Here is a 53,800-nt window from a genome sequence, read left to right as displayed (position 1 = left end):
GCTGACCTGGGACGCGTCATGGAGGCCACGGGCAGCAGCATGGTTTTCGGCCACAGCTATGGGGGAGCGGTCGCCCTTGAAGCCGGGCTTCAGCCCTCTGTCCGGCGGATCGCGGTTTATGACGCCGTTCCCAATATTGGCGGCGCAGTGCCAACCCGCTTTCTGCCCGAGTTCGAATCGGCCGTGCAGCGGGGAGACGTGCACCGTGCAGTGTCGATCCTGGGTAAGGGCATCTCCGCCAAACTCAGCAACAGCCCGCTTCCGGACCCTGTTTTCCACGCGATGGTCCGTATCCTGGCGATTTCCACGCGCAAGGGCCGAGCGTGGAAAAGCACAGTGCACAGCGCGGTGAATGAACTGGCCCTGCTTGACGCCCACCGGCCTCCCGCAGAGCGCTACGCCGGAATTTCCGTTCCCGTGCTTGTGCTCTACGGCTCCGACAGCGACGTATTTTATGCGGTGATAGCCCAGGCCCTCTCAGCCCAGCTGCTTCACGGCCGGTGCACGGCTGTTGCTGGAGCAGATCATGGCGCCCTGGATCGGGCCCCTGGTGGGCTGATATCCCAGCTTTCGGACTTCCTCGCCGATGGGAGCTAGTTCTGGCTCTTTTGTCAGCCGCCGAGTAAAGCGCGCATCGCGTCCGCGATCTGTTCCGATTCCGCCGCGCGGATTCCGGGCCGTCCGGCGACGTGCCCAAGGTTGGATTGCAGCGGGCGGAATTCGGCGCCGGCGATCAAATCGGCTTCGAGCCTGCTATCCGCGGCAGGGAAGTAGAGGTCGGAGGTGCCCGGCATAACGATGCAGCGCGCCCGGATCCTCCCCAGTGCCGTCTCGAACCCGCCGCGTGCCGGCGACCCGACGTCGGCCCGCTGCCACGTGCCCAGTACCGTCAGCAAGTTGTTGGCATCCATGTGTTTGTGGTCGTCTGCCCAGTCGTCCAGCACATGGTCAACGTCGCGGTAGCCGAGTTCCCGGTAAATTCCGTCCCGGAAGAACTCCTGGGAGTACGCCCAGCCGGCATAAACCGTCCCAAATGCCCGCAGGCCGCGGACAGGCGGGGAACTGTACCGGCCGCCGTCGTACGCCTGGTCAGCGGCCAGCGCCGATTTCACACCCTCCAGGAACACGAAGTTGTGCGGTGAGCACCGGGCTGCCCCGGCAATAGGAAGGATGCCGTAAACCATTTCTGGGTACCGGACAGCCCATTCGTACGCCTGCAGGGCACCCATGGACCAGCCCGCGACCATGCGGATGTGGCGGACCCCAAGAGCAGTGAGCAGGCGATGATGTGCGATGACGTTGTCCGCGATGTCGACATCCGGAAAATCCGTACCCCTGATCCCGGGGGAGGCGTTGGAAGGGGAAGTGGAGAGTCCGTTGCCGAACATGTTGACGGCGACAACGAACCAACGCTCCGGGTCCAGCATCCTGCCCGGGCCGATCCAGGGTTCGTAGCTTGCGTGCGTGCCGGTGTAGTAGGACGGCAGGAGCACGCAGTTGTCCCCTGCCTCGTTGAGTTTGCCGTAGGTCCGGTAGGCGAGCGTGGCGTCCGGCAGGTCCAGGCCGGAAACCAGCCCGAACCTGCCGAGTGCGAATTCCTGGTGCACGGGACTGCCTAGAAGAACTTCAGGTACCGCTTGGTCTCCCATTCGGAGACGTGGGCCTGGTATTCGTCCCATTCCTGCCCCTTGTAATCGATGTAGGCGTTGTACATCGCCTCGCCGAACACATCGCGGGACAGGCTGTCCGCGGCGAACTCCTCGACGGCCTCGCCCAGGCTGCGTGGGAGCAGGCCCAGGCCGTTCTTCAGGATCTCGGCTTCCGTGTAGTTGTACATGTTCTCGGTGTGCGGCGCTCCGGGATCGAGGTTCTCGCGGATGCCTTCCAGCCCTGCCGCCAGGATGATGGCCGCCCCCAGGTAGGGGTTGCAGCTGATGTCCGCTGCGCGGCACTCCACCCGCCCGCCCGCCAGCGGCACGCGGATCATGTTGGTGCGGTTGTTGTTGCCGTAGCTGACGAACACGGGCGCCCACGTGGAGCCGGACATGCTGCCCTTGCGGACCAGTCGCTTGTAGCTGTTGACGGTGGGGGCGATGACGGCGCAGATGGCGGGTGCGTGCTTCAGGACGCCTGCGATGAACTTGTAGCCAAGTTCCGAGATGCCGCAGCCGCGGGGGTCGTCGTCAGTCTCGAAAAGGTTGACGCCGGTTTCGGCGTCGGCGAGGGACATGTTGAAGTGGGCGCCCGAGCCGCTCCGGTCGGCGAAGGGCTTCGGCATGAACGTGGCGAAGTAGCCGTGCTTGCGGACCATCTCGTTGGCCATGAGCCGGAAGAACACCGCCCGGTCCGCCATGGTGAGGGCGTCCGAGTACTTGAAGTCGATCTCGAACTGGCCCTGGGCGTCCTCATGGTCGAAGGAGTAGACGCCCCAGCCCATGTCGTTCATGGCCTCGACCATTTCCGTGAGCCAGTCGAAGTTGTCCAGGGCTGCCGGTGCGGTGTAGCAGGGCTTGCTGAGATTGTCCCGGTCGCTGACCTCCGCAGGGCCGTCAGGGGTGTCCTTGAGGACGAAGAATTCCGTCTCGATGCCTAGGTTGAAGGTGAACCCCAGCTCCTTGGCGGCTTCAAGCTGCCGCTTCAGGATGTTCCGGGAGGCCGCCTCGAAGGGTTTGCCGGCGGTGTAGAGGTCGCTGGCGAAGTAGGCCACCTCCTTGCGCCAGGGCAGCTGCACGGCGCTGTCCAGGTCGGGGCGGGCGGAGAGCTCCTCGTCGCTGATGTCCTGGGGGAGGCCATCCAGGGCGGCGCCGGTGAACAGTTCGGAGCCGGCGGCCATCTGCGGCAGGTGGGACAGCGGAACGAACTTCGTCTTGATGTTGCCGTGCAGGTCGACGAAGCTCGACATTGCGTATTTGACCCCAGCATCGCGAAGCTTCTGCTGCACTGTCTCAACGGCGGCCTGTGCTGTTTCCACACTCATGGTGTCTCCTTGTTCGGGTTCGTTCCGGCATCGGGACGACGCCTTTTCGATAAGTTATTGAAAGTCTGTCCGGCGGCAATTTCGATAGGGTGTCGAAATTGTTTCAGGCCCGTAAATCATTCACGGATAGGCTCTTGGGTAGGTTCAGGAAAAAGTGGGAGCAGGGGTACGAAATGACGAAGGATGCTGCACCATCGGCCGCGGGTCGGCCGCGGCTGAGCGGTGCCCCCACGGGTTCCCCGCGGCAGGACATTATCCGCGAGGCCACCGCGCTGTTCGTTGCAAAGGGGTACGCGGAAACCACCATGAGTGAGATCGCCCGCAGTGCCGGGCTGCGGCAGTCCTCGCTCTACTACTGGTTTGCCCGCAAGGAGCACATCCTCCAGGCCCTGCTCGAGGAAAACCGCAGCTCCCTGGCCCTGGCCGCGGCGCTGGAGGGGCAGTCCGGTCCGGCCGCACCCCGGCTGTACGCCGTCCTGCACGCCGATGCCATGCAGTTATGCTCGGCGCCCCTGGACTTTTACGAGTTCGAGCGGGTGGCGCGGTCCCAGCCCCAGAATTTCGGCGCCTTCTTTGACGACTACGCCGCGCTGCACAGGCTGACGGCATCAATTGTCCGGCAGGGTGCCGAGTCGGGCGAGTTCCAGGCCGTTGACTCCGAAGATGCCGCCACGGCTGCGCTGGGTCTGAACGAAGGCCTCCAGCGGCATTATCGCCAGCCGTTGCCTGGGCTGCGGTCGTATTCGGCAGAACAGGTCTCCCAGCTCAGCGCAGACACCACCCTCGCCCGGCTGTTGGCGGCCTCTGGCAATCTGGCCGCTGTCCGGGCGGAGGCTGCGGATATTGCTGCCGGGTGGAGCGCGGCTGCCGAAAGTTAACTGAACCGAAACGAATTCGATATGGCATCGAAAACGTCGTCTCCAAGAATTTAGATAGCGTATCGAAACGCTGGCTCCCCGCTCCTCGGGCGGCGTGCCCTCACCTAGCCCTTGGAGATTTGTATGGACACTGCCACTATCGCGGGCAACACGGCGTGGGTGCTCACCGCCGTCATTGCGGTCGCGTTGATGTTGCCCGGCCTGGCGCTCTTCTACGGCGGAATGGTCAGCCGCAAGACTGCCATGAACATGATGCTCATGGTGTTCGGCTCCTTCTGCGTCGTGGGCGTTCTCTGGATCGCCTTCGGCTACTCCGCCGTCTTCGGCAATTCCATCGGCGGGCTGGGCCTACTGGGCAACCCGCTGGAGTTCGCCGGGCTGGGCCAGCTTCTGACCGCCCCTGACGACGCCGCCCTGCCGCCTCTCGCGCTGGCCGCTCTGCACCTGATGTTCGCGGGGCTGACAGCCGGCATCGTGGCAGGTGCTGCGGCAGACCGGATGAAGTTTGGCGCCTGGCTGGCTTTCGCCGGGATCTGGGCGAGCCTGGTCTATTTCCCGGTTGCGCACTGGGTGTTCGCGTTCGACTCGGCGGACGGCTCGGTCCGAGGCGGCTGGATCGCCAACACTTTGGGCGCCATTGACTACGCCGGCAGCACGGCCATCCACGTGAACTCAGGTGTGGCCGCGCTGGCCCTGGCTCTTGTGCTCGGCAAGCGCCGCACGTGGCCCGTGCAGCCCAAGGCCCACAGCCTGCCGCTGACCCTCCTGGGCGTCGGGCTCCTCTTCACGGGATGGATCGGATTTGACGGCAGCGGGCTGGGCGCTGCGGACAACAACGCGGCCGTCGCAGTTTTCAACACCGTCGCCGCCACTTGCGCGGGCGTCGTCGTCTGGCTTCTCGTCGAGAAGATCCGGGACGGTCACACCACAACCCTTGGTGCCTCCTCGGGTGCCATCGCCGCCCTCGTGGCCATCACGCCGTCGTGCGGTGCCGTCACTCCGCTGGCTGCCCTGGCCATCGGCGGAGCCGCCGGCGCGGTTTGCTACTTCGCCGTCGCACTCAAGTACAAGCTCGGCTTCGACGATGCTCTCGACGTCACAGCGCTTCACTTCATTGGCGGTGTGGTGGGCGGCCTCTTGATCGGCATCCTCGCCACTCCGGAGGCGCCCAGCGGCGCAACAGGGCTGCTCTACGGAGGTGGCTTCGAGCTCCTCGGCCGCCAGGCCCTGGCCATACTGGCAGTCTTCGCCTACACCTTCACGGTCACGTGGGTGATTGCAAAGGTCCTTGACCTGACCATGGGTATCCGGGTTGCGGGGCCGGTGGAGGCGAAGGGACTCGACATCAGTCTCCACGCCGAGAACGCCTATGAAAATGGTGAAGACAAGGCGCATGCCCCGCGCGGCCACGCCGAACAGCTGCACCATCTGGTGGGCCAAGCAGCGGTTAGCGAGAAGCCGGAACCAACCACCCGCTAAGGGTTGTTGGGGAACCGGCGCATCAGCCCGCTGTCAGATCCGCGGGACGCACTCGCCGGTCCCCAACACTGCCAGGCCCGCACGGTCGCCGGCCGCGAAGTCCAGCTGCCCGCTGTTCTCCTCGTACATCAGCTGGGTGCGGTCGTTGACGTGGTCGAGCCCGACAACATGCGCCAGCTCGTGCATGATGACGGCCCGAACCAACGCCGGCCCCTCGGGATAGGCCAGCGTCTCAGTGAGGCCTGGTGCGTCGAGGAGGACCTGGCCGCTGACATAGACATAGGGCTCGCCTGGCACCTGGATCGACGAACTGCCGCCGGTCCCTGCAACCCTCCCTTCCAGTTCCGGCGCTTCCCCCGGCGTGGACCACGCAATCAGGATCGGCGCCCACTTCTTGCCGTACCGGTCGGGCTGGTAGGCCTCGCGGTCTACTGACGGCGCCTCGGAGGTAAGCCCGTCATAGACGAACTGGAGTCCGGTAGCAGTGGAAACCGCGGCAATGGACTCCCGGATGAGCTGCTCCGTGCCCGGTGGCGCCAAATCCGGGCGAACCACGTAATGGACCGGGCGGCACGGGTCGTAGGCCACAAATGGCTGGCCAGGGTCGGGAGACTCCTGCAGAACGAACGCGGTGGACCCGGTAGTGGCAGGCGGGACGCCGAGCGGAGACGAAGCGGCTTCAAAACCAGGGGGAGGCACCTCGGATCCGGGCAGGTGCGGCAGCGCAGCGGACAGGACAAACCTCTCGAAGAGTGTGGGAGTGAAGTAAAGTCCGACGACGAGCGCGAGGCCAAGGATAGTGGCTGACCGGGACCTCCACTTCCGGGTCCCTGCTGGTTTGATCCTGCGGTAGCCTCGTCCCCTCCGCGCCTTTGGTGTAGGGACCGTTCGCCAGGGCTCGGGATCCTGCAGCTTGCCGAGGGCCTCATCAATCGCCCACTGCGGGATGCGCCCGCTCGGCGAACGCCGGACGGCCGGGATGTCGCGGCCGCCGGCGGGCGTGCCTGAGAAGTCCTTCTTGCCGAAATCCGGTGCCACCGGCTGCCCCCTTGTGCCCCCAAACCCATCCCCTCAGATAGGTTCGCTTAGCATAACGGCTGGTTCCAACGCCCGTCATGGAATGAGCCAGGACTCTCTTTTGCGGGGCTCGTTCGGAGATTCGGAAGCATTCAAGAGCAGAAAGTTGATGCTTTTTTGTTTTCCCTGGGCTGCTATGGCAAGAAATTCCTGCAAAAGTGGTTTGGTTCGAAAAGGTGGAAAGTGCAGTCGCTGTTTGCGTCAAGGTCTTGCGGCGAGCCGACGGGCCTGCTGCCCCCGGAACTACGGGATTCTCGCCGACTGGATTAAAAAATATAAGTAGGTATGGTACTGGGTATCGCAAAGCACAGAAAGGCGTGATTCCGATGTCCGGAAAATCCCCCAAAAGCGGCGCAGTAAAAAAGGCCGGCAAGACAATTCTCGAAAAGCGTGCCGATAAAAGGGCCAAAAACGAGAACAGCGAACTGAATTTCGCAAAGCCGCGCAAGAACCAGCGCTAACAAGCCCGCGGGCAGCCGGGACCGGAACTCCTAGCCCGCCCGGCTGCCCGCGCTCCACCCGTCTGCAAACCCCCCGTGCTCAGTTCCAAGGACACGCCATGAACTTCTCCTGCAACGCCCTGGTGGTTCCGGCCCGCCTGGCCCACCCGGTGCACCTCAAACCCCTGGACCTGGACGCCACAGCACTTCAGCGAGTGGCTGCCGGAGACATCGGGTACATCGCCGGCCGCGGTTGGCGCGCCTACCTGAACAATGACGGAAGCCGGTCCTTTCCCAACCTGCGGGCGGAAGTCCTCATCCGCGAAGCCGGCGTCGAGCCGGATGACACCATTCACGGAACGGCGCTCTTCCTGGGCTACGTGGACCCGGGCGAAGAGACGGACGCACCCCACCACCTCATCAGCCTCGCCGAGCAACTGTTCGACATGCCGCTGGCCGCGTAAGCGTTGCAGGAGGCAAGGCGCGACGGCGGGAGGTCCCGCCGTCGTCCTTTCCCACCTTTTGCTATACGCGCTCGCTGGTGAAGGCCGTCAGCGCCGTCAGTTTCGCCTCGCCAATGGGCTCTTCCGGCAGCAGGGGAATGAGGGCAACCCTGTCCGCGATTGCCCGCACTTTCGTGATCTGGTCCGCCTCATGGGCGGCGCGGGCCCGGAGGAACGGCGAGCGCGGGTGGGCGGCGGCGATGGAGTTGTTGATGACCCAGGCCCACGGATGGATTCCGGCCCGTTCCAGATCGGCCTTCAGTTCCTCCGCCTCCAGCACGGGCGTGGTCTCGGCCAGCGTCACGAGGATGACCTTCGTTCCCACCGGATCCTGCAGGCGCATCAGCGGCGTCACGAACCCCAGGGAGTTCCCCACCTGCCGGGAAATCTCCCGGTGGTACGAACCCGTGGCATCCAGGAGCAGCAGCGTGTGCCCGGTGGGAGCGGTGTCCATCACCACGAAATGCCGCCGGGACTCCTGGACCACCCGGGAGAACTGCCGGAACACGGCGACCTCGTCCGTGCAGGGCGACATCAGGTCCTCCGCCAGGGCCGCGCGGCCCTCATCGTCCAGGCTCCGGCCCTTGGTGTCCATCACGTGGGCCCGGTATTCCTGGATGGCCGCCGCGGGGTCGATGCGGGACACGGTCAGCCCCGCGACGGAACCGTGCAGCGTTTCGGCCAGGTGCGCCGCCGGATCGGTGGTGGTGAGGTGGACCGCGTGCCCCCTTTTTGCCAGGGCAACCGCGATGGCCGCAGCCACCGTCGTCTTTCCCACCCCGCCCTTGCCCATGCACATCACGAGTCCATGCCGATCGGACTCGATGCCGTCCACCAGCGCGGCGAGGGGTGAGTCTTCGATATCAATGGCCGACGACGGGCCCTCCCCAGCATCCGCGCCGGACGCGGGATCCACCAGCGATTCGAGCGCCGGAATGCCCACCATGTTGCCGGGCTTGAGCTCGAGGACGTCGCGGGGGAGCTCCGCGACCACTCCTGGAATGGCCGCCATGGCCGCGGCCTCCCGGGCACGCAGGGCCTTCGCCAGCTCCTCATCGCCCGCGGCGTCGGGCAGGACTCCGTTCACCACGAGGTACCCGCCGCGGATGCCGATCTGGTTGAGCTCGAGGTAGGTCCGCTCCACCTCCTTCAGCGACGACGGCTGCGCCCGCGTGACCAGGACAAGGCGGGTGCGCAGGGGATCAGCGAGTGCCCGGACCGCCCTGGCATACACCTCCTTGTGCTTGTCCAGCCCGGACAGCGGGCCCAGGCAGGACGGTTCCCCTGCACCCGTGGCAAGGAAATCCGTCCACGAGCCGGGCAGCTGCAGCAGGCGGATGGTGTGGCCTGTCGGAGCCGTATCGAAAATGATGTGGCCGTACTCCGCGTAGGCGGCATCGTCCCCGAGGAGGCTGGTGAACTCGTCGAAGGAGGCCACCTCCGTGGTGCAGGAACCCGAGAGGCTCTCGGCCACGCCTGCCAGTTCGGACTCCGGCAGGACTCCCCGGACGGGGGCGAGGATCCGCTCCCGGTACGCCTCCGCTGCCTGCTCCGGGTCGATTTCCAGGGCAGAGAGTCCGGGCACGTCCGGAATTGCGGTGACGGTGTTTCCAACAGCCAGGCCGAAGACCTGCCCGATGTTGGACGCAGGGTCAGTGCTGACCAGCAGCACCTTCCGGCCGGCCCGGGCAAGGGAGAGCGCGGACGCGCACGCCACGGAGGTCTTGCCCACCCCGCCCTTGCCGGTGAAGAACAGGAAGCGCGGCGGGTTGTGAAGGAACTTCATGCACGCCAGTCTTCCAACACGAGGGGAACGGCCCCAGAGCCGAACGTCCCCGTATGCAACACGCGCGGTACCCAACGCACGCGGTACCCAGCCCACCAGAAGCCGAAACCGCCGTCGTCCGCTTAAGCCTGTCCGTTCTCCAGCAGTCCGCCGCTCGCCCAGCGCCGGACCGCAGCCTTCTCGGCGGCGTCGAACTCCAGCAGCGCCACCCGGCAGAGTTCCTCCACGTTGGCCGTCCACGCCGCTGCCAGTTCCGCCGCCGTCGCCTTGTCACTGAGCTGGAAATTGGCGTAGGCGAGGCCCTGCAGGACAAAACTGACCGCATTGCGGGAGACCGGCTGGCCGGCGCTGACGCAATCGTCCCGCACCTGCCGGGAGAGCTCGGTGCGGTTGAGCACCGGCTGGTCCCGGAGCCGGGCAGCCATGGCCTTGAAAATCTGCCGGAACTGGGCGGCAGAGAGCGCCGGGACGTCCGTCACGCGGGTGACCTGCTCCTCGACACCCGGCTGGAGGTCCGCCGGCACTGGCAGGTCCTCGCTGGAGAACCTCTTCGCGTCCCACACCCAGCCGCCCTGCGCTGCCGAATATTCCACGTCCTTGCCGATCTGCGAGACCCACGTCCCGAACTTCCCGAAGCCGCCCCAGTCCGTCTTCAGCGAGGGATCGGCCGTCAGCGCCCGGTGGGCCACCATCGCGCCAACCACCGGTCCAGGCGCGGACCGGACAAAGTCCAGTACCTCGCGGATGGCGGGAGAGCTGGCTTTGGCCTTCGCCTTGGAAGCGGCTGGGGCCTGCGGCTGCTTCGGGGACGCCACCGCGTGGATGGGATCAACGGTGGTGCCGTTGAGGATGGCCACGAAGTCGTGCGATTCCACCACATGGTCCGCCATCTCCCGGTAGGCGAAGGCCACGGCGCCGGCAGCGATCACGGTGGTCATCCGGTCTGCGGCCCTGAACCGCTGGATCAGTGACGTGAAGTCGGCATCGGCCGAGGCGATGAAGAACTCCTCGATCCCGCCGCTGCCGGACAGGGCATCCATCGCGTCCAGCACCAGGTTGATGTCCGTGCTGCTCTTGCCCCGCTGGGTCAGCGACGGGCAGTCGATCACGCGGAAACCGGCCCGGGTCCAGTAGGTCCGGTACTTCGAGTACACCATCGGGTTCAGGTAGCAGTTGCGGATCAGGAACCGGCGGGTGCCCTCCCCGGACCCTCCGGCTGACAAGGCATCCGCCCAATGTTTGGGGTCCTCGGCAAACCGCTTGGCCGCCAGCGGATCCAGGGCCTGCAGGCCGGTGAACACATTGTCGAAATCAACAAACATCGCAGCCCGGATGCCGGGACGGCGGGAGGGGGAGAGTGCCTCGTTCATTGGCTTAGTGTGCCAGCATCGCGGGGCGCGGGCACCCCCTCCGGGTGCGACACGCAAGCGGACGACGGCGGGAGGTTCCGCCGTCGTCCGCTTCCCCTTCGCTGCGCCCAGGTGTTCAGGTGTTTAGGTGCTGAGGTTCCAGTGGACCCGGATGGCCTCAGCAATGGGTGCCGCCTTGACGTCGACCCGGAAAGCGACGGGCGCGGTTCCTGTTTCCTCGATGACGGCGTCACGGTAGACGCGCCCGCAGGAGGGGCACAGGGTGTAGAGGTCCTCGTCTACGGGCCACTCCGCCAGCTCCGGCGGGGCAGGGGCATCTCCCGAGTGGACGGGGATGCCCTGCGCGTTGGCCTGGATCAGCCCGTCCTTGCTGACGGTGTTCCCGCAGACGCAGGTGATGGTGGTGACGTCATGGTCGACCACATCGGCGGTTTCGGTGTCCACGGCGGCCTCCGCGGCGCTGGAAGGGGACGTTGTGGTCTCAGCATAAGCCCGCACATCCGCAGGAAGACAGGTATTTCGGCCGTAGTGGGTGCCGCTGTGCGGGCGCACCATGGTGCTATGAATGCGGAAACTCCCCAAGCGGTTGAACTGAGCCTTCCCCAGGCCTTCCTCCTCCTGGCCACCGATGACAAGGACGGCAAACCCGAAGTTCCGGTGTTCGCGCTGAGGACCACGGTGGCAGGGGCAATCCTGGCCGAACTGGACCTGGTTGGTGCCATTGAGCTGCAGGGCAAGCACGTCCGGGCCACCGGCGCCACACCTGGAACGGAGCTTCAGCACGAGCTGGAGCTCATCCGCGGCAAGTCACGGCCGCACAGCGCCAGGCGCTGGGTCTCCATGCTGGAAGGCCGCGCCCAGACGCAACGCATCTATGAACAGATGGCGGCGGCGGGCATCGTGGAACACGTCGGCGAGAAGCATCTGGGCCGGTTCCGGGCCGTGCGGTATCCGGAAAAGGACCATGCCCCGGAGGCTGCGCTGCTTGAAAAGATCCGGACAGCGCTCAGGGCTGACCCGTCCGACCTCCAGCCGCCGGAAACCGGCGCGGCCGAGGACACGGCAGTTGCGGGCGGTGGGCCGGACGCGGCAACGCAGGATGCCACACCAGGCTCGAAGCCCGGAACCCCGAAGCCTGGGACCAAAGCGCCCGAGGCCAGGACCATCGCGCTGATCGCCCTGATGCAGGCGGCCGGACTGCTCGGCAAGCTCTTCCCGGAGGCGGACCGGGTCCGGGCCAGCGAGCTGGCCAAGGACTACTGGCCGTCCCGGGCGGTGGAGGATGAACTCCGCATGATCAGGCTGGCGGAGGAGGAAGCCGCAACCCTGTAGGCCAGCCGCACCCCTTCAGCCGGGGCACAACGCAAGCGGACGACGGCGGGAGGTCCCGCCGTCGTCCGCTTGCCATCGCTGGGTCACGCCAGCGTGAAGCCGGCCTTCTTCGCGTCGCGGAAGCTGGCGTCGATGTGCACCACGTCGCGGCCGGCGCGCTGCAGCAGGCTCGCAGCCACGGCGGAGCGGTACCCGGAACCGCAGTGCACCCACAGCCGTCCGGCGGGGACCTCGTCCAGGCGCCGGAGCAGCTCATGGAGCGGGATGTTCACTGCGTCGCGGATATGGGATTTTGCGAACTCGTCGGTGCGGCGGACGTCGATGATGGGGTCGTCCTCCGGCTTCTGCAGCACTTCCTGCCAGCCGACGCTGTCGTAGGAGGAGGTTGCCGCCCCGGGCGCAAGCTCCGCAGGTCCGGAGCCGATGGCCGCATCCGGGTTGTCGATGCCGATGCGGGACAGGTCCCGGATGGCGTTCTCCACGTCCTGGCGCGCGCCCACGAGCGTCAGCTGTTCGTCCCAGGGGAGGACCCACCCCAGGAAGGCGGTGAACTGCGTGCCGTCGCCGTACTCGAAGCTGACGCTGCTGCTCAGGTGGGTGTTGGCGAAGGCCACCCGGTTCCTCAGGTCCACGACCCACTCGCCCCGCTCCAGCCGGGACACCAGCTCGTCCTGGTCCAGCGAGTCGGGCAGGTCCAGGTCAGGCGCGGTGGGGCCGGCCATGTTGATGGGGGCCATGTGGGCGTAATAGGACGGATAGGCCGTGAGGTTGTGGATCAGCTCGCGGACAAAGTGGTCCTCGTCCGGGTCCGTCAGGGCATGGTTCCCGCTCAGCTGCTCGCCGATCGTGGAGGATTCCGCCCCGCTGGCCGGGCCCGACGAGCAGAAGGAACCGAAGCCGTGGGTGGGGTAGAGCCCGGCGTCCTCACCCGCTTCATCCACCAGCCGCCGGACCGACCGGTACTGGTGGTGGGTGAGCGGCACGGTATCTTCCGGGCTGACCAGGTCGGTGCGGCCCACGGAGCCGTAGAGCAGGCTCCCACCGGAGAACACCTCCTGGCGGTCACCGTCCGTCACGATGTAGGACAGGTGGTGGTGGGTGTGCCCCGGCGTAGCCACGGCCTTGAGGACCATCCGTCCCACCTGCACCGTTTCCCCGTCCGAGATCGGCTGGCGGCTGTACGGGACGTCGTCCGCTGCGTTGACCAGGTAGGCGGCGTTGTGGTCCTGGGCCAGCTGCAGCCCGCCGGTGACGTAGTCGTTGTGGATGTGCGTCTCGGCCACGTGCGTGATCCTCACGCCGGCGTCCGAGACGGCCTTTTCCACCCGGTCCGTGTCCCGCTGGGGATCGATGACCACGCCCACCGCGCCGTCATGCACCAGGTAGGTGCGGTCGCCCAGCTGCGGCGTTTCAATCGTGATGATTTCCATGCCGGGTTCCTCCTTGAACGGGTGTCAGCCTGATCGCCACGTTACCCCCGGGCATCACCGGCCGGTAGGCCCGTCCGCGCCACCCCCACAACAGAAGCGGACGACGGCGGGAGGTCCCGCCGTCGTCCGTTTGGTTCAGGCAGCTCCCGCCTGAGGTGGGCGCCTGCTAGCCCTCGATGGTGACACCGCGCCAGAAGGCGATCCGGTCCTCGATCTGCTTGGCGCGGGGCTTTGGCTCGGGGTAGAACCAGGCCGCGTCCACGTTGACCTTCCCGTCCACTTCCAGCGTGTGGTAGCTGGCCCGGCCCTTCCACGGGCAGACGGAATACAGGTCGCTGTCCCTCAGGTAGCCGGCGTTGACGGCGTCGCGGGGAAAATAGTGGTTGCCCTCCACCACCACGGTGTCCGTGGATTCGGCAATGACTTTTCCGTTCCAGATAGCCCTGACCATGTGGTTCCGTTCTGTTGGGTGCCGCGCAGTGGGCGGCGGAAGTGTCGTAGGTATCCCAACGCTGTGCCCGGCGGGCTTGTTCCCGGAGGCTGGGCTCGTTCCCTGGCCTCGGGAGGGCGGCCCCGGAGGCGGACCGCGGCGCGGCTGCGGCCGGCAGCCCGGCTAGACTCGCCTGCATGGGGGACAACAACACACCTGATCACGAACGCGCGCCCGAACAACGCGAACCACGGAAGCCGGCCCGGGTACCTGGAGTGGTCCTGCCGATCGCAGGGCTCGTGGTCCTGCTGGCCGGGTGCCTGGTGGCTTGGCTCAACCGGAACACCTACATTGGCTGGTTCGCCTACGCGCCGCTGAGCAACCAGCCTTTCTCCGGCACCGGGATGGCGTTCCTCAGCCCGGGGACGCAGGCGGGCCTGGCAATCGCCGTCGTGGGCCTGCTGCTGCTTGCCTTTTGGGCGGGCTACAGAACCGGCAGGAAAGCTGCACCAACAACTCCTGGCCAGCCCTAAGCCCAAGCGGCCGACGACGTCGCGTCCCGCCGTCGCCATCCCGCCTCTGCGGGTCCGGAAGTTTGGATCCCGGCGCGCATCTTGGTATCCTGTGAGTCGTGTCACCCACCAGTGGCACATGCTTATGATCTGCGGCGGGAGAGTCCTGCCGGTACGTTCAGCAGGCGCCGTAGGAGCAAATCCTCCCCAGGAATCTCTCAGGCCCACGTACCGCCGCGGCAAGGCAACTCTGGAAAGCAGTCCGGGCAACCGGGCTCACCGACGGTGCAAGTGGCGCCCTGCTGAACAGCAGGGCAACGCAAAACTCTCAGGTCCAATACAGAGCGGGGAGGAACCCGAATCAACGTGGTGCTAAGGCGCCACCTGAATTATGGAGTTCCCCTCATGACGGTTCACTCGTCCCCAACCACCTTCGCAGACCGCCATATCGGCGCGCGCCGCCAGTCCGACGTCGACACCATGCTCAAGGCGGTCGGTTACGACAGCCTTGATGGCCTGGTGGACAGCGCCGTCCCGGACTCGATCCGCCAGGACAAGCCCCTCACACTCGAGAGCGCCCTCAGTGAAGTCCAGGTTCTTGCCGAGCTCCGCAAGCTGGCCGGCAAGAACAAGATGGCCGTGCAGATGATCGGCCAGGGCTACTACGACACCGTGACGCCGCCGGTGATCCGCCGCAACATCCTCGAAGCCCCCGCCTGGTACACCGCTTACACCCCGTACCAGCCCGAGATCTCGCAGGGCCGGCTCGAGGCGCTGCTCAACTTCCAGACCATGGTCCAGGACCTCACCGCGCTCCCGGTGGCCAACGCCTCCCTCCTCGACGAAGCCACGGCCGTGGCCGAGGCCGTGCTGCTGATGCGCCGCGCCAATAAGAACAAGACCGTGAAGGACGGCAAGACTGTCCTGGACGCCGACCTCCTCCCGCAGACCATCGCCATCGTGCTGGGCCGCGCCGAGGCCCTCGGCTTCGAGGTGGAGGTCGCCGACCTCACCAGCGGCCTGCCGGACGGCGACATCAACGGCGTGGTCCTTCAGCAGCCCGGCGTCTCCGGCCGGGTCTGGGACCAGTCCGCCGTCATCGCCGAGGCCAAGGAACGCGGTGCGCTGGTCACGGTCGCCGCCGACCTCCTGGCCCTCACCCTCATCACCCCTCCCGGCGAGCAGGGTGCGGACATCGCTGTCGGCTCCACCCAGCGCTTTGGCGTGCCGTTGTTCTTTGGGGGACCGCACGCCGCCTACATGGCCGTCCGCGACGGCATGGAACGCACCCTCCCCGGCCGCATCGTTGGCGTCTCCAAGGACAACGCCGGCGTCCCCGCCTACCGCCTGGCCCTGCAGACCCGCGAGCAGCACATCCGCCGCGAGAAGGCCACGTCCAACATCTGCACCGCGCAGGCACTGCTGGCCATCGTCTCCTCCTTCTACGCCGTATACCACGGCCCCGACGGGCTGAAGGCGATCGCCGAAACCGTCCACAACAACGCCCGCGCCCTGGCCGACACGCTGAAGCATGCGGGCCGCGAGCTGGCGTCCGAGACCTTCTTTGACACCATCACCGTCCGCGTCCCCGGCAAGGCCGCCAAGGTGATCACCGCCGCCGAAGCCCGCGGCATTAACCTGCGCCTCATCGACGCGGACACGGTTGGCGTGTCCGTCGATGAAACCACGACGCCGGAGGTCCTCTCCGCGGTGGCCGTCGCCTTCGGCGCCGGTCCGGTGGTGTCCGGCCAGGGCTTTGAACTGCCCGAATCGGTGCTGCGCACCTCCACGTACCTGCAGCACCCGGTGTTCAACACGCACCGCTCCGAGACCCAGCTGCTCCGTTACATCCGCCGCCTCTCCGACCGGGACCTGGCGCTGGACCGCACCATGATCCCGCTGGGTTCCTGCACCATGAAGCTGAACGCCACGGCCGAGATGGAAGCCATCTCCTGGCCGGAGTTCGCCTCCATCCACCCGTTCGCCCCGGACTCCCAGACTGAGGGCTGGCGCGAACTGATTTCCGGGCTGGAAGCCGACCTCGCCGAGATCACCGGGTACGACCAGGTGTCCATCCAGCCGAACGCCGGGTCCCAGGGCGAGCTCGCCGGGCTGCTGGCGATCCGCGGCTACCACCACTCCCGCGGGGACCAGCAGCGCAACGTCTGCCTCATCCCGGCCTCGGCGCACGGCACCAACGCCGCGTCCGCCGTCCTGGCCGGCATGAAGGTGGTGGTGGTTGCCACCGCTGCCGACGGAACGATCGACCACGCCGACCTCGAAGCCAAGATCGAGGCCCACAAGGACGTCCTCTCGGCCATCATGATCACCTACCCGTCCACGCATGGTGTGTACGACGCCGACGTCCGCGAGGTCTGCGACGCCGTCCACGCCGCCGGCGGCCAGGTGTACGTTGACGGCGCGAACCTGAACGCGCTCGTTGGGCTGGCGCAGCCGGGCAAGTTCGGCGGGGACGTGTCCCACCTGAACCTGCACAAGACCTTCTGCATCCCGCACGGCGGCGGCGGACCCGGCGTCGGACCCGTTGCTGCCAAGGCACACCTGGCACCCTTCATGCCCGGTGATGCAAACAAGGCCGCCCATGAAGCCGGGCATGGCGTTGCGATTTCCGCTTCGCGCTTCGGTTCTGCGGGTGTGCTCCCGATTTCCTGGGCCTACGTGAAGCTCATGGGCGGGACCGGCCTCACCGAGGCCACCAAGTCCGCACTGCTCGCGGCCAACTACGTCGCGGCACGGCTGAACGACTACTTCCCGGTCCTTTACACCGGCGAAAGCGGCCTGGTGGCGCACGAGTGCATCCTGGACCTGCGCGACCTGACCGCCCAGACCGGCGTCACCGCGGAGGACGTGGCCAAGCGGCTCATAGACTTCGGCTTCCACGCCCCCACGCTCTCCTTCCCGGTGGCGGGCACGCTCATGGTGGAGCCCACCGAGTCCGAGGACCTCGCGGAGATCGACCGCTTCATCGAAGCCATGATCACCATCCGCAAGGAAATCGACCAGGTGGCCAACGGCGACTTCACCGTGACCAGCAGCCCGCTGCGCAACGCACCCCACACGGCCGCCGCCGTCGTCTCTTCCGACTGGGACCGCGCGTACCCGCGCGAGCAGGCAGCCTTCCCCGTGTCCTCCCTCCGGCAGGACAAGTACTTCCCGCCGGTCGGCCGCATTGACGGCGCCGCGGGTGACCGCAACCTGGTGTGCTCCTGCCCTCCCCTCGACGCGTTCGAGGACAAAACTGCATTTGAGAACTAAGGATTTCCTGATGACTGAGAACTACACAGCGCTCTATGAGCAGCACAAGCTGGCCGGCGCCTCTTTCACCGACTTCGGCGGCTGGCAGATGCCCCTTAAGTACAGCTCCGAGCTGGCCGAGCACCACGCCGTCCGTAACGCCGCCGGCCTGTTCGACCTCTCCCACATGGGCGAGGTCTGGGTCACCGGCCCGGACGCCGCAGCCTTCCTGGACTACGCCCTGGCCGGCAAGCTGTCCGCCGTGGCCGTGGGCAAGGCCAAGTACTCGCTGATCTGCCAGGAAGACGGCGGCATCATTGACGACCTCATCTCCTACCGCCGGAGTGAAGAGAAGTACCTGGTGGTCCCCAACGCCGGCAACGCCAAGGTGGTGGCCGCTGCCCTGGCCGAGCGGGCCGCCGGCTTCGATGTCACCGTGGAGGACGTCTCCGCCGAGACCTCCCTCATCGCCGTGCAGGGCCCGAACGCCGAAGCCATCCTCCTGACGCTGGTCCCCGCCGAGCAGCACTCCCTGGTGACTGAGCTGAAGTACTACGCGGCCGTCGAAGTAGGGATCACCGTCAACGGCGCTGTCCAGGACCTGCTCCTGGCCCGCACCGGATACACCGGCGAGGACGGCTTCGAGATCTACGTCCCGAACGGGGACGCCGCCGGCCTGTGGGAAGCGCTGCTGGAAGCCGGCGACGGCCACGGGCTCATCCCCGCCGGCCTCGCCTGCCGCGACTCGCTCCGCCTGGAAGCCGGCATGCCCCTCTACGGCAACGAACTCTCCCGTGAAGGCAACCCCTTCGCCGCTGGCCTCGGCCCGGTTGTCTCGCTCAAGAAGGAGTCGGACTTCGTGGGCAAGGCGGCACTGGCGGAGCTCAAGGAGCTTGGTGCCGGTTCCACCTCCGGCCGCAAGCTCGTGGGCCTCAAGGGACTGGGCCGCCGCGCCGGCCGCAGCCACTACCCGGTGCTCAAGGACGGCAACGTCGTGGGTGAGGTGACCTCCGGCCAGCCAAGCCCCACCCTCGGTTACCCGATCGCCCTGGCCTATGTCGACGTCGAACACTCCGAACCCGGCACCGCCCTGGACATCGACCTCCGCGGCAAGCCAGAGCCCTTCGAAGTAGTGGCCCTCCCGTTCTACAAGCGCCAGAAGTAACGGACGCCGACGGCCCGTCGGGTCCGACCTCCTCTGCATGCTCGGTCGCGAAGACGCCCGCTGAGCGGACGTGACGCTCCCTTAGACGCATGCTGCCGAGGTCGACCCAAAGGGGCCCGACGCTCTCTCACTTGATGCGGCTTTTGGCCCGACGCTCTCTCACTTTTCACACACCAGATTGAAGGAAACACACCATGGCAAAAGTTGTTGCTGAACTGAAGTACTCCGCCGAGCACGAGTGGGTTGCTGCTGATGGATCGGGACCGGTGAACATCGGAATTTCCGCAGTCGCCGCCGATGCCCTGGGCGACATTGTGTACGTGGACCTGCCCGAGGTCGGTTCCACGGTGACCGCGGGGGAGACCTGCGGCGAGGTGGAGTCCACCAAGTCCGTCTCCGACCTCTACGCTCCCGTCACCGGCGAAGTAGTGGAAATCAATGACGAAGTGGTCTCCGATCCCGCCCTGATCAACAACGATCCCTACGGCGCGGGCTGGCTCTTCAAAGTGGCCGTGACCGAAGAAGGCCCGCTGATGTCCGCTGAAGAGTACGCCTCAGCCAACGGCGGCGAACTGTGACCGCCCCGGCAGACGTGACCGCCTTCGAACAGGTGGTGTCGCCGTCGCTGGACGCCAACCTCGCCGCGCTGGACCCGGAGATCGCCGCGAAGATCGACGACGAACTCACCCGCCAGCGTGACGGCCTGGAGATGATCGCCTCCGAGAACCACACCGCCGTCGCCGTGATGCAGGCGCAGGGATCGGTGCTGACCAACAAGTACGCCGAAGGCTACCCGGGCAAGCGCTACTACGGTGGCTGCGAGCACGTGGACGTGATCGAACAGCTCGCCATCGACAGGATCAAGGCGCTCTTCGGTGCCGGGTTCGCCAACGTCCAGCCGCACTCCGGCGCGCAGGCCAACGCCTCGGTCATGCACGCGCTGATCAAGCCCGGCGACACCATCATGGGCCTGAACCTGGCCCACGGCGGCCACCTCACGCACGGCATGAAGATCAACTTCTCCGGCAAGCTCTACAACGTGGTCCCCTACGGCGTCCGCGAGGACACCCACACGGTGGACATGGCAGAGGTGGAGCGCCTGGCGCAGGAGACCAAGCCCGCGCTGATCGTGGCCGGCTGGTCCGCCTACGCCCGGCAGCTGGACTTCGCCGAGTTCCGCCGCATCGCCGACTCCGTGGGCGCCTATCTGATGGTGGACATGGCGCACTTCGCCGGCTTGGTGGCCGCGGGGCTGCACCCGTCGCCGGTCCCGCACGCGCATGTCACCACGTCCACCACGCACAAGACCCTCGCCGGTCCCCGCGGTGGCATCATCCTGACCAACGACGCCGACATCGCCAAGAAGATCAACTCGGCTGTGTTCCCCGGCCAGCAGGGCGGCCCGCTGGAGCACGTCATCGCGGGCAAGGCCGTGGCGTTCAAGATCGCCGCGTCCGAGGAGTTCCGTGAGCGGCAGGAGCGCGTCCTGGCCGGCGCCCGGATCCTGGCCGAGCGCCTGGTCCAGCCGGACGTCACCGCCAAGGGCATCAGCGTGGTGTCCGGCGGCACCGATGTGCACCTGGTCCTCGTCGACCTGCGCAACTGCGAGCTCGACGGGCAGCAGGCCGAGGACCGGCTCGCGGCCATCGACATCACCGTCAACCGCAACGCCGTCCCCTTCGACCCGCGCCCGCCGATGGTCACCTCCGGCCTCCGGATCGGCACGCCGGCGCTCGCCACGCGCGGGTTTGGTGAGGCTGCCTTCCGCGAGGTTGCGGACATCATCGCCGAGGCATTGACGGCCGACGCCGATGGGGATCTTTCCGGGCTGCGTCACCGCGTCGAGGGACTCGCCAAAGCACACCCGCTCTACCCGGGCGTCGCACCACTGTCCTGATCGTCTGGTCACCCTTGGCCCGGTGGGGCCGCGCTATCTCACCTTCTCCGTCCAGTTAGGAACACACCATGGCAGTCGGCGTTTTTGATCTGTTTTCGATCGGGATCGGGCCTTCTTCTTCTCATACTGTGGGGCCGATGCGGGCTGCTGCTGTTTTTGCGGAGGAGCTTAAGGCTTCCGGCGCCCTGGCGGAGGTGGCCTCGTTGCGGGTGGATCTTTATGGGTCTCTGGCGGCGACCGGTCATGGGCATGGGACGATGACGGCGGTCCTGCTGGGCCTGGAGGGCTTCCATCCGGAGCTGATCCTGCCGGAGGAGGTGGAGGAGCGGCTGGCCGCGATCGCTGAGACCGGGACCCTCCAGCTGGCCGGTGCGGTGGCATTGCCCTACGGGGTGAAGGACATGGTGCTGAGGCCGTTGACGGTCCTGCCGCGGCACACCAACGGGATGACGTTCACGGTGTCCGACGCCGGCGGCCAGGTCCTGCACACCGCGACGTTCTTCTCGGTGGGTGGCGGGTTCATTGTCCGTGAGGGTGAGGAGGACGCGGCGCTGCAGGAGCTGGAGGAGTCCAAGAAGGAGCTGCCGCTGCCGTTCCGGACCGCCGCGGAGCTGCTGGAGCACTGCCGGGCGACCGGTCTGGGGATCAGCGACGTGATGCGGGTCAACGAGGAGGACAGCCGCACCCCTGAGGAGATCCGGGCGGGCCTGCTGCATATTTACTCCGTCATGGAGGGCTGCGTGGCCACGTCCTTGAAGCGTGAGGGTGTGCTGCCCGGGGGTTTGAAGGTCCGCCGCCGTGCCCCTGACTGGTACGACCGGTTGCGGAAGGAAAGCGCACGCCCCGGCGGCGCCGGAAGCGATGCCGGTGCCGGCTCGGGGGAGTTCCATGACCCGAAGTATTGGCAGGAGTGGGTTAATTTGATCGCCCTGGCGGTGAATGAGGAGAACGCCTCCGGCGGCCGGGTGGTCACGGCGCCGACGAACGGTGCGGCCGGGATCATCCCCGCGGTGCTGTACTACGCGCTGCATTTCGCCCCTGGGATGGAGAACGCCACCCAGCAGGACCGGGACGACGTGGTGGTGAAGTTCCTGCTCGCCGCCGGGGCCGTCGGGGTGCTGTACAAGGAGCAGGCGTCCATTTCCGGGGCGGAGGTGGGCTGCCAGGGCGAGGTGGGCTCAGCGTCGTCGATGGCTGCCGCGGGCCTGGCGGAGGTGATGGGCGGGACTCCGGCGCAGGTGGAGAACGCGGCGGAGATCGCGATGGAGCACAACCTGGGTTTGACGTGTGATCCGATCGGCGGGCTGGTCCAGGTGCCGTGCATCGAGCGGAACGCCATCGCCGCGGCGAAGGCGATTAACGCGGCGAAGATGGCGCTCTGGGGCGACGGGTCGCACCGGGTCTCCCTCGATGAGGTCATTGTGACCATGCGTGAAACCGGCAAGGACATGAGCTCCAAATACAAGGAAACGGCCATGGGCGGCCTCGCCGTCAACGTCGTCGAATGCTGAAAGAAGAAAACCACATGACATTGGCACCTGAAGGCCGGAAGCTGTTGCGCGTTGAACAGCGTAATGCTGCTGTTCCGGTGGAGCGGAAGCCGGAGTGGATCAAGGCCAAGGTCCAGATGGGCCCGGAGTTCGTGGGCTTGAAGAACCTGGTCAAGAAGGAAGGCCTGCACACGGTGTGTGAGGAGGCCGGTTGTCCCAACATTTTCGAGTGCTGGGAGGACAAGGAAGCCACGTTCCTGATCGGCGGCTCGGAGTGCACCCGGCGCTGTGATTTCTGCCAGATCGATACCGGCAAGCCCTCCCCGGTGGACATGTTCGAACCCACCAAGGTGGCTCGCTCCGTGCAGGCGATGCAGCTGCGCTACGCCACCGTCACCGGCGTGGCCCGGGACGACCTCGAAGACGAGGGCGTGTGGCTGTACGCCGAGACGGTCCGGAAGATCCACGAACTGAACCCCGGCACCGGCGTCGAGCTGCTGATCCCGGACTTCTCCGGCAAACCCGAGCACATCAAAGCGATCTGCGATTCCAAGCCCGAGGTGTTCGCGCACAACGTCGAGACGGTGCCGCGGATCTTCAAGCGGATCCGTCCGGCCTTCCGGTACGAGCGGTCCCTGGACGTGATCACGCAGGGCCGGAACCTGGGCATGGTCACCAAGTCCAACCTGATCCTGGGCATGGGCGAGACCCGCGAGGAGATCTCCGAGGCCCTGCGGGACCTGCACGAGGCCGGGTGCGACCTGATCACCATCACCCAGTACCTGCGCCCGAGTGAGCGGCACCTGCCGGTGGACCGGTGGGTCAAGCCGCAGGAATTCGTGGACCTCCAGGACGAGGCCACCGAGATCGGGTTCCTCGGCGTGATGTCCGGGCCGCTGGTCCGCTCCTCCTACCGCGCCGGGCGGCTCTGGGCCACCGCGATGCGGAAGAAGGGCTGGGAGATCCCCGCCGAACTCGCCCACATCGAGTCCTCCGGCAGCACCCGCCAGGAAGCCAGCTCCCTGCTGGCGGCCACTGCATGACGGGATAGCCACCGCTGAAGCCCCTGAAAACTGAAGCAAAGACAGGACCAATGATGTTCCCCGTCAGAATCGAAATCATTCCCTCCGAGGGAATCGTTGAGCAGGTCCGAGCCAAGGTGTCCGCGGCCACGCCGCTGAGCGTCACCTGCCTGCCGCACCACGGCATCGAGCGCACCATGCGCACCGCCGTGGAGCTGAGCGACGCCGGCTACCAGGTGATCCCGCACCTCGCCGCCCGGAGCATCCGCAGCCGTGCCGAGCTCACCGAGATCATCCGTGGCTGCGATGCTGCGGGAATCCGCGAAGTCTTCGTTATTGGGGGAGACCGGAAGCAGCCCGCCGGCACCTACGACTCGGCGCTTCCGGTCCTCGAGGACATCGCCCAGTACACCGGCGGAATGATGCGCGTGGGCGTGGCCGGATACCCGGAGGGCCACCCGCTGGTCAGCCCCCTGGACCTGCTGGACGGGCTGCTGGCCAAGCAGCCTCTTGCCTCGCATGTAGTCACGCAGATGTGCTTTTCCGCCGGCAAGATCCACGATTACGCCGCGCTCCTGCGCCGCGAAGGCGTCCACCTGCCCCTGTGGGCGGGCGTGGCGGGGTCCGTCCCGCGGACCAAGCTGGTGGCACTCGCCACGCAGATCGGCGTCGGAAGTTCCCTGAAGTTCCTCAGCCGCAAGGGCCCGCTGGCCCGCAAACTCCTCAGCGGCGACCGGTACTCCCCGGACACCCTGGTGGCCGGGCTCAAAACCACGCCCGGCACCGTCGCCGGCATCCACCTCTACAGCTTCAACAGCCTCGATGCGGTCCCCAACGATGCGGCCGCGTCTTCCCCTTCCGCACTCCAGACAGCTTTGATCCGAGGAGCAGCACGTGACAACTAACCCTGTGACAACCCGCCAGGAGCCGCATCTTGGGCGGCAGCTCACCAACGCGGGGCCTTATGAGGGCCCGTTCATCTCGCAGCAGGTCATCGAGGTGGACCACACGTACACCGCGGACGACCTGGTGGCGGTGGGCCGGGACGCGGAGTGCGTGGCGCTCCGGAATGCCGTCCGCTGGCACTGCGAGGGCCGGATCCTGCTGCTGGGCAACCGGACCGTCGTCCTGCGGTAGGCGCCATGAAACCGAGCGAAGCTCACAGCTGGCGGCGGGTGTCCTGGAACGCCCTGCCCGCAGGCCAGCCGGTACGCCTCTCTCAGGACGGGCAACATATCGGCTGCGGCGTGGTGGACGGGTCCACACCGGACGGCTCCATTATCTGGGTGGTCCTGGACGGGTGGTCCGAGCGCCGCATGTTCCACCGGGAGGACTTCGTCAAAGTGGAGATCAAAGGATAGGGCCGGCTGTTGACCGCCCACCCGCAATTGGCCACGATGGGGTATGACTGACACTGGAGCTGACCCCGCAGGCGCCCCTTCTGGCGACGATGCCGTGGAGGAGGTTGACGGCGTGGCGACGGCGGAGAGTATCGCGGACGAAATCCGGGACGAGATCCGCCTGGGCCACGTCGAGGACGACGTCAGCCACGTGCTTGAGGAACGCTTCGACGAGGCCGGCATAAGCTTGCGTCCGGAGGCCGTCGATGACCTTGCCGAGGAGATCGAGAAGGACGCCTCGACCTAGGGATCAGGGCTACGGCCAGTCCGCCAGCCTGAACTGCACGGGCTGCCGGATGCCGACCAGGAGGTCGCCCGTCCACTCGGCGACTGTCCGCTGACGGCCCTCCAGCGGGTCCGAAATTGCAGGCTGCTGGCCATCCTCGCGGGCAGTCTGCGTAGCGTCGTCCGAGCGTTCCATGTATCCCCCTTGGCGTGCTTGTGAAGCTAACCGTAGGCAGGCCGGGACGGCAGCGGAAGAGGGTTTATCTATCGACGGGATAAACTTGGCAAATCTTGAGCAAGAGGCGCATAAAGCAAGCGGACGACGGCGGGAGCTCCCGCCGTCGTCCGCTGTCCTTTGCCCCGTTGGGTGGGTTTAGTCGTCGTAGGTGTTGGCGATGTAGACGTCGCACGGCGCGTTGTGCGCCACGCTGTTTGCCACGCTGCCGAGGAGGCGGCCGATGCCGCGCATGCGCCGGTTCCCGACGACGATCAGCCGGGCGTCCAGGCGCATGGCTTCCTTGATGAGTGCGTCAGCGGGCTTGCCGCGGGCTGCGAAGTAGCTGATCTCCACTCCCGGCCGTGTTTCGCCAAGGGACTTTGCCACCGTTTCGGCGGCCTCGGAGTTCCAGACCTTCACTTCATCAGAGCCCACGCCGAAGGTCTCGGACCGGTCGACGTCGAATGCGGTGACGATGTGGAGGGAACCTCCCAGCGATTTTGCAAGGCCCAGCGCCACTTCCGCAGCCTTCCGTGCCGACGGGCTGCCGTCCACACCTACAACAACTACTCCGCTCATGCTGTGCTCCCTTGCTCTCTGTCCGTGGTTCAACGTCCATTGGCCAGTCTAGAGAAGTCCGGGCTGAAGACCCTACGTCATTTTGTGGATGTCCCCACTTTGTAGTCCGCTCAGCGCAGCGAGCCCAGCGGGATGACTTCCAGCCGCGACCCCGGGCCCAGGATCACCAGAACGTGCGGGGCCGTAACGTTCTCCACGGCTTTGGCCACCTGGACGGCGACGGCGTCACCGGCGGCCGGAGCAGCGTCAGCGGCTTGAGAGGCAGCTCCGCCGGCGCTGGTGTCCGATGCTGGCGAAACTGCGCTGGAAGCTGCCCCCACCGAATCTGCACCGGCCGCCGGAAGGACCGGGCCGCCGTCGTCCGCCCGTACCCAGACGGTGACCCTGGCAGCGCCCGTGGCGTCAGCAATGCCCCGTGCCAAGGCGTCCGGGTCCGGGTGCTGCCCCACGACCAGGGTGAGCTGCTCGATGGTCCGTTTCCTGGCCGGCTGGGCGGCCGGGAGGAGGGCGCGGTCGTGCCGCCACAGGGCGAAGTGGTACCCGGCCACAAGGGCGGCAGCCACCAGGAGCCCGAACGGTGCACGGATGCGGTCCAGGAGGCTGCCGCCTGTGACGTCCCCGAGCAGGAACTCGAAGACCCGGTAGCCGATCACCAGGAGCGTAATGAGTGCCACCACGGCGCTGACGCCAAAGAATGCGATGAGGTACACGCGGCGTCCGGGCGGGATGGCATCGGCAGACTGAGGCTGGCTCCTGGGCTTCCACGCCAGCCACCAGACCGGCCCGCCCACCAGGAGGGAACTGATACCGCCAAGGAGCAAGGTGCGCGTAGCCCCACCCGCCAGCGGGGAAACGGCGGCTGCCAGCAGTGCGTTCACCACAACGCCCACCCCGGACGCTGAAGCAGCCAGGGCAACCGCGGACGTCACCAGGAGGCTGGCACGCGTGGTGGCGGGGGACCGGCGGATGGACGCGGTGCGGTGGTAGCGCCACACCAGCGCCCCCACGAGTGTTGCGGCCACGGCCGGAGCCAGCGGCTCCAGCAGTTCGTTCAGGGGGTCATCCCGGTCGAACGCCAGCCGCAGGAACACAAACAGGACCACGCCCGCCCCGCCGAGGGCAGTGATGCCGGCCGCGAAAACCCCGACGATGATCATGATGCTGTCAACCAGGTTGGTCTGGAAGCGGCGCCCGCCTTCCCTGAACCAGTGCCACCACCAGACCACGGTTCCGCCCGCCGCCCACACGAGCGAGCGGAGCACGGAGTACCACCAGGGCTCAACGGTCACCGTCAGGGGGAAGCCGCGGACAGCGACGTCGAGCAGGCCGCTGAGCGCTGCGATGCCGGCTCCGGCGCCGAGCAGCAGGCCAAACACTGAGCCTACGACGGCCCTCACGTCGTCCAGGTGGACCGTGGGCTTCCGGGAGTGCTTCCACATCCAGCGGTGCCACCCCCAGATGGCCGCCCAGGCGATGGCGTTGGCAAGCGCCGGCGCCCAGTCACCGTCCCGCCGCCCTATCAGGGACGCCGCCATCCCCAACAGCGAGGTGGTGAAGATGATCAGGGAAACCCCATACATGGCGGTGAGGTAGAGGCCCCACCCGGCGGACCTGCGCTCTGCCTCGTCGTCGAGCCTGCGCCACACAAACCACCACAGGAGCAGGGCGAGCGGACCGCCGATCAGGGTAAAGGCCAAGGACCGGGCGAGTCCGGCCACATCCGTGGATGCCAGCACAGCCCCTGACGTGAACAGCCGGTCGAGCAGTCCGCTGAGGCCACTGGCGGCAATTACCACCAGGGCGAACAGCAGGGCGTACTGGATGAGCCGGCGCAGCGTCACCTGGGCGAGCCCCGCCGGCAGAACCGTCGTGCCTGCCGGGGCGCTCATGGTTTGACCTGTGTTCCGGTGCATGCCATCAGCTGGTACGGCGCCTGGCTGATCTTCCAGTCTCCATCCGCCTTCACCAGCGAGAAGATGTCTTCCGACTCGTACTCGGAGGGGCCGAAGGGCCCGTCCTGGGACGAGTTGACGATTGAGACGCGCACGGTGGCTGACTGGTCCCGCTCCGACGTGGACACCAGGACCACCCGGGCTGGCCGGGGCTCACCGAAGTACGAGCCGCGGCAGATGGTGCGGGCGGAATCCGTGAGGTACGTTTCGGCAGTTGCGAGGTCGCCGTCGATCACGGCCGTGCTGTACCGCTGGACGACTCCGGCCGGGCTGGCCTCATCGAGGGGTTCAGGATCTCCCCGGGAAAACACCACGGCCAGGGCCACCACCACCAGCAGTCCGATAACCCCCAGCAGCACGAGGAGGATCCGGTCCGGTTTTCGCGCTGCATCAGTCATGGCGCCAGTATGCACTGTCGGCACGACATTCGCTGGTGTCTTTCGGCCCAAAAAATACTTGACACTTCAACGAAAAGCACGTACGTTTAGTTGTAGCTTCAAGTAGTAATCCACAAACGGCAGAACAGAACCCCATGACAAACCTCCTGGCCCGCATCTTTGGAAAGAAGAACCCCATGACTGACATCACCATCATCGGCAACGGCAACATGGCCCGCGGCATCGCAACCCGGGCCCTGGCGGCACGCAAGACCGTCGAAATCCTCGGCCAGGACGCAGGCAAGGCCCAGGCCCTTGCGGCCGAACTGGGTGCCGGCGTCGCCTCCGGCACCACGGCGCAGGATCCCCAGGGCAGCATCGTTGTCCTCGCCGTGCCTTTTGACGCCGCCAAATCCGTCGTCAGCACCTACGGTGCCGCGCTCGAAGGCAAGACCATCGTGGATATCACCAACCCGGTGAACTTCGAAACCTTCGATTCCCTGGTGGTGGAGCCGGGCACATCCGCCGCAGAGGAAATCGCGGCGCTGGCACCCGCCGGCGCAAGCGTGGTCAAGGCCTTCAACACCACCTTCGCCGGCACCCTGGTGGCCGGGGAGTCGGACGGCCAGCCCCTCGACGTCTTCATCGCAGGCGACGACGACGCAGCCGCCCGTGCAGTCAGCGGCTTTGCCAGCGCCGCCGGAATGCGCCCCCTGGTAGTGGGACCACTCAAGCGTGCCCGCGAGCTCGAGGGCTTCCAGTTCGTCCTGATGACCCTGCAGGCCAACCCTGAATTCGCAGACTTCAACTGGGACACCGGGCTCAAGGTCACCAACTAATGAACACCCCGTATGTAGTGGCAACCGCCGGATCGTCGGACCCGGCGCAGCCGCTGGTGGTGTTGCTGCACGGCAGGGGTTCAAGCGAACGCGGGATCATCGGTCTTGCAGAGCACCTGCCCGCCGGCCCGGTCTACGCGGCCGTGCGGGCGCCGATCGCTGAAGGTGGCGGCTACGCCTGGTTCCGGAACCGTGGCATCGGCAGGCCCGTCGAGGAATCCCTGACCGAAACCATGGCCTGGTTCCGGAGCTGGCTTGACGCCGTTGCTCCGGCCGGCCGGCCCGTGGTGCTGGTGGGATTCAGCGGGGGAGCGGCGTTCGCCGGCGGCCTCCTGCTTTCCGACCCCCATCGCTTTGCCGGCGGGGCGATCCTGTACGGCACCCTGCCCTTCGACGCAGGGGTGCCCCTCTCGGCGGCCCGCTTGGCCGGGGTACCCGTCTTCGTTGCGCAGGGCGAGCAGGACCGGGTCATCCCGGCAGAGCTGCTGCTGCGGACGTGGAACTATCTCCTCACAGAGTCCGCCGCCCCGGCCTATGCCCGCCGCGATCCGGGTGGGCACGGCATCACCGGGGAGACGCTGGCCGAACTCGGCGGCTGGATCCGTGAACGGCTTGCATTCGTGGCACGGCCGCGCGCCAACGGCGACAGTGACGTAAAGGCCGGGTGGACCGGGCTGCGGGAGGATGGCCTGCCGCTTCGTGCTGGACATCGTCCGCAGGTTTCATGGACCATTCCGCAGGAACAGCGAAGCGACAACGCGCGGCGGGAGTTGCAGGAGAAACTGTTGTCCCGCATCAGCACGCTGGCCGGTGTTTCCACCCGGCAGTCTGCCATTTCGGTGCCTGGAGCCACGGGACTCATGCTGGGCCCCGCTCCTGCTGCAACTCCGGACGGTTTCCTGGTGCCGTCCGTGGGCGAGTTCGCCCACCAGCATCCGGCCCACGACGGCTCACTCCACGTTGCCTTGCCCCCGGTATTGGCCGCGGAGGCGGTGGCGAAGGGCTGGGCGGTTCCCCATCCGCTGGCCGGCGTCCGGCTGGCCAGTGGCATGGTCCTGGTTTATGGTCCCCGCGACGACAGCGAACTTGAGACGGTTGCAGCCATCGTCCAGACCAGCCACCACTACGCCACCCTGCAGGTCTGACGCTCTGGGTGGGGCTGCCGGCACGGGCGGGCCAGCCCCAACCGGAACGGACGACGGCGGGAGGTTCCGCCGTCGTCCGTTCCTGTTCCGGGGCGCCGCGTCAGTCCGCGGGACATCGTGCCGTGCCGTCGGTTCAGTGACCTTTCCGCAGGTGGTCCTGCAGGACATAGATGGTGCGCTGGGCGCACTGCTTGAGCCTCCGCAGGTGCTCCGCCGCAAGCCGGGGCAACACAACGGCCGGGTCGGCGGCCCTGGCTTCCTCCCGCAGCGATCCTTCAAGTTCCAGGGCGAGGGCGGCGAGCCTCTCCGCCCCCACCATCTGGCTGGACGTCTTGAGGCTCAGGACAGCATCCATGGCACCCGGCAGGTCGCCGGTGGTCAGGGCAAGCCGTACCTTTTGCAGCCTCTGGGGCATCTGCGCGATGAAGGCCTCCACAAAGACCTTCCACACGCCCTCGTCATCCTCGAGTTCGTCGCGCAGCCGCTCAAGCACTGCGGGGTCCAGGAGGGGAGGGACGTTACCGTCCGGCTGGGTCATGTCGGTGCCTCGATGCAGCCCATGACCCCCCTCGCAGCCGGAATTCCCGTGGTGATGTCCGCGGGCTTTCACAGGACGCTACGGTGAGCGGGGATGGAGGGCACGAGTGGTGGGTACTCGATTTTCGGCGGGCATTGCTCGTGCTAGCTGCCGGGCGTGAAGATGTCCTCGATGGTGCACCCGAAGAGTGATGCCAGGCGGAAGGCCAGGGGGAGTGACGGGTCAAACCGGCCCTTCTCGATGGAAATGACGGTTTGCCTCGAGACTCCCAGCGCATCGGCCAGCTTCTGCTGCGACCAGCCATGCTCCCTGCGCAGTTCCGGAAGAGTGTTCTCCATCGGCTACCCCCGTCTCCGGTTGACGATGTAACGGATTCCCGCGGACAGCATTCCCACGACACTTACGGCCAGCAGGCCCACGGACCCCTCAATTTCAAGGGGCGTCAGGAAGAGCACCGCTGTTCCGAGGCCGGAAAAGATCAGCAGGTCGTGGAATGCTCCTGCGGCGGCATTGTCATACCAGCGCGATTCCACGGATTCCTCCGGGCGGGAGGCCGCGCCCTCCAGGGAATCCCGGTCAACAAGGAACGCCCAGGCGAGTGCACACATGGGCAGGGCCATGAGGGCTGCCACGATGGCGGCACCCAGCAAAGGCTGCTGCGGAGCAAAGCCTGCCAGGGCGGCAGCTGCCGCGATCAGCGCGGCGAGAAGGATCCCCAGGGGGATGGCGGGCATCATGGCCGGTACGGTGCGGGTGCCAAGCCGGGCCCGTCCCCAGGCGGTGCGTAGCGGATTCCCTGCCGCACTGTTCTTGTTCTCCGTCATGTCAGACCCCCAGTTCTTGTCGGTAATCGATGTCTCCAGTGTAAAGCGAGCTTGACTGTAAAGTAAACTTGTCCATTGCGCGCGTTCCCAGGCCCGCTCCATCCCGTTGTCCCTCCGGTACCCTGAGGGAATGGCGCGGGAACTTGCGGACTTGAATGCGGAGGTCATCCTGCTCGCGGGAGCGGGACGGGCCCTCCTGCTGCAGCTTGCAGACCCCGGCGTGGGCCGCGGCGTCGCAGAGCACAGCACCTTCACGGACCGTCCCATCAACAGGCTCAAGGGCACACTGACCTACGTGTATGCCGTCACCTACGGGACTGACGAGCAGGTCAAAGAGGTCCGGCGCAGGGTGAACCGCGCCCACGTCCCTGTCCGCCGGGATGCCGATCACGAAACGCCCGGCTACAACGCGTACGACCCTGAGCTGCAGCTGTGGGTCACAGCAACGCTTTACGACACCGCCCTGGTCATCATCGAGAAAATCTACGGCCCGCTCGACGACGAGTCCGCCGACGCCATGTACAGGGACTACGCGAAGCTGGGGACAGCCCTGCAGCTGCCGCCGGACATGTGGCCGAAGGACCGTGAGGCGTTCGGCCGGTACTATGACGCCCGCATGGCCGGCCTCCGGGCGAGCGACGCCGCCATCCGCGTGGGCCGCGGGCTCCTGTATCCACGGCATGCAGCGCTCTGGTACCGCGCGATCATGCCGTTCGCCCGGTTCCTGACGGCCGGCCTCCTCCCGGACCAGTTGCGGAATGACTTCGGCCTGCCGTGGAGCGGGCGCCACGAACGCCGGTTCCACCGCACCATGAAAGCCCTCGCCGTGGCCTACCCAAAGCTGCCGCAGCGCCTCCGGCACTGGTTCAAGAACTACTGCCTCTCCGAGCTGGACACCTTCTCCCGCCGGGCAGGGCGCGTCAGTGCTTAGTTCCACTCCGCTGGAGGCGCGGCTTGACGAGCGGGCCCGGCGGTTCCTGGCCAGCGCCCCTGCCAGCCGCGTCCGGCCAAAGCTCACCGAATTCGTGGTCTTCGGCCTGAAGCAGGGCTGGGCATGCATCTTCGGCGCCACCCTGCTTGCAGTGCTGATGGCCGCGCGGCTCTGGTACCCGGACGGGGCCGGACTGGCCCGGAACGACTTCCTGACCCTCGCCGCGGTGCTGATCCAGGTCCTCATGGTCGCCTTCAGGCTGGAAACCCTGAAGGAGCTGCGGGTCATTATCCTGTTCCACCTGGTGGGGACGGTGATGGAGCTTTTCAAGACCGACGCCGGCTCCTGGTCCTACGAGGCCGAGGGCTTCCTGCGGATCGGGGCGGTCCCCCTCTTCAGCGGCTTCATGTACGCGGCCGTCGGCTCCTACATGGTCCGCGTCTACCGGCTGTTCGACCTGAGGTTCGCCCGCTATCCGCGGCGCTGGATCACGGCGGCCGTGGCCGCGGCCGTCTACGGCAACTTTTTCAGCCACCACTACATCTGGGACGCCCGCTGGGTGCTGCTCGCCGCCGTCGTGGTTGTCTTTGGCCGGTGCGTGATGCACTTCAGGGTGTTCAGGAAGCATCACAGGATGCCGCTGCTGCTCGCCTTCCTGCTGGTGGCGCTGTTCATCTGGGTGGCCGAGAACATCGCCACCTGGTCCGGCGCCTGGCTGTACCCCAGCCAGGTGGACGGCTGGCAGCCCGTTGGGTTGGAGAAACTGGTGGCGTGGTTCCTGCTGATGATCATTTCAGTGGTGCTGGTGGCCTGGGTCTACAAGCCGCAGCCGCCTGCCGCGGAAACCCCGGATGGTCCAGCGGCTGCCAGGCAATCAATCCCGGCGTCCACCAGTAAGCTCGCGGAATGAGTGAATCCGCACGGTTCCTGGCTGCCTACGATGAACAGCTGCGCACGGATGCCGAGACACCCGGCGCCGTCTCGGTGAAGAGGCACGGGCCGTTGCACCTGGCGGCGTTCCGGGACGGCCGCGGCTTTGTGACATACCGGGATCTTGGGGATGCCGGCACTGAGGCCTTCCGCCGGCTGGTCCGGGGGGCGGTGGACTGCTTCCGGGCCGATCCCGGGATCACCCGGGTGGAATGGAAGACGCGCAGCCATGACCACGCCCCCGGACTGCATGAGGTGCTGCTGGGGCACGGCTTTGTCCCTGATCAGCCGGAATCCATCATGATCGGCGGCGCGCAGGCGCTCAGCGTCCCCGTGCCGCTCCCTGACGGCGTGGTGGTGCGGCAGGTGGTGGACGAACCGGAGGTCCGGGCGATGTGCGCCATGCAGGATGAAGTCTTCGGCGATCCGGTGTCCGACGGGATGGCCGATGCCCTGCTGCACCGGCTCTCGCTGCGTGACGGGATGCAGCTGTGGGTGGCCGAGGCGGACGGCGGGATTGTCAGTGCCGGCCGTCTCGAGCCGGTGGAAGGCACGGCCTTCGCCGGGATCTGGGGCGGTGCCACGCGTCCGGAATGGCGCGGCCGCGGGATCTACCGGGCTTTGACCGCCCGCCGGGCACAGTCGGCCCTCGGCCTGGGCAAAACGCTCATCCACAGCGATTCGACCGAGTTCTCACGGCCCATCCTGGAGCGCTCCGGGCTGGTCAAGGTCTCCACCACCACCCCCTACCGCTGGCGGCGGGAGGGCAGCTGACCGCCCACCTTCCCGCCCGGTGCCCGGCCTGTCCACTCAGAATGCCGGACCAATCGAGGCCAGCTCCGGAGCGGCAGCACCGGCGTACCGGTTCTCCGGCCGCGCAAGGCCGTAGTGCTCCCGCAGCGTCCGGCCGGTGTAGCCGGTGCGGAACAGTCCCCGCTCCTGCAGGATCGGCACCACCTGGTCCACGAATGTTTCAAGCCCCGAGGGCAGCACCGGCGGCATGATGTTGAAGCCGTCCGCCGCGCCGCCGTCGAACCATTCCTGGATGGCGTCCGCCACCTGCACCGGTGTGCCCGTGAAAGTCCGGTGTCCGCGGCCGCCGCCCAGGCGGCCGATCAGCTGCCGCACGGTGAGCTGCTCCCGCCGGGCGAGCTGGACGATCAGTGTGTAGCGGCTTTTGGCGCCCTCGATCTCGTCCTCGCTGGGCAGGTTCTCCGGCAGCTGGCGGTCAAGCGGCAGGTCCTCCGGCGCAACGCGAAGGGTCTTGGCCAGCTGGATCCGGGCGTATTCGGGCTTGATGAGGCGGTCCAGTTCGCGTTCCAGCTCCAGCGCTTCTTCCTCGGTTGCGCCGATGACCGGAACGATGCCCGGCAGGATCTTAATGGTCTCCGGATCACGTCCTGCAGCCGCGGTGCGGTTCTTGAGGTCGCCGTAGAAGGCCTGTGCGTCAGCAAGTGTCTGGTGTGCGGTAAAGACGGCGTCCGCGTACCGGGCGGCGAGGCCCTTGCCGTCTTCGGACGAGCCCGCCTGGACGATCAGCGGGTGCCCCTGCGGGGAGCGGGGCACGTTCAGGGGGCCACGGACCCTAAAGTGCTTGCCCTCGTGATTAATGACCCGGATCTTTTCGGCATCACCCCACACGCCCTCCGCCTTGTCCGCGAGCACGGCGCCGTCCTCCCAGCTGTCCCACAGCTTGTGGGCCACCTCGATGAACTCGGCGGCACGCTCATACCGCACGGCGTGGGCGGGCTGGTCGTCCACGCCGAAGTTCCGGGCGGCGTCGGGCCCGGCTGTGGTGACCACATTCCATCCCGCGCGTCCGCCGCTGACCCAGTCCACCGATGCGAACCGGCGGGCAAGGTTGAAAGGCTCGTTGTAGGTGGTGGAGGCGGTGGCGATCAGCCCGATGTGCTCCGTGGCCCCGGCGATGGCGGTGAGGAGCACCGTGGGTTCGAGCTTGCCGGAAGGGCGGCGTCCCACCTCGCCGAACAGGACGGGGGAGTCGGCGAAGAAGATGGAGTCCAGCCTGCCGCGCTCGGCAGTTTGGGCGAGCTGCTTGTAATGCTCCACGTTGGTGCTGGAGTGCGGGTCGCTTTCGGGCAGCCGCCAGGAAGCTTCGTGGTGGCCGGTGCTCATCAGGAAGGCGTTGAGGTGGAGCTGGCGCTGTGGTGAGGAGTTTTCGGAAGTCATGGGATGGTCCTTCGGATCTGGAGTTCAGTGGGTGGTGCCGACGACGCCGAGGTCGGCGAGGAGATCGCGGCGGAGGGCTTCGTGGCCGGCAGCGTCCGCGGCGGAATCGATGTCAGGTGACACCGTGCGGATTCGGGCAACGCGGCCGCTGTCCAGGACCACGATCCGGTCCGCGAGGGCAATGGCTTCGTCCACGTCGTGGGTCACCAGCAGGACGGCCGGGCGGTGCGCGGCCACCAGGTCCTGCAGAAGCCCGTGCATCCTGATCCGGGTCAGGGCATCGAGCGCACCGAACGGTTCGTCGGCCAGCAGCAGCTGCGGCTCCCGGACCAGGGAACGCGCCAGCGCCACGCGCTGCCGCTCACCGCCGGAGAGCTCGTGGGGCCAGGAACTTTCGCGGCCGGCAAGTCCTACTTCGGCGAGGGCCTTGCGTGCCCGCGACCCGGCGTCGTGCTCCCGCAGCCCCAAGGTGACGTTGCCCAGGACGGTGTCCCAGGGAAGCAGCCGCGAATCCTGGAACACCACGGACACGCGCTCGGGGACGGTGATCACCCCGCTGCCGCGGACGTCGTGGTCCAGCCCGGCGAGGGCGCGCAACAGTGTGCTCTTGCCGCAGCCGCTGGGGCCCAACAGGGCCACGAACTCGCCGGGGGCGATGTCCAGGTCCACGCCGTTCAGGACGCTTTTCGGCCCGAAGCTGCGGATCAGGTTCCGCACGGAGACCGTGCCGGAGGCCGCCGTGCCGGCACGAGGGGCGACGGCGGAGGGTGCGACGGCGGTCATCCCGCCAGGGTGCGCTGCCATGAAAGGGCCTTTCGTTCGATGAAGCGGACAATTCCGTCTGAGAGGAGCCCCAGAATGCCGTAGACGGCCAGTCCAAGGACGATGATGTTGGTTTGGCCATAGGTGCGGGCGAGCTCCATCATGTAGCCGATGCCGCTGGTGGCGTTGATCTGTTCCACCACCACCAGGGACACCCAGGCTCCGGTGACGGCGAAGCGCAGGCCCAGGAAGAATCCGGGCAGGGCGCCGGGGAGGACCACCTTGCGGATGAAGGCGGCGCGGCCCAGGCCCACCGTCTGGGCAAGCTCCACATAGCGCAGGTCGATCCCGCGCAGTCCGGCGTGCGTCTGGAGGTAGATCGGCACGAAGACGCCCAGGGTGATGGTGAGTACCTTCACGGTTTCGTCGATGCCGAACCAGAGGATGAGCAGCGGAATCAGCGCCAGGCCGGGAATGGCGCGCTTGATCTGCACCGGCCCGTCGATCAGCGCTTCACCCACGCGGCTCAGCCCTGCCAGCAGGGCCAGCACTGCGCCAACAAGGATGCCGAAGAACAGTCCCAGGCCGGCGCGTTGGGCGGAAATGGCCAGGTTTTCCTGCAGCCGGCCGTCGGCAATCAGCTCACCGGCGGTGGCTACCACGGTCCAGGGTTCGGACAGGATCCGGGGGTCGAGGATGCCGGTGGCGGACGTGAGGGTCCAGAGTGCCAGCAGGGCGACGGGGCCCAGCAGCCAGGCGAACCTGCGGCGCCGTCCCGGGCCGAGCCGCTTTCCGGTGGGCCGGACGTCCGCACGCTTGTCGGGGTCGGAGTCCAGGTGGGGTTCGACGGCGGGCCGTTCCAGTACGGGGGCGGCGCTCACGCTGCACCGCCCTTGCCCGCTGCAGCGAAGGCCGTGCCTGCGATGGCTTCGTAGCGGCTGTCATAGAGGTCGGCCGCTTTCAGCTGCGGCTTCTTCTGTTCCCGGGCCAGCAGGTCGATGGTTTCCTGGTGCCGGGCAATCCCGTCCGCCCAGGACGTGGGGACATCCCGCTTTCCGGCTGCGTCGATCAGGTACTGGCCGTCCGCGCGGGAAAGGCCCTGGTCCGTGACGTAGTAGCCCTCCAGCCACTCCTCGGGGTGGTCCTCGATCCAGCGTTGGGCCTTGCCCCACGCCTCGACGTAGGCAGCCAGGGCCGCCGCTTTGGCCGGGTCGGCAAGGACTGTCGCCGGGGAGTAGAGATGGCCGGGATCATCCCGCAGTCCGTGCCGGAGGGTGATGCCGCCGTCGGCCTTGTACTTGGCAAGGTAGCGCTTGATTTGGACTCCGCCCAGCGGTGCGGCGTCCACCTGCCTGCTGGAGAGCGCCGACGCGTAGGCGTCGCCGGTGCTGGGCAGTTCCACCAGCTTGACGTCGTCCTGCGCCAGCCCGGCCTTCTGGAGGATGCGCAGCACCAGTGCGCCCTGGGCCTGGCCCGGGCTGTAGGCGACTTTCCTGCCGCGAAGCTCCTCCAGCGTGCTGATGCCGGCTCCCGGTGCGATGCCCAGTTCGTAGAGCGGGTGGTTTACGGCATCCTGGCGGTAGGCGCTGGCGATGATGCGGACGTCCAGGCCGGTCCAGGTTGCGTGGATGGGCGGGATGTCCGCCACCGAGCCAACATCGAGGGCTTTGGCGCGGAACGCTTCGGTGGTCTGCGGGCCGCCGGAGATGTTGGCGAACTCCAGATTTATGCCGTCGAGGTTCTTGATGAGGCCGGAAAGTTCCAGCGCCACGCGGATGCTGGGATCGCCCACCGTGATGGTGGTCCCGGCAGGCACGGACGTGGCCAGCGGTGCCAGTGACTGCCCCGCCCGCTGGCCGACGGCTGTGGCGGTTCCGCCGCACGCGGTCAGCAGCCCCAGTGCGGGCAGTGCGAGGAGGCTGCCCAGGGCGCGGCGCCGGGTGAAGGTGTGCCCGCCTGTGGCGGAGGCGGTCGGGGGAGATGCAGTGAGGAACATGCGTGGCCTTTCGGTAGAAGGGTGCTGGTCTGGAAAAGGGTGCTTTGCTGGAAAGGGGTGCGGGGAGGAGGGCAGGAAGGCGCAGCTGAGCAGGCCTTGTGAATGAGCCCGGGGAGGAAAACGCGGGAACCGGAGGTGCCGGCTGGTCAGCGGCCAGGTGCTGGACTGCGGTGCAGGCAGGCCTGCACGCGGCACATTCGGCCGGTGCGGCAGCTGCGGGGCGGACAGGAGGACATGATGCCCGGCGTGCGGTTGGATGTTTGAGGCATCAGTCCTCCTTTCCTAGGCGTGCTGTGATTCGACGGCATCCCATGGCCGTGGAAACACCTAAACACGGGTTCCCGCCCCCTGGCCAGCACCCCGCAACAGACGCTCAACGCGAGGAAACAGCGCTACTTATGAAGCCATGGGGAGGACAAACCACGCCGCCGGACGCCATGATCCGCAACGGGGCTTAACGTGACTGGAAGGGCGGCGCGGAAGTCGTGGCTCACAGGACAGGAACGGGCAGGGCGCCCGATCGACCCCGCAGGCCGTCTGTAAGCTGGGCGGATGACGGCACCCCAGATCTATGTCAGCTTTCCCGGCACAGCCCGCGAAGCGTTGAGCTTCTACGCGGACGTTTTCGGCGGGGAACTCTTCCTGCACAGCTATGAGGAGTTCGGGCGCAAGGACGGGCCACCGGATGCAATAGCCCATGGGGTCCTCAAGGGCGTGGTTGCCGTGGCGGGTTCGGACGCGGCGGAAGGGCAGAACAGCGTCCGCCTCCAGGGTGTGATGCTCTCGTTGCTGGGGACTGCCGAACCGGAGGTCCTCCACGGCTGGTTCGACAAGCTCGCCGTGGGCGGCCGGGTGGTGGACCCGCTCGGTCCCAAGCCCTGGGGCGCATCAGACGGCCAGGTTATCGACCAGCACGGCCTCCACTGGCTCATTGGCTACGAGTCCGGACTTGAGCCGGCGGAGTCCGTCCAGGAGGGACAGCCCGCCTAGCCCCGTGCGTTCGCCTGCGCCAGCTCTGCGATGTTCTCTGTCACCGCCCAGGAAGCCAGGAGCTTCAGGGCTTCCTCGGACGGGCTGCCGGGCGTGGCCGGGTAGACCGTGAGCGAGTGCCCGGGGTCCTCCTCCAAACCCAGGACCTGGTAGTTCAGTTCCAGGAGCCCCACCACGGGGTGCTGGAAAAACTTGGTCCCGGAATAGTGCCGCCGGACATTATGTGCGGCCCAGCGGGTGCGGAACTCGTCGCTGCGCATTGACAGCTCGCCAATGAGTTCCGCAATGCCCTTGTCATGCGGGTTGCGGCCGGCCTCCCGACGCAGGATGGCCACGTTGGCGCTCGCAGCCCGCTCCCAGTCCGTGTAGAAGTTGTGCGCCCTGGGATCCAGGAAGATAAAACGTGAATGGTTGGCCGGCCGGGCAGGCCCCCGGTACATGTCCGAGTACAAGGCGTAGCCGAGGGTGTTGGCGGCCACGATGTCCATCCGGTTGTTCCCGATGAAGGCCGGTGCCCCGGTAATGGTGTCCAGGAGATACCGCAGCTCGGGACGCACGCTTGCCGGAACCGGGGCGGAGGCCCGCTTCCGGCCGGACATGTTGGCGGTCCTGGCAAGGTCGTACAGGTGGTCGTGCTCGGCGCGGTCCAGCTCCAGCGCCCCCGCGATCGCGTCCAGGACGCTGTCCGACACACCCGCGAGGTTCCCGCGTTCCAGTCGCGTGTAGTAGTCCACGCTGACGCCGGCGAGCCGGGCCACTTCCTCCCGGCGCAGTCCGGGCACGCGCCGCCGCCCGCCATACGGTTCAATGCCCGCCTGTTCCGGAGTGATGCGCCCCCGGCGCGTGGAGAGGAACTGCCGTACCTCGGCTCGGTTATCCATACAGGACACGTTACGACGAATGCCACTGCCCTAAAGAGGGTCTGCCATAACCCGGTTCAGCAGGGCCCTCGCTACGCTCACGGGCAGCCGGTTTGATGGAGGCACGTTCCCGTTCGAAAGGAAACACCATGAACATCGAACCCGTCCGCGAAACGATCAAGAACCCGCCCGGGCAGTTCGCCGGCGACGTCTGGGTCGACATGATCGCCGTCCCGCACGGGCCGGAGCAGCGCGCCGTCGTAGCCAAGGTGCGCTTCCCGCCGGGAGCCCGCACGGCCTGGCACTCGCACGCCCGCGGCCAGTACCTGCACGTGACCTCCGGCGTGGCACGCTTCGGCACCCGCGACGGCAACATTATCGACGTCCAACCCGGCCAGACCCTCTACACTCCGCCGGGCGAAGAGCATTGGCATGCTTCAGCCCAGGGCACCTTCATGGAACACCTGGCCATCCTTGAAAACGACGACGACCACGCACCCACCACAGCCTGGGCTGAGCACATCACCGATGCCGAGTACGAGGGCCGTCAAGGGTAGGACTGCCAGAACCAGTTACAACAGGGCCACCGCTACGGGCCGCCGTATCCGGTTTGATGGAACCCAGCCCCTGTAGCATTTCAATAACCCCCAACAGAACTTCAGGAGACCCATGACTACCGTCAAGGCCTATGCATCCCCGTCCTCCACCGAGGACCTTATTCCCACCACCATCGAACGCCGCGAGGTGGGCCCCCACGACGTCCTGATCGACATCAAGTTCGCCGGAATCTGCCACTCGGACATCCACACGGTCCGCGGCGACTGGGGACCGCAGCAGTACCCGCTGGTTCCCGGCCACGAAATCGCTGGCGTCGTCACCCAGGTTGGCGCCAAGGTGACGAAGCACGCCGTGGGCGACCGCGTAGGCGTTGGCTGCATGGTCAACTCCTGCAAGGAGTGCGAGAACTGCCTGAAGGGCGAGGAACAGTACTGCCTCAAGGGCAACGTGGGCACGTATGGTGCCGTTGACCGCGACGGGACCATCACCCAGGGCGGCTACTCCACCCACGTCGTGGTGACCGAAGACTTCGTGGTCCGCATCCCCGAAGGACTCGAGCTCGACGTCGCCGCGCCGCTGCTGTGCGCCGGCATCACCACCTTCTCCCCGCTGCACCACTGGGGCGCCGGACCCGGCAAGAACGTTGCCGTCGTCGGCCTCGGCGGGCTCGGCCACATGGCCGTCAAGATCGCCCACGCCATGGGCGCCGAGGTCACCGTGCTGTCCCAGTCGCTCAAGAAGCAGGAAGACGGCCTGAAGCTGGGTGCCGACCACTACTACGCCACCAGCGACGAGAGCACCTTCAGCGACCTCGCCGGCACGTTCGACCTCATCATCAACACCGTGAGTGCCTCGATCGACATCAGCTCCTACCTGCAGCTGCTGAAACTCGACGGTGCCCTGGTGAACGTTGGCGCCCCCGCCGAGCCGCTTCCTGTCAACGCGTTCGCGCTCATCGGAGGGCGCCGTTCGTTCGCCGGTTCCATGATCGGCGGCATCCGCGAAACGCAGGAAATGCTGGACTTCTGCGCCGAGCACGGCATCGGTGCCGAGATCGAGGTCATCCCCGCGGAGAAGATCAACGAGGCCTACGAGCGCGTCCTCGCCTCGGACGTCCGCTACCGCTTCGTGATCGACACCGCCACGCTCTAGGCAACACAGCGCGTTCGACGGCGGCCGGTCCCGGAAAGGGGCCGGCCGCCGTCGTGTGCCGGAGGGGTTTCCTGCCATCCGCTGCTGCGGGCGTATCGAATAACCGGCATGAACTACTACACCCCGGCGGCGCAGGACCGGGCCCGGGACGCCGCATCCGATGCCATCGAGAAAGTGCTCAACGGCATGTCCGAACCGTTGAGCCGGCACGCCCTGCATGCCCGCTGGAAACGGGCCTGCGAAGCCATGGACACGTTCCTGGAAGCACAGGATACGGGCGAGGAATAGCCCGGTTCGGCTACGGCCGCAGGGCCGCGAGGATGCGCGACGCAGGGCCTGCAAGGGTCCGGTCGAAACCGGTTCCGGCCCACAGGTTCAGCCAGTCCGCATCCCCTGCAGCGGCTGCTGCTGCGCGCAGGGGAGTGGTGAGGTGGTGGATCTCCGGGTAGCCGTCGGGGGCCTCGCCATCGTGGCGGCGCATGAATTCGTTGTAGAGTCCGCGGGCGTTCCGCCCCGAGAAGGCCCGCGTGACCGCAGTGGTGGTGAAGCGCCCAGTGGACAGGGCCAGCCGGTGGGCTGCCTTGGTGCCGGCCTCGTCCGCGCGGAGGAATGCCGTGCCCGCCTGGACCGCCACAGCTCCACGTGAGAGGGCGGCCCGGACATCGGCGCCCGTGGCAATCCCGCCGGCCGCTATCAGCGGCACTCCGAGGTCCGCCAATTCTTCAAGCAGGCCGTGGAGGGATTCACCCTCCGGCCGCCGGGCTGTGTCAAAGGTGCCGCGGTGTCCTCCTGCTTCCGGTCCCTGCACGCACAGCGCATCAACGCCTGCTTCCAGGGCACGCACGGCTTCAGGCAGCGACGTTACCGTCCCGATGACCCAGGCGCCCCGTTGCTGCAGTGCGGCGATGACCGCGGGTTCCGGCACATCGAAGGTGAAGGAAACCGCCTCGGGGACACGCTCCAGCAGGACCTCGATCTTGTTGTCCCAGTCGTCGTCGTCATGGCGCGGATCCCCGAGGGCGACGCCAAAACGCTCTGCGTCAGGAGCCAGGGAGAGCGCGTACTGTTCCAGTGCCCCGGGGCTGATGACCGGGCGCTGCGGGACGAAGACATTGACGCCGATGGGGGCTCCGGTCAGCCGCCGCGTGGACTCGATCTCCGCCTTCACCGCCGCCGCGGCCTTGTAGCCGGCGGCCAGGAATCCCAGTCCTCCCTGGGAGCTCACCGCCGCTGCCAGCTCAGGCGTGGACGGCCCGCCCGCCATCGGCGCCTGGATCACCGGCAACGGCAGGGAAGCGATATCAAAGCGGGCGTTGCGGCCGGGAGCATACAAGATGGTGGTTCGCTTTCATGCTGGGGTTTTAGTACAGGAAAATGTCGATCCACTCGCGGTTGTGGGCATGGATGAGGACCAGGAACAGCACGAAGTCGAACAGCAGGTGGACGCTGACAATGTAGGACAGCGACTTGGTCACCGTGAACAGCCGGGCCTGGAGCAGGGCGAAGGGGAAGATGAAGAAGGGCGCCCAGGAATGGAACCCAAGCTCCCACAGGAATGACGTAAACAGGACCGCCTGCAGCAGGTTGGCCTGCCAGTCCGGCAGATGGCGGCGCAGCAGCGTGAAGGCGGTGCAGATGAAGAAGAGTTCGTCCCAGATGCCCAGCACGTTGGTGCCGAGGAAGAGCCGTGCGATGCCGTCCGGGTCGCTCACAGCCGGCCAGTTGGTGTAGACGCCGGTCCGGATCATATACACCGGCATCAGCGCATACCCGATGACCAGGACGGCAGGCAGGTACCACTTTTCGGCGCGCGTCCACGGCTGCCCCGTCCTGATGGGAAAGCGGATGGCGTGGTCCTTGGTGATGAACCTTGAGACCGAATACGGAATCCCGACGGCGAGGATCATGGCAGTTCCCATGACCAGCATGTGCTCGGTGCTGATGTCCGTGGTGATGGGGACCAGGCTCATGGCCGTCAGGCCCACGGCGATCAGCGCGAGGTCGATCAGGAGGCGCCTGCTGATGAAGCCGGCCAGGACCAGCGCGGCGGCCAGGAGGAGGAAGCCGGAGAGGCGGTCCTCCCGGGCAAACAGCAGGAAGCCCGACGCCGACACAAGGGCTGAGGGGATCAATGAAAGTGACGCCGGGCCCGGCCGGGCTGGGCCCGTTTTTCCTGTGCCCGGTGCGCCGGGTTCGGCTTGCGCCCGTGGTTGCTGCCTCATGGTTACCTTTGATGCTGGACGGCGCTTCCGCTTGGATTCCACACATTTTACTTGCCGTGTGCCTGGCAGCGGCAAGGATGCCGCGCCGCGCTTAAAGGAAGCGGACGACGCCGGGGAGTGCCGGCGTCGTCCGCTTGCCTTTCAGGGGTGGCCGCTTAGGCGGAGGCCAGTGCCTTGCCTTCGCCGCGCAGGCTCAGGGTGAAGGTGTTGGGCCCGCTGCACGTCACGGCAACGCGGCAGGTGGTGGTGTTGTGCCGCGCGGAAAGCTCGCTCACAGCGGAGTCAAGGGTGTGGTGCAGGGCGGACCGGTCCCAGATCTTCAGGGTCACGGAGTCAGAGGCATCGAACGTCATTATTCAACTTCCATTTCTTGCGGTGGGCGGCCTGGAATCTTCATTGACCAGGCCGTGGCCTCGTCTATGAGGCGGTACTGCATGGGAAAGCGCGTTCCCGTACTTCAATGGTGCAGGTTGCCGAAGGACGTTGGCAACCGGATCCGGCCGGATGTGACCAAGCGCACCGGCCCTCGGCAGTCACTCCCTGTCGGGGGAGATCAAGCCTGACAACGCCTTTCCATAGTGCCCAGCGGCAGGTGCAGGCCTCAAGAATGTTGCGCGTGAGTCTCATCACGTTCCGCCAGGGCGACCGTGCTTTTGGGTGGCACGGACCCTACTCGTCGAAGTAGGTGCCAATCTCGTTCTCGCCGGAGATGGAGGCGATCACGGCCGCCGCCACTTCGCGGAGCTTGACGTTGCGCGTGCTGGACGCCTTCGTAAGGATGCCGAAAGCGGTGTCCCTGGTACACCTGTTCTCGGCCATGATGGCTCCAATGGCCATATCGATGATGGTCCGTGATGTGAGGGCGAGGGCCAAATCGTTCCTGGCCTCGGACAGTTGGGTGATGCGCAGCACCAGCTTCAGTGACCCTGCTGCCTGCCCTGCGAAGGCCTCCGCCGTCGCAATGTCATCTGCCGAGAACCCGTTGACGCGGCCGGAGTAGAGGTTCAGGACGGCCTCTGCCTCGCCGGCCAGGTCCATGGGTACGGCAAGGATGGAGGAAACGCCCCGTCCCACGGCGGCCCGCACGTAGGCCTTCCACCGGTGTTCCCTCACTAGGTCGGGAACCAGCAGCGTAGTTCGGGTGCGGAGCGCGGTGAGGCAGGGGCCGTCTCCAAACCCATTCTGCAGCTCGTCCAGGGAGTGTGCTTCCGCGTCGCTGCTGGCCACCGCCTCGGGCCGCTTATGCCGGATCACGGTCACGCCGCAGAGGACCGGATTGCCTAGGGTGGAGAGCCGGGATGCGGCCACCACGGCGAGGTCGTTAAGGAAATCGGCGATGTCACGGCTGTCCAGGACCAGATCCTGCAGCCTCAGGTCCACATCCGGGAGCTCAGGCCGTCCGGAGCCATAACCGCCCGTGCTGTGTCCGTGAGCTGTCACCGCGTGTCCTCTTCCGTCATCTCCGTCATCGCCGGGCAGGTTCACCTGCGCGGCCGGTATGTCCAGCGCCTCGTGGAGGTAGGCATCGAGGGAGACCTCATCGATATCGCCCCCAATGCCGTAGTAGTAGATCCACAGCTTGTCCAGCGGCAGGTCCGTGTCCCGGAAGCGCCGGGCAGTTCCCCTGCGTTCTTCAGCTGCGCGGTCCGGCTGTTCGGGGCCGTCGGCCCCCATTGGATGCATTCCTACCCTCCGCCGTTGTGGGGTGCGGGGAGTTCGGCTCCCTGCACAATGTCGTGGGCGATCGCATGGATTTTGCGGTTGCTGGACTTCGCCGCCAGGCGGAGGATCTCCAGGGCGCCGTCCCGTCCGCCCCTGTGCTGGAGCATGATCAGGGACACGGCCGCGTCCACAATGGCCCTGGATTTGAGGGCCGCCCTCAGGTGCTCGGGATGGACGTCCGCCCCGTGCAGGCGCAGCGCGATCCGGAGGACCCTGGACATGGAGGCCGCGTGCTGTTCCAGGAGCACCACGGTTTCCTCGTCGAAGGCGTTGATGGTCTTTGCGTAGCAGTTCAGGCCCGCCCGGGAGGATGCGTCGCTGGGGATGGGGACTGCCAGCACGGAGCGGATTCCCTCCCGGGCGGCCGCTTCTGCGTATCCGCTCCAGCGCTCGTCGCCCAGCAGGTCCGGCACCCACACAAGGCGGTGCTGCCGCAAGGCCGTCAGGCAGGGTCCTTCGCCGTACGAATACTGGGTTTCGTCCAGCCGCCGGCCTTCCTCGCTGCTGCTGGCAACCGTTGACAACCCGCCGTCGCGTTCTACCGTGATGGTGCAGGTGACAGGACCGTCGGAACCAAGCAGGGAGGCCGACAGGGTGGCCAGGCCCAGGAGGAATTCGGGAAACCCGGGACTTTCCAGCAGCAGGTCCTGCATCCGGTCAGATGTTGTGAGAGTGCTTTCCTTGGCCATCAGGCCTCGATCCTGGATGCACCAGAAGACTCGCCCCTGGCTGGCGGCCGCTGCTCTGTACGCTGGCTGGCCCGAGTATTCAACCCCGGACGTCCCGCACTCCCGAAATCTCCTACTACCGACATTACGCCGGTCCGGGACCTATGGATATGCCGGAGCCGCCCGGTTTACTCGTCCTGCTCCGTTTGCCGGCCGGTCGTGTCTGCTCCGCCGCCAGGTCCTTCCGCGGAGGGTCCGGGGGCATCGCCCGAACCAGGAAAGTCGTCCGAGTAGGGTGCGCGTGGGCGGGGCAGATCGTCAATGAGTTCGTTCGCTGCCAGGGCCAGCAGGTCGCGCTGCACCGGCGGCAGGGAAAGGAGCCCCTGCAGGTACGCTTCCACCTCGTATTCCCCGGCGTCTCCCGAGAGGCTGAAGTACTTCAGCCACAGATCGGACACCGGAATATCCGCCGCCCTGATGGCGGCGCGGAGCCGGCGGCGTTGTTCCGGTTCGTTCGGATCGAAGCCCATGGGAAGGTCCTAAGCGCCGGCAGGCAGCGTCCCGGCCAGGACGCGTTCGCTGACGTGCTGCAAGGCAGCGTTCTCGTCGCGGGCAAGCTTCATCAGCCGCTGCAGTGCTGCCTCATGGGTCATCCCGTACCGTTCCATCAGCACTCCGCAGGCCCTGTTCACCAGGTCCCGGCTGTACAGGGATGCCTGCAGGACCTCGGTCATCCTGTGCGGGGCTTCACTGGCCTGGATGTGTGCCAGCAGCGTGGCGGCCGGGGCAGCGAAGAGCTGGAGCAGCGCGGCGCTGGATTTGTCATAGACGTCAGGGGTGGCGGCGTACAGCTTCAGGGCACCCAGGGACTCCCGGCCGGCCATCAGGGGAGCGCTGACCACTGACAATACGGGGAGCCCACGGACGGCTTTCCGCCATGCAGGCCAGCGGGATTCCTTCCCCAGGTCCCTGACCAGTACGGGTTCCTCTGCCGCCCAGGCGGTCAGGCACGGTCCTTCCCCGCACTCGTACTGCGTGGCATCGGCCCGGCTTACGATCCCGTCGGTATAGCCGCTGCTGGTCCGGCGCCCGCGCGAATCCAGAAGCGATACTCCTGCTCCGATCGTCCCGGGAACCGACTCCTTGGCGGCCTGCGCCAGGATCCGGACGGCCGTGGTGACTTTTTCCTCCGTCAGTAGCAGCCCCTGGATGCGAGCTATGACAGTGCTGAGCTCGTCAAGGGGAAGGTGCTGCGCCATAGTCTCAGCATAGAGCCAAGCCCCGGGCGAGCGGCGGATGCCGCTGCCACCCCGCAGTCCCACGCTGCCCAGGAAGGGGCGGGACAGTAAGATGGGGCCATGTCGAGTGCACCGGAAAAAGAACCAATACAAGAGCTCCAGAGCATTCTGGTGGGCGCAGAAAACGTTGTTGAGTTCCTGACCGGGCTCGCAGGGCTAGCCGCAGCATCGGTTTCCGCGGAGGCGGGTGACCACATTGAGTGTGCAGTCACGCTCAAGCTGCGGCGCAAGCCCACCACTGTGGCCGGCAGCAGCGCACGCGCGGTGGAGCTGGATAAGGTTGAGCAGGCCGTGGGGGACGGCCCCTGCATCAAAGCGCTGCGCGAGATGTCCCCGGTGATTATCGACGACGTCGCCACGGATCCCCGCTGGCCCGAGCTGACCCGGAAGCTGGCGGAGGCAAACATCCGGAGCTCCCTCGGTGTACCACTGGAGATCAGCAGCGAGGCAAGTGTTGCCTTGAACTTCTTTGCGTCCAGGCCGGGAATGTTCACCGCGGGCGTTTATGAGAAGGCCCTGGGCTTCGCCGCAGCCGCCCACAACACGCTTCATCTTTCCGTCCGCCTCGACACAGCGCAAAGCCGGGCGGACAACCTGGAAGCTGCCATGGAGAGCCGGACCGCCATCAACCTGGCATGCGGCGTCATCATGGCCCAGAACAGGTGCTCCCAGGCGGAGGCGATGGACATTCTCACCAAGGTCTCCAGCAACCGCAACCAGAAGCTGCGGGACGTGGCCGCGGAGCTGATTGAACAACTGACCGGCGACAGGGTCAAGACGCACTTCGACGCATGAGGGCGATCGGTCCCGCTGCTCCCCGCGCCGACAGCTGAGCCGCACCCCGGGACCCTTAGTCCGCCTGCAGCACGGAAACGCTGCAGGCACTGCCGGACCAGCGGATGTCCCAGCAGTTGCCGTGACCCAGTACCTCGAAGCTGCCACCGTCTTCCGCTGACAGCACCACGGCGGTGTTCTCGTCCACAGCCACGGCCCTCTCCACCAAACCTGCAGCCACTGCTCCCAGCGCGCGGCTGAGCGTGCCGGCCTGCGCGGCGTGGACATCAACCGCGAACGGGGCAAGGCCCAGGCCGTCCCGGATCTCAAGCTCGGCCAGGCCCTCCGAGCATTCTTCGCCGCAGACCTCAATGCCCCGGCTCCGGTAGCCGCCCACCAGCGCCCTGCGGGGTGCGATCATGGCACCGGCGGAAAAGCCGAGGTAGGGCACGCCCCCGGCCACGGCCCGGGAAATGGCGGTTGCCGACGCAGCGAGTCCTTCCCAGTACGCCGGCGTAAGTCCACCGCCCACCACCAGCCCGTCAACGCCGTGGAACACTGAAGGGTTGGCAGGCGCGCCCACACCCAGGAGGACCGGCACCACCTCAACCGGCATACGCGCGAGCAGCGGATCCACGTATGCCGGGAGGAGGCTTTCCGGGTTCCCGTTACGGTCATGAACCACCACCGCCACCCGGGCGGGCGCCTCGTCCCCGGAACGCCGGCGGACGGCCTGCGCGAATCGGTCAAAGACTTCCGGAAAGGCCAGATGGTCCGGCCCGGCGCCGGCGAGGAAGATGCTCATGGCCTTCAAGATACCGGCCACAACGCCCTTCCCGCCGGAGTGGGAACCCCCGTTTCTGGAGGCCATTGACAGCCTGGGCCGGGCAGGACTATCGTACAACCAAATGGTTGTAGATAAGCTCCGTGACGCCGAACTGGACCGCCTCTTCCAGGCGTTCGCAGATTCCACCCGCCGCGACATCGTGCGCCGCGTGACGGTGGGAGAGTACTCGGTTTCCGGTCTCGCTGCCCTCTATGCCATGAGCTTCGCCGCAGTCCAGAAGCACGTTGCGGTGTTGGAACGCGCATCCCTGGTGACCAAGGAAAAGCGCGGAAGGGAGCAGATTGTGCGGGGTAACCATGAAGGACTGGAAAAAGCCCGGCGGCTGCTCGACGAATATGAGGCGATCTGGCGGCAGCGCGTCGACCGGATCGCAGGCATTCTGGCTGAAGGATAAGGGAGGATTCTGCAATGTCCGTTATTGGTATCACCAAGAATCTTGAGGCGCTCAGCTTCACCCTCACCGCCGAGTTCGACGCCGGGGTCGAACGCGTCTGGCAGCTCTGGGAAGACCCGCGCCAGCTCGAGCGCTGGTGGGGGCCGCCCAATTATCCGGCAACGTTTGACCGGTTCGACTTCCAGCCCGGCGGAAAGGCCGACTATTACATGACCACCCCCGAAGGCGAGAAGCCTCGCGGCTGGTGGCGCTTCACCTCCATCCGGGCGCCCCACAAGCTGGAGTTCGACGACGGCTTTGCTGACGAACACGGGGAACCGGTCGCAGAAATGGGAGCCGGCCACGTCACCGTGACGCTCGAGGAAGACGGCGGCCGGACCAACATGAAAGTAGCCACCATCTTCGACTCCGAGGAGCAGATGGAACAGATGGTCCAGATGGGCATGGAAGAGGGCATGCGGGAGGCAGTTGGCCAAATCGACGCGATCCTCGCCGAACACGCCAACGCCTGACCGGCTAAGCCGTCCGGCACCTGGGCAAGCGTACGACGGCGGGACGTCCCGCCGTCGTACGCCTCAGTCCTTCCTGGGCTGGCAGGGCCTACCGTGCCTGGTCAGTGGCGAAGACCAGGAGTGAACTGGTGGCGGTGGCCAGCAGTTCACCGGCCGGCCCGAAGATGCGCCCCTCGGCGAAGATCACCCGCGATCCCGGCTTGGTCACGGTCCCCTCGGCCCGCAGTACGCCGTGCTTGAGGGTGATGGGGCGGAGGTAGCTGACGGAGAGGTCGATGGACGTGTAACCGAATCCAGCGGCCAGGGTGCTGTGCCCCGCGCACCCCACGACGGTGTCCAGCAGCGTGCAGGCCAACCCGCCGTGCACCATGCCCAGCGGGTTGTAATGCGCTTCGGCAGGCCGGCACTCGAATTCCACGCGCCCCGGCTCAACCCCAACAAGGGCCAGGTTCATCAGGGACGCCATGGGCGGCCGCGGTATGGTTCCGTCCCGCATGCCGGAGAGATAGTCCAGCCCGGACAGCCTGGACAGCTGCCCAAGGCCAACGCGCGGATCTGTCCAGCTGAAAGTTGCCGAGCGCTCGGTTGTTCCGTTGGTATCCATGGCACTGCCTCCTCCATATGGCCCCTGCCTGCCCAGCCTAAGCGAAGCGACGCCGCCCGGATCCAGGCCCGTGCCGTTGTTAAGGGGATGGGCGTTGAACCCGGCCAAGGGCTTCTGAATACTGGAAGAAGGCGGTGCGACGAACGTGAGGCGGTGGCGGCAATGGGGAGCGGTGCAGCAGAGTACCGGAAGCGCCTTGAGCGTGCCGCCGAACTCCGCACCTACCGCGGGGCAGGCATCACCGCGGATGAGGAAGCGGAGCTTGACGCCCTTGAAGAGAAGGAGCGGGAGAAGCGCAAGAGGGTGAGCGACTCCGCCCGGGCGGAGTACCTTGTCCGCGATGCCATGGCGCAGGGCAAGTTCGACAACCTCAAGTACGCCGGCAAGCCGATTCCCGGGCTGGGGGAGTCGTACGATCCCGACTGGTGGGTCAAGGGCCTCATCCAGCGGGAGAACATCAGCGGCCTCGGTCCGGCGGCCATCCTGCTCCGTAAGGAGGACGCCGAGCTTGATGCCAGGCTCGACGCCCAGTACACGGAGCAGCAGGTGCGGGACATCCTGCAGGATTTCAACCGCCGCGTCGTCGACGCCCGGCGCCAGTTGCAGGGCGGTCCGCCGGTCATCACCAAGACCCGGGACGTTGAGGAGGAAGTGGGCCGGTGGCGCCAGCGCCGTGCGGCCCGTTCGGCCGAGCCTCCCGCCGAACCGCAGCCTGCGCGCCCCTGGTGGCAGCGGCTCTGGAAAGGTACAACGTAGCCGGACGTACGACGGCGCTGCGTCCCGCCGTCGTCGTCCCCGCCCTGGTGGTCCCCGCCTTAGAGGGGAGTTCGCCCTATTGCGCTACGGCTGGGTGTGCCCGGGTATCGGGACTCGAGACCAATCAGGGACGGGGGCTGGGTGACGGTGACGGGCTCGGGCCCATCATTGATGGCGGCGGGGGCGGGAACGGGTTGGTGGGATACAGCGGCGCTGCCTGAAGCATGTAGTTGGCCCACTGCGGCCCGGCAATCATGTAGCCGTCCAGGCGGGGGTAGAAAGTCCCGTTGATGGTCACGTTCTGCCCTGCCCGCTTCTGCCCCTCCAGCGCGTCGCCGAAGAAGGAAGCTGTGGCAATGCCGGTGGTGTAGCCAACGATCCAGGTGGACCCGTTGTTGTTCGAGGTACCGGTCTTGGCCGCCACGGGGAACTTGTCATGGGTCTTCGGGTTGATCCAGACGCCGGATCCCTTGACGAGCACATCCTGCAGCACATTGTTGACGCCACGGGCCACGTCCGGCTTCACGGCATCACGGCACTCCACAGGCTGGGCGGGAAGATTGCCGCCGGTTGCATCCTTGACGTCCACCAGGGCGATCGGTGAGCAGTAGCGGCCGTCATTGGCGAACGTGGCAAAGGCGTTGGCCAGGTGGAGGGGAGCGACGCCGATAGCGCCGAGAAGGTTGCCCAGCTGATGCATGTTGATCGGGGCTCCATCGAGTCCGCTGTGCAGCCCCACGGCGTCCACCATCTTTTGGATACCGCAGAAATCGAGCTGCGCTGCCGTGGCGAACGTGGCCGTGTTGATCGAGTTGTACAACCCGTAATTGATAGGCATCTTCCGGTAGAACCCCTCTTCGGCATTCTGGAGGTCGTCAGCGGCGCCCAGCTGGGGGTTGTTCTGCGCGGTGCTGTAGGCGCCCATCACCTTGCCGCAGCTGGACCGCCACGGGAAGTCCAGCGGATAAACGCGCCGTGAAGCGTCCACCTCCGCGGTCAGGGACTTGCCCTCGTTAAGCCACTCGGCGAAAGTGAACGGTTTCATGGTGGATCCGGGCTGGAAGCCGCCAGCGCCGTTGAGGTCGTTCCCCTGCGGGTCCTTGGCATCGACGTTAAAGTTCAGGTGCGTGTCGAACTTGCCCGGTTCCGGCAGGAACACCGTGTTCTGGGCCATCGCGAGGATCTTGCCGGTCCCCGGCTGCACGGTGACCAATGCGGCGCCCCACCGGTCCGGGTTCGGTCCGGCCGTGCCGTCCACTTGCGCCTGGGCGGCCGCCTGCAGCCTGCTGTCCAGGGTGGTGACAATGGTGAGTCCGCCGCGGTAGAGCTTCCGCTGCCGTTCGATCAGGCTGGGACCGTACGCAGGGTTGTTCAGGATGAGATGGGAAATGTAGTCACAGAAGTAGGGCGCCATGGCCGCGTAGGCGCAGCCCTGCCGCTCCGGACTGATCTTCAGCTCGATCGGCGTGGCCACGGCTTCATCGTGTTGGGCCTGGGTGATCTTGCCCTGGAGCAGCATCTCCGAGAGCACCTGGTTCCGGCGGACGATTGATTTGTCCGGGTTGATCGCCGGGTTGTAGAACGTGGGGCTGTTGACGAGTCCGGCCAGCAGCGCGGCCTGGGGAAGGGTGAGGTCCTTGGCGGTGGTGCTGAAGAAGTAGCGCGACGCGGCTTCGATGCCGTACGCGTCGCTGTTGAAGAAGACGATGTTCAGGTACCCCTCAAGGATCTGCTCCTTGGTGAACTTCTTTTCCAGCGCAATGGCCAGCTTCATCTCCCGGAGCTTGTCACCAACGTCCTTCTGTCCGGAGAGGATCACCTCGTCCGGCCTGTCCTGCGACAACCGTGCTTCGTTGACCACGTTGGTGACGTACTGCTGAGTGATGGTTGACGCGCCTTGCTGGCCGCCCTGCGTCAGGTTGGAAACCAGTGCCCGCACAATGCCCTGGGGATCGATGCCGGCGTGTTCGTAGAACCTGCTGTCCTCGATGGCAATGATCGCATCCTTGATGTGGGGAGACATCTGGTCCAGGGGAATCCTGACGCGGTTCTCGGCGAAGAAGGTGGCGATCGGCTGGCCGTCGGAAGTCAGCACTTTGGTGGATTGCGACGGCGGCTGGACGGTGAGTTCCTCGGGCAGGCTGTCGAAGAACCCAATCGAATTGCTGACGCCGAATCCCGCAGCCGCCACCGCCGGAACCACCAGGCTGGCCGCCAGGACGCCGCACATGGCACTCGCCGCCAGGAACCCCAGGAACCTTCCCAGGGCCGCGCCGAAACCGTTTCTGTGCTTCCTTTTCGTCGCCATTTCTCAGCCCTCGAGCTTGGAGGTCTCCAAAGACTACGCCGGTCCAGCGGCACTGTGTGGTGCCGAAAGGTCAGGATTTGGTCACACTCATGATCTTGACGAGGCGATAGTTAGCGACATATCGTTAACTATCGCCGAAAAGGTCGGTGAACTTATCCCGCGAGAGGACGGTGCCACGATGAAAGGC

General features: G+C 66.5%; 59 protein-coding genes, 1 pseudogene and 2 riboswitches (1 of these 62 cut by a window edge). Of the genes and pseudogenes, 30 read left to right on the top strand and 30 right to left on the bottom strand.

Annotated elements, in window-relative coordinates:
- Positions 1-597: the 3' portion of an alpha/beta fold hydrolase gene (locus tag HTS88_RS01840; RefSeq protein ID WP_174174916.1), read on the top strand. 225 nt of this gene lie to the left of the window's left edge; 597 of the gene's 822 nt are visible here — the last part of the coding sequence; its start codon lies beyond the left edge, outside the window; the stop codon is at positions 595-597.
- A gap of 14 nt (positions 598-611) precedes the next feature.
- Here the strand turns inward: HTS88_RS01840 and HTS88_RS01835 are convergent, their stop codons facing one another.
- Both HTS88_RS01835 and glnT read right to left on the bottom strand, forming a co-directional pair.
- Positions 612-1,607, bottom strand: a complete 996-nt coding sequence (locus HTS88_RS01835; protein ID WP_217432126.1) for an alpha/beta fold hydrolase — start codon at positions 1,605-1,607, stop codon at positions 612-614.
- An 8-nt stretch (positions 1,608-1,615) separates the two neighbouring features.
- On the bottom strand, positions 1,616-2,977 hold the full coding sequence (gene glnT, locus HTS88_RS01830; RefSeq protein ID WP_174174914.1) for a type III glutamate--ammonia ligase: 1,362 nt from the start codon (positions 2,975-2,977) through the stop codon (positions 1,616-1,618).
- A gap of 173 nt (positions 2,978-3,150) precedes the next feature.
- Between glnT and HTS88_RS01825 the strand changes: the two genes are divergently transcribed.
- Entirely contained in the window at positions 3,151-3,855 is a 705-nt protein-coding gene (locus HTS88_RS01825; protein ID WP_174174913.1) for a TetR/AcrR family transcriptional regulator, read from the top strand.
- Between the two features lie 123 nt (positions 3,856-3,978).
- A complete protein-coding gene (locus HTS88_RS01820; RefSeq protein ID WP_174174912.1) occupies positions 3,979-5,334 on the top strand; it encodes an ammonium transporter in 1,356 nt (451 codons plus the stop codon).
- A gap of 33 nt (positions 5,335-5,367) precedes the next feature.
- Here HTS88_RS01820 and HTS88_RS01815 read toward each other — a convergent pair whose 3' ends face one another.
- Positions 5,368-6,372, bottom strand: coding sequence for a zinc metalloprotease (locus HTS88_RS01815; RefSeq protein ID WP_217432125.1), 1,005 nt, complete (start codon positions 6,370-6,372; stop codon positions 5,368-5,370).
- A 197-nt stretch (positions 6,373-6,569) separates the two neighbouring features.
- Between HTS88_RS01815 and HTS88_RS01810 the strand changes: the two genes are divergently transcribed.
- Both HTS88_RS01810 and HTS88_RS01805 read left to right on the top strand, forming a co-directional pair.
- Positions 6,570-6,872 (top strand): hypothetical protein, encoded by a 303-nt coding sequence (locus tag HTS88_RS01810; RefSeq protein WP_174174821.1) that lies wholly within the window; start codon positions 6,570-6,572, stop codon positions 6,870-6,872.
- Positions 6,873-6,970: 98 nt separating this feature from the next.
- Positions 6,971-7,315, top strand: a complete 345-nt coding sequence (locus HTS88_RS01805) for a hypothetical protein (protein ID WP_174174911.1) — start codon at positions 6,971-6,973, stop codon at positions 7,313-7,315.
- Between the two features lie 61 nt (positions 7,316-7,376).
- Here HTS88_RS01805 and arsA read toward each other — a convergent pair whose 3' ends face one another.
- The 3 genes from arsA to HTS88_RS01790 all read right to left on the bottom strand — a co-directional run bounded on the left by arsA (position 7,377) and on the right by HTS88_RS01790 (position 10,954).
- Positions 7,377-9,140, bottom strand: a complete 1,764-nt coding sequence (gene arsA / locus HTS88_RS01800; protein ID WP_174174910.1) for an arsenical pump-driving ATPase — start codon at positions 9,138-9,140, stop codon at positions 7,377-7,379.
- Between the two features lie 122 nt (positions 9,141-9,262).
- Entirely contained in the window at positions 9,263-10,510 is a 1,248-nt protein-coding gene (locus tag HTS88_RS01795; protein ID WP_174174909.1) for an NYN domain-containing protein, read from the bottom strand.
- A 123-nt stretch (positions 10,511-10,633) separates the two neighbouring features.
- Entirely contained in the window at positions 10,634-10,954 is a 321-nt protein-coding gene (locus HTS88_RS01790) for a hypothetical protein (protein ID WP_174174908.1), read from the bottom strand.
- A gap of 117 nt (positions 10,955-11,071) precedes the next feature.
- On the opposite strand from HTS88_RS01790, the gene HTS88_RS01785 reads away from it, so the two are divergent.
- Positions 11,072-11,842: a GOLPH3/VPS74 family protein gene (locus HTS88_RS01785; protein ID WP_174174907.1), complete on the top strand. Its 771-nt coding sequence runs from the start codon at positions 11,072-11,074 to the stop codon at positions 11,840-11,842.
- An 83-nt stretch (positions 11,843-11,925) separates the two neighbouring features.
- Here the strand turns inward: HTS88_RS01785 and HTS88_RS01780 are convergent, their stop codons facing one another.
- Together HTS88_RS01780 and HTS88_RS01775 are read right to left on the bottom strand one after the other, a co-directional pair.
- Entirely contained in the window at positions 11,926-13,272 is a 1,347-nt protein-coding gene (locus HTS88_RS01780; RefSeq protein ID WP_174174904.1) for an MBL fold metallo-hydrolase, read from the bottom strand.
- Between the two features lie 166 nt (positions 13,273-13,438).
- On the bottom strand, positions 13,439-13,723 hold the full coding sequence (locus tag HTS88_RS01775) for a DUF427 domain-containing protein (RefSeq protein ID WP_174174902.1): 285 nt from the start codon (positions 13,721-13,723) through the stop codon (positions 13,439-13,441).
- Positions 13,724-13,899: 176 nt separating this feature from the next.
- Between HTS88_RS01775 and HTS88_RS01770 the strand changes: the two genes are divergently transcribed.
- From HTS88_RS01770 to HTS88_RS01720, 11 genes and pseudogenes are all read left to right on the top strand, one after another.
- The gene (locus HTS88_RS01770; RefSeq protein WP_174174900.1) at positions 13,900-14,235 is read left to right on the top strand and encodes a hypothetical protein; all 336 of its coding nucleotides are present in this window, start codon (positions 13,900-13,902) and stop codon (positions 14,233-14,235) included.
- A 125-nt stretch (positions 14,236-14,360) separates the two neighbouring features.
- Positions 14,361-14,458: riboswitch (glycine riboswitch) on the top strand.
- A 1-nt stretch (position 14,459) separates the two neighbouring features.
- Positions 14,460-14,567, top strand: a riboswitch (glycine riboswitch).
- A gap of 52 nt (positions 14,568-14,619) precedes the next feature.
- Entirely contained in the window at positions 14,620-17,490 is a 2,871-nt protein-coding gene (gcvP, locus tag HTS88_RS01765; RefSeq protein ID WP_174174898.1) for an aminomethyl-transferring glycine dehydrogenase, read from the top strand.
- Between the two features lie 10 nt (positions 17,491-17,500).
- Positions 17,501-18,634, top strand: a complete 1,134-nt coding sequence (gcvT, locus tag HTS88_RS01760; RefSeq protein WP_174174896.1) for a glycine cleavage system aminomethyltransferase GcvT — start codon at positions 17,501-17,503, stop codon at positions 18,632-18,634.
- A 194-nt stretch (positions 18,635-18,828) separates the two neighbouring features.
- Positions 18,829-19,212, top strand: coding sequence for a glycine cleavage system protein GcvH (gene gcvH, locus HTS88_RS01755; RefSeq protein ID WP_174174894.1), 384 nt, complete (start codon positions 18,829-18,831; stop codon positions 19,210-19,212).
- Positions 19,209-20,531 (top strand): serine hydroxymethyltransferase, encoded by a 1,323-nt coding sequence (glyA, locus tag HTS88_RS01750; protein WP_343044861.1) that lies wholly within the window; start codon positions 19,209-19,211, stop codon positions 20,529-20,531. Before gcvH ends, glyA begins: the two co-directional genes overlap by 4 nt.
- A gap of 68 nt (positions 20,532-20,599) precedes the next feature.
- The gene (locus HTS88_RS01745; RefSeq protein WP_174174892.1) at positions 20,600-22,042 is read left to right on the top strand and encodes an L-serine ammonia-lyase; all 1,443 of its coding nucleotides are present in this window, start codon (positions 20,600-20,602) and stop codon (positions 22,040-22,042) included.
- Positions 22,043-22,056: 14 nt separating this feature from the next.
- Positions 22,057-23,064, top strand: coding sequence for a lipoyl synthase (gene lipA, locus HTS88_RS01740; RefSeq protein WP_174174890.1), 1,008 nt, complete (start codon positions 22,057-22,059; stop codon positions 23,062-23,064).
- Between the two features lie 50 nt (positions 23,065-23,114).
- The gene (locus HTS88_RS01735) at positions 23,115-23,948 is read left to right on the top strand and encodes a methylenetetrahydrofolate reductase (protein WP_174174888.1); all 834 of its coding nucleotides are present in this window, start codon (positions 23,115-23,117) and stop codon (positions 23,946-23,948) included.
- A 61-nt stretch (positions 23,949-24,009) separates the two neighbouring features.
- Positions 24,010-24,180: pseudogene (locus HTS88_RS01730) on the top strand (formyltetrahydrofolate deformylase); the annotation flags it as partial.
- Positions 24,181-24,185: 5 nt separating this feature from the next.
- Positions 24,186-24,404 carry a hypothetical protein gene (locus HTS88_RS01725; protein WP_174174886.1) on the top strand — a complete coding sequence of 73 codons (219 nt, stop codon included), beginning with the start codon at positions 24,186-24,188 and terminating at the stop codon, positions 24,402-24,404.
- A gap of 43 nt (positions 24,405-24,447) precedes the next feature.
- Positions 24,448-24,690 carry a hypothetical protein gene (locus HTS88_RS01720; RefSeq protein WP_174174884.1) on the top strand — a complete coding sequence of 81 codons (243 nt, stop codon included), beginning with the start codon at positions 24,448-24,450 and terminating at the stop codon, positions 24,688-24,690.
- Between the two features lie 9 nt (positions 24,691-24,699).
- Here HTS88_RS01720 and HTS88_RS01715 read toward each other — a convergent pair whose 3' ends face one another.
- The 4 genes from HTS88_RS01715 to HTS88_RS01700 all read right to left on the bottom strand — a co-directional run bounded on the left by HTS88_RS01715 (position 24,700) and on the right by HTS88_RS01700 (position 27,814).
- Positions 24,700-24,864 carry a hypothetical protein gene (locus HTS88_RS01715; protein WP_174174882.1) on the bottom strand — a complete coding sequence of 55 codons (165 nt, stop codon included), beginning with the start codon at positions 24,862-24,864 and terminating at the stop codon, positions 24,700-24,702.
- Between the two features lie 177 nt (positions 24,865-25,041).
- On the bottom strand, positions 25,042-25,464 hold the full coding sequence (locus HTS88_RS01710; RefSeq protein WP_174174880.1) for a universal stress protein: 423 nt from the start codon (positions 25,462-25,464) through the stop codon (positions 25,042-25,044).
- Between the two features lie 110 nt (positions 25,465-25,574).
- On the bottom strand, positions 25,575-27,353 hold the full coding sequence (locus HTS88_RS01705; protein WP_174174878.1) for a DUF5671 domain-containing protein: 1,779 nt from the start codon (positions 27,351-27,353) through the stop codon (positions 25,575-25,577).
- A complete protein-coding gene (locus HTS88_RS01700) occupies positions 27,350-27,814 on the bottom strand; it encodes an LpqB family beta-propeller domain-containing protein (protein ID WP_174174876.1) in 465 nt (154 codons plus the stop codon). Before HTS88_RS01700 ends, HTS88_RS01705 begins: the two co-directional genes overlap by 4 nt.
- 176 nt (positions 27,815-27,990) lie before the next feature.
- On the opposite strand from HTS88_RS01700, the gene HTS88_RS01695 reads away from it, so the two are divergent.
- Positions 27,991-28,632, top strand: coding sequence for an NADPH-dependent F420 reductase (locus tag HTS88_RS01695; RefSeq protein WP_174174874.1), 642 nt, complete (start codon positions 27,991-27,993; stop codon positions 28,630-28,632).
- Complete coding sequence (locus HTS88_RS01690) at positions 28,632-29,777, top strand: luciferase domain-containing protein (protein WP_174174872.1); 1,146 nt, start codon at positions 28,632-28,634, stop codon at positions 29,775-29,777. Before HTS88_RS01695 ends, HTS88_RS01690 begins: the two co-directional genes overlap by 1 nt.
- A gap of 133 nt (positions 29,778-29,910) precedes the next feature.
- On the opposite strand, the gene HTS88_RS01685 is transcribed toward HTS88_RS01690, so the two are convergent.
- The 3 genes from HTS88_RS01685 to HTS88_RS01675 form a co-directional block, all read right to left on the bottom strand.
- Positions 29,911-30,315, bottom strand: a complete 405-nt coding sequence (locus HTS88_RS01685; protein WP_174174870.1) for an Hpt domain-containing protein — start codon at positions 30,313-30,315, stop codon at positions 29,911-29,913.
- A gap of 143 nt (positions 30,316-30,458) precedes the next feature.
- Entirely contained in the window at positions 30,459-30,653 is a 195-nt protein-coding gene (locus tag HTS88_RS01680) for a helix-turn-helix transcriptional regulator (RefSeq protein WP_104189442.1), read from the bottom strand.
- 3 nt (positions 30,654-30,656) lie between these two features.
- A complete protein-coding gene (locus HTS88_RS01675) occupies positions 30,657-31,139 on the bottom strand; it encodes a hypothetical protein (RefSeq protein ID WP_174174868.1) in 483 nt (160 codons plus the stop codon).
- Between the two features lie 130 nt (positions 31,140-31,269).
- On the opposite strand from HTS88_RS01675, the gene HTS88_RS01670 reads away from it, so the two are divergent.
- Genes HTS88_RS01670 through HTS88_RS01660 form a run of 3 tightly spaced genes read left to right on the top strand, consistent with a single transcriptional unit; the run spans position 31,270 to position 33,774 of the window.
- Positions 31,270-32,070 carry an oxygenase MpaB family protein gene (locus HTS88_RS01670; RefSeq protein WP_174174866.1) on the top strand — a complete coding sequence of 267 codons (801 nt, stop codon included), beginning with the start codon at positions 31,270-31,272 and terminating at the stop codon, positions 32,068-32,070.
- Positions 32,063-32,980: a DUF817 family protein gene (locus HTS88_RS01665; protein ID WP_174174864.1), complete on the top strand. Its 918-nt coding sequence runs from the start codon at positions 32,063-32,065 to the stop codon at positions 32,978-32,980. Before HTS88_RS01670 ends, HTS88_RS01665 begins: the two co-directional genes overlap by 8 nt.
- Positions 32,977-33,774 carry a GNAT family N-acetyltransferase gene (locus tag HTS88_RS01660; RefSeq protein WP_174174862.1) on the top strand — a complete coding sequence of 266 codons (798 nt, stop codon included), beginning with the start codon at positions 32,977-32,979 and terminating at the stop codon, positions 33,772-33,774. The genes HTS88_RS01665 and HTS88_RS01660 overlap by 4 nt, the downstream gene beginning before the upstream one ends.
- 36 nt (positions 33,775-33,810) lie before the next feature.
- Here the strand turns inward: HTS88_RS01660 and HTS88_RS01655 are convergent, their stop codons facing one another.
- The 4 genes from HTS88_RS01655 to HTS88_RS01640 are packed head-to-tail and all read right to left on the bottom strand — an operon-like array spanning position 33,811 to position 37,948.
- On the bottom strand, positions 33,811-35,190 hold the full coding sequence (locus HTS88_RS01655; RefSeq protein WP_174174860.1) for an LLM class flavin-dependent oxidoreductase: 1,380 nt from the start codon (positions 35,188-35,190) through the stop codon (positions 33,811-33,813).
- Between the two features lie 24 nt (positions 35,191-35,214).
- Positions 35,215-35,994: an ABC transporter ATP-binding protein gene (locus tag HTS88_RS01650; protein ID WP_174174858.1), complete on the bottom strand. Its 780-nt coding sequence runs from the start codon at positions 35,992-35,994 to the stop codon at positions 35,215-35,217.
- Positions 35,970-36,833: an ABC transporter permease subunit gene (locus HTS88_RS01645; protein ID WP_174174856.1), complete on the bottom strand. Its 864-nt coding sequence runs from the start codon at positions 36,831-36,833 to the stop codon at positions 35,970-35,972. The genes HTS88_RS01650 and HTS88_RS01645 overlap by 25 nt, the downstream gene beginning before the upstream one ends.
- The gene (locus HTS88_RS01640; RefSeq protein WP_174174854.1) at positions 36,830-37,948 is read right to left on the bottom strand and encodes an ABC transporter substrate-binding protein; all 1,119 of its coding nucleotides are present in this window, start codon (positions 37,946-37,948) and stop codon (positions 36,830-36,832) included. Before HTS88_RS01640 ends, HTS88_RS01645 begins: the two co-directional genes overlap by 4 nt.
- Before the next feature lie 552 nt (positions 37,949-38,500).
- On the opposite strand from HTS88_RS01640, the gene HTS88_RS01635 reads away from it, so the two are divergent.
- Entirely contained in the window at positions 38,501-38,938 is a 438-nt protein-coding gene (locus HTS88_RS01635) for a VOC family protein (protein ID WP_174174852.1), read from the top strand.
- On the opposite strand, the gene HTS88_RS01630 is transcribed toward HTS88_RS01635, so the two are convergent.
- Positions 38,935-39,819 carry a helix-turn-helix transcriptional regulator gene (locus tag HTS88_RS01630; RefSeq protein WP_174174850.1) on the bottom strand — a complete coding sequence of 295 codons (885 nt, stop codon included), beginning with the start codon at positions 39,817-39,819 and terminating at the stop codon, positions 38,935-38,937. The genes HTS88_RS01635 and HTS88_RS01630 overlap by 4 nt on opposite strands.
- A 128-nt stretch (positions 39,820-39,947) precedes the next feature.
- Here HTS88_RS01630 and HTS88_RS01625 point away from each other — a divergent pair, with 128 nt between their 5' ends.
- The 3 genes from HTS88_RS01625 to HTS88_RS01615 all read left to right on the top strand — a co-directional run bounded on the left by HTS88_RS01625 (position 39,948) and on the right by HTS88_RS01615 (position 41,796).
- A complete protein-coding gene (locus HTS88_RS01625; protein ID WP_174174848.1) occupies positions 39,948-40,355 on the top strand; it encodes a cupin domain-containing protein in 408 nt (135 codons plus the stop codon).
- 112 nt (positions 40,356-40,467) lie between these two features.
- Positions 40,468-41,508 carry an NAD(P)-dependent alcohol dehydrogenase gene (locus HTS88_RS01620; RefSeq protein ID WP_174174846.1) on the top strand — a complete coding sequence of 347 codons (1,041 nt, stop codon included), beginning with the start codon at positions 40,468-40,470 and terminating at the stop codon, positions 41,506-41,508.
- Between the two features lie 108 nt (positions 41,509-41,616).
- On the top strand, positions 41,617-41,796 hold the full coding sequence (locus HTS88_RS01615; RefSeq protein WP_174174844.1) for a hypothetical protein: 180 nt from the start codon (positions 41,617-41,619) through the stop codon (positions 41,794-41,796).
- Positions 41,797-41,806: 10 nt separating this feature from the next.
- On the opposite strand, the gene HTS88_RS01610 is transcribed toward HTS88_RS01615, so the two are convergent.
- The 7 genes from HTS88_RS01610 to HTS88_RS01580 form a co-directional block, all read right to left on the bottom strand.
- Entirely contained in the window at positions 41,807-42,841 is a 1,035-nt protein-coding gene (locus HTS88_RS01610; RefSeq protein ID WP_281358962.1) for a nitronate monooxygenase, read from the bottom strand.
- A gap of 28 nt (positions 42,842-42,869) precedes the next feature.
- Positions 42,870-43,640, bottom strand: a complete 771-nt coding sequence (locus HTS88_RS01605; RefSeq protein ID WP_174174842.1) for a CPBP family glutamic-type intramembrane protease — start codon at positions 43,638-43,640, stop codon at positions 42,870-42,872.
- Positions 43,641-43,885: 245 nt separating this feature from the next.
- Positions 43,886-44,083 (bottom strand): hypothetical protein, encoded by a 198-nt coding sequence (locus HTS88_RS01600; protein WP_174174840.1) that lies wholly within the window; start codon positions 44,081-44,083, stop codon positions 43,886-43,888.
- Positions 44,084-44,399: 316 nt separating this feature from the next.
- Positions 44,400-45,404, bottom strand: a complete 1,005-nt coding sequence (locus HTS88_RS01595) for an ANTAR domain-containing protein (protein ID WP_217432124.1) — start codon at positions 45,402-45,404, stop codon at positions 44,400-44,402.
- Between the two features lie 11 nt (positions 45,405-45,415).
- Positions 45,416-46,141, bottom strand: coding sequence for a GAF and ANTAR domain-containing protein (locus HTS88_RS01590; RefSeq protein WP_174174838.1), 726 nt, complete (start codon positions 46,139-46,141; stop codon positions 45,416-45,418).
- A gap of 167 nt (positions 46,142-46,308) precedes the next feature.
- Complete coding sequence (locus HTS88_RS01585) at positions 46,309-46,650, bottom strand: hypothetical protein (protein WP_246255897.1); 342 nt, start codon at positions 46,648-46,650, stop codon at positions 46,309-46,311.
- Between the two features lie 9 nt (positions 46,651-46,659).
- On the bottom strand, positions 46,660-47,379 hold the full coding sequence (locus tag HTS88_RS01580) for a GAF and ANTAR domain-containing protein (protein WP_174174836.1): 720 nt from the start codon (positions 47,377-47,379) through the stop codon (positions 46,660-46,662).
- A 99-nt stretch (positions 47,380-47,478) separates the two neighbouring features.
- Here HTS88_RS01580 and HTS88_RS01575 point away from each other — a divergent pair, with 99 nt between their 5' ends.
- Positions 47,479-48,213, top strand: coding sequence for a GAF and ANTAR domain-containing protein (locus HTS88_RS01575; RefSeq protein ID WP_174174833.1), 735 nt, complete (start codon positions 47,479-47,481; stop codon positions 48,211-48,213).
- 55 nt (positions 48,214-48,268) lie between these two features.
- On the opposite strand, the gene HTS88_RS01570 is transcribed toward HTS88_RS01575, so the two are convergent.
- Complete coding sequence (locus tag HTS88_RS01570) at positions 48,269-48,997, bottom strand: Type 1 glutamine amidotransferase-like domain-containing protein (protein ID WP_174174832.1); 729 nt, start codon at positions 48,995-48,997, stop codon at positions 48,269-48,271.
- A 103-nt stretch (positions 48,998-49,100) separates the two neighbouring features.
- On the opposite strand from HTS88_RS01570, the gene HTS88_RS01565 reads away from it, so the two are divergent.
- Together HTS88_RS01565 and HTS88_RS01560 are read left to right on the top strand one after the other, a co-directional pair.
- Positions 49,101-49,433: an ArsR/SmtB family transcription factor gene (locus tag HTS88_RS01565; protein ID WP_174175265.1), complete on the top strand. Its 333-nt coding sequence runs from the start codon at positions 49,101-49,103 to the stop codon at positions 49,431-49,433.
- Positions 49,434-49,447: 14 nt separating this feature from the next.
- Positions 49,448-49,945, top strand: a complete 498-nt coding sequence (locus tag HTS88_RS01560; RefSeq protein ID WP_174174830.1) for an SRPBCC family protein — start codon at positions 49,448-49,450, stop codon at positions 49,943-49,945.
- An 88-nt stretch (positions 49,946-50,033) separates the two neighbouring features.
- Here HTS88_RS01560 and HTS88_RS01555 read toward each other — a convergent pair whose 3' ends face one another.
- A complete protein-coding gene (locus HTS88_RS01555; RefSeq protein ID WP_174174827.1) occupies positions 50,034-50,549 on the bottom strand; it encodes a PaaI family thioesterase in 516 nt (171 codons plus the stop codon).
- Between the two features lie 162 nt (positions 50,550-50,711).
- On the opposite strand from HTS88_RS01555, the gene HTS88_RS01550 reads away from it, so the two are divergent.
- Entirely contained in the window at positions 50,712-51,305 is a 594-nt protein-coding gene (locus HTS88_RS01550; RefSeq protein WP_174174825.1) for a DnaJ family domain-containing protein, read from the top strand.
- 124 nt (positions 51,306-51,429) lie between these two features.
- Here the strand turns inward: HTS88_RS01550 and HTS88_RS01545 are convergent, their stop codons facing one another.
- Positions 51,430-53,613: a transglycosylase domain-containing protein gene (locus HTS88_RS01545; RefSeq protein WP_174174823.1), complete on the bottom strand. Its 2,184-nt coding sequence runs from the start codon at positions 53,611-53,613 to the stop codon at positions 51,430-51,432.
- Positions 53,614-53,800: the final 187 nt, after the last annotated feature.

Origin of the sequence: Pseudarthrobacter oxydans (assembly GCF_013314975.1) — a bacterium.
GTDB classification, from domain to species: domain Bacteria; phylum Actinomycetota; class Actinomycetes; order Actinomycetales; family Micrococcaceae; genus Arthrobacter; species Arthrobacter oxydans.
This window is presented reverse-complemented; position numbering and strand designations above follow the sequence as displayed.

Excerpts from the sequence above, each read along its gene's own strand:
- HTS88_RS01720 (WP_174174884.1), top strand. The coding sequence starts at position 24,448 with ATGACTGACACTGGAGCTGACCCCGCAGGCGCCCCTTCTGGCGACGAT.
- HTS88_RS01675 (WP_174174868.1), bottom strand. The coding sequence starts at position 31,139 with ATGACGGAGAACAAGAACAGTGCGGCAGGGAATCCGCTACGCACCGCC.
- HTS88_RS01775 (WP_174174902.1), bottom strand. The coding sequence starts at position 13,723 with ATGGTCAGGGCTATCTGGAACGGAAAAGTCATTGCCGAATCCACGGAC.
- HTS88_RS01685 (WP_174174870.1), bottom strand. The coding sequence starts at position 30,315 with ATGACCCAGCCGGACGGTAACGTCCCTCCCCTCCTGGACCCCGCAGTG.
- HTS88_RS01715 (WP_174174882.1), bottom strand. The coding sequence starts at position 24,864 with ATGGAACGCTCGGACGACGCTACGCAGACTGCCCGCGAGGATGGCCAG.
- gcvH (WP_174174894.1), top strand. The coding sequence starts at position 18,829 with ATGGCAAAAGTTGTTGCTGAACTGAAGTACTCCGCCGAGCACGAGTGG.
- HTS88_RS01545 (WP_174174823.1), bottom strand. The coding sequence starts at position 53,613 with ATGGCGACGAAAAGGAAGCACAGAAACGGTTTCGGCGCGGCCCTGGGA.
- HTS88_RS01630 (WP_174174850.1), bottom strand. The coding sequence starts at position 39,819 with ATGGATAACCGAGCCGAGGTACGGCAGTTCCTCTCCACGCGCCGGGGG.
- HTS88_RS01660 (WP_174174862.1), top strand. The coding sequence starts at position 32,977 with ATGAGTGAATCCGCACGGTTCCTGGCTGCCTACGATGAACAGCTGCGC.
- HTS88_RS01785 (WP_174174907.1), top strand. The coding sequence starts at position 11,072 with ATGAATGCGGAAACTCCCCAAGCGGTTGAACTGAGCCTTCCCCAGGCC.
- HTS88_RS01620 (WP_174174846.1), top strand. The coding sequence starts at position 40,468 with ATGACTACCGTCAAGGCCTATGCATCCCCGTCCTCCACCGAGGACCTT.
- HTS88_RS01805 (WP_174174911.1), top strand. The coding sequence starts at position 6,971 with ATGAACTTCTCCTGCAACGCCCTGGTGGTTCCGGCCCGCCTGGCCCAC.
- HTS88_RS01705 (WP_174174878.1), bottom strand. The coding sequence starts at position 27,353 with ATGAGCGCCCCGGCAGGCACGACGGTTCTGCCGGCGGGGCTCGCCCAG.
- HTS88_RS01625 (WP_174174848.1), top strand. The coding sequence starts at position 39,948 with ATGAACATCGAACCCGTCCGCGAAACGATCAAGAACCCGCCCGGGCAG.
- glnT (WP_174174914.1), bottom strand. The coding sequence starts at position 2,977 with ATGAGTGTGGAAACAGCACAGGCCGCCGTTGAGACAGTGCAGCAGAAG.
- gcvT (WP_174174896.1), top strand. The coding sequence starts at position 17,501 with ATGACTGAGAACTACACAGCGCTCTATGAGCAGCACAAGCTGGCCGGC.
- HTS88_RS01735 (WP_174174888.1), top strand. The coding sequence starts at position 23,115 with ATGATGTTCCCCGTCAGAATCGAAATCATTCCCTCCGAGGGAATCGTT.
- HTS88_RS01700 (WP_174174876.1), bottom strand. The coding sequence starts at position 27,814 with ATGACTGATGCAGCGCGAAAACCGGACCGGATCCTCCTCGTGCTGCTG.
- HTS88_RS01640 (WP_174174854.1), bottom strand. The coding sequence starts at position 37,948 with ATGTTCCTCACTGCATCTCCCCCGACCGCCTCCGCCACAGGCGGGCAC.
- HTS88_RS01795 (WP_174174909.1), bottom strand. The coding sequence starts at position 10,510 with ATGAACGAGGCACTCTCCCCCTCCCGCCGTCCCGGCATCCGGGCTGCG.
- HTS88_RS01555 (WP_174174827.1), bottom strand. The coding sequence starts at position 50,549 with ATGGATACCAACGGAACAACCGAGCGCTCGGCAACTTTCAGCTGGACA.
- HTS88_RS01655 (WP_174174860.1), bottom strand. The coding sequence starts at position 35,190 with ATGACTTCCGAAAACTCCTCACCACAGCGCCAGCTCCACCTCAACGCC.
- HTS88_RS01585 (WP_246255897.1), bottom strand. The coding sequence starts at position 46,650 with ATGGGCTTCGATCCGAACGAACCGGAACAACGCCGCCGGCTCCGCGCC.
- HTS88_RS01820 (WP_174174912.1), top strand. The coding sequence starts at position 3,979 with ATGGACACTGCCACTATCGCGGGCAACACGGCGTGGGTGCTCACCGCC.
- HTS88_RS01595 (WP_217432124.1), bottom strand. The coding sequence starts at position 45,404 with ATGGGGGCCGACGGCCCCGAACAGCCGGACCGCGCAGCTGAAGAACGC.
- HTS88_RS01575 (WP_174174833.1), top strand. The coding sequence starts at position 47,479 with ATGTCGAGTGCACCGGAAAAAGAACCAATACAAGAGCTCCAGAGCATT.
- HTS88_RS01590 (WP_174174838.1), bottom strand. The coding sequence starts at position 46,141 with ATGGCCAAGGAAAGCACTCTCACAACATCTGACCGGATGCAGGACCTG.
- HTS88_RS01710 (WP_174174880.1), bottom strand. The coding sequence starts at position 25,464 with ATGAGCGGAGTAGTTGTTGTAGGTGTGGACGGCAGCCCGTCGGCACGG.
- gcvP (WP_174174898.1), top strand. The coding sequence starts at position 14,620 with ATGACGGTTCACTCGTCCCCAACCACCTTCGCAGACCGCCATATCGGC.
- HTS88_RS01825 (WP_174174913.1), top strand. The coding sequence starts at position 3,151 with ATGACGAAGGATGCTGCACCATCGGCCGCGGGTCGGCCGCGGCTGAGC.
- HTS88_RS01560 (WP_174174830.1), top strand. The coding sequence starts at position 49,448 with ATGTCCGTTATTGGTATCACCAAGAATCTTGAGGCGCTCAGCTTCACC.
- HTS88_RS01550 (WP_174174825.1), top strand. The coding sequence starts at position 50,712 with ATGGGGAGCGGTGCAGCAGAGTACCGGAAGCGCCTTGAGCGTGCCGCC.
- arsA (WP_174174910.1), bottom strand. The coding sequence starts at position 9,140 with ATGAAGTTCCTTCACAACCCGCCGCGCTTCCTGTTCTTCACCGGCAAG.
- HTS88_RS01680 (WP_104189442.1), bottom strand. The coding sequence starts at position 30,653 with ATGGAGAACACTCTTCCGGAACTGCGCAGGGAGCATGGCTGGTCGCAG.
- HTS88_RS01615 (WP_174174844.1), top strand. The coding sequence starts at position 41,617 with ATGAACTACTACACCCCGGCGGCGCAGGACCGGGCCCGGGACGCCGCA.
- HTS88_RS01580 (WP_174174836.1), bottom strand. The coding sequence starts at position 47,379 with ATGGCGCAGCACCTTCCCCTTGACGAGCTCAGCACTGTCATAGCTCGC.
- HTS88_RS01670 (WP_174174866.1), top strand. The coding sequence starts at position 31,270 with ATGGCGCGGGAACTTGCGGACTTGAATGCGGAGGTCATCCTGCTCGCG.
- HTS88_RS01635 (WP_174174852.1), top strand. The coding sequence starts at position 38,501 with ATGACGGCACCCCAGATCTATGTCAGCTTTCCCGGCACAGCCCGCGAA.
- HTS88_RS01780 (WP_174174904.1), bottom strand. The coding sequence starts at position 13,272 with ATGGAAATCATCACGATTGAAACGCCGCAGCTGGGCGACCGCACCTAC.
- HTS88_RS01745 (WP_174174892.1), top strand. The coding sequence starts at position 20,600 with ATGGCAGTCGGCGTTTTTGATCTGTTTTCGATCGGGATCGGGCCTTCT.
- HTS88_RS01770 (WP_174174900.1), top strand. The coding sequence starts at position 13,900 with ATGGGGGACAACAACACACCTGATCACGAACGCGCGCCCGAACAACGC.
- HTS88_RS01695 (WP_174174874.1), top strand. The coding sequence starts at position 27,991 with ATGACTGACATCACCATCATCGGCAACGGCAACATGGCCCGCGGCATC.
- HTS88_RS01725 (WP_174174886.1), top strand. The coding sequence starts at position 24,186 with ATGAAACCGAGCGAAGCTCACAGCTGGCGGCGGGTGTCCTGGAACGCC.
- HTS88_RS01565 (WP_174175265.1), top strand. The coding sequence starts at position 49,101 with ATGGTTGTAGATAAGCTCCGTGACGCCGAACTGGACCGCCTCTTCCAG.
- lipA (WP_174174890.1), top strand. The coding sequence starts at position 22,057 with ATGACATTGGCACCTGAAGGCCGGAAGCTGTTGCGCGTTGAACAGCGT.
- HTS88_RS01570 (WP_174174832.1), bottom strand. The coding sequence starts at position 48,997 with ATGAGCATCTTCCTCGCCGGCGCCGGGCCGGACCATCTGGCCTTTCCG.
- HTS88_RS01650 (WP_174174858.1), bottom strand. The coding sequence starts at position 35,994 with ATGGCAGCGCACCCTGGCGGGATGACCGCCGTCGCACCCTCCGCCGTC.
- HTS88_RS01600 (WP_174174840.1), bottom strand. The coding sequence starts at position 44,083 with ATGACGTTCGATGCCTCTGACTCCGTGACCCTGAAGATCTGGGACCGG.
- HTS88_RS01690 (WP_174174872.1), top strand. The coding sequence starts at position 28,632 with ATGAACACCCCGTATGTAGTGGCAACCGCCGGATCGTCGGACCCGGCG.